Annotated in this window: 65 protein-coding genes (2 of these 65 running past the window's edge); 55 read left to right on the top strand and 10 right to left on the bottom strand. The window is 74.1% G+C overall.

Going from position 1 to position 55271, the window contains the following annotated elements:
- Positions 1 to 1751 carry the 5' portion of a glycosyltransferase family 39 protein gene (locus tag WCD41_RS07045; RefSeq protein ID WP_337712692.1) on the bottom strand. Its footprint begins 283 nt before the window's first position, so 1751 of the gene's 2034 nt are visible here — the first part of the coding sequence; it begins with the start codon at positions 1749 to 1751; its stop codon lies off the left edge, out of view.
- A 207-nt stretch (positions 1752 to 1958) separates the two neighbouring features.
- Here WCD41_RS07045 and WCD41_RS07040 point away from each other — a divergent pair, with 207 nt between their 5' ends.
- Positions 1959 to 3308 (top strand): LCP family protein, encoded by a 1350-nt coding sequence (locus tag WCD41_RS07040; RefSeq protein ID WP_337712691.1) that lies wholly within the window; start codon positions 1959 to 1961, stop codon positions 3306 to 3308.
- A 50-nt stretch (positions 3309 to 3358) separates the two neighbouring features.
- Here the strand turns inward: WCD41_RS07040 and WCD41_RS07035 are convergent, their stop codons facing one another.
- The 3 genes from WCD41_RS07035 to WCD41_RS07025 all read right to left on the bottom strand — a co-directional run bounded on the left by WCD41_RS07035 (position 3359) and on the right by WCD41_RS07025 (position 6257).
- Positions 3359 to 4777, bottom strand: coding sequence for a S1C family serine protease (locus WCD41_RS07035; protein ID WP_337712690.1), 1419 nt, complete (start codon positions 4775 to 4777; stop codon positions 3359 to 3361).
- Positions 4778 to 4875: 98 nt separating this feature from the next.
- Positions 4876 to 5403, bottom strand: coding sequence for a dihydrofolate reductase family protein (locus WCD41_RS07030; RefSeq protein WP_337712689.1), 528 nt, complete (start codon positions 5401 to 5403; stop codon positions 4876 to 4878).
- Between the two features lie 23 nt (positions 5404 to 5426).
- Positions 5427 to 6257 carry an alpha/beta fold hydrolase gene (locus tag WCD41_RS07025; RefSeq protein WP_337712688.1) on the bottom strand — a complete coding sequence of 277 codons (831 nt, stop codon included), beginning with the start codon at positions 6255 to 6257 and terminating at the stop codon, positions 5427 to 5429.
- 148 nt (positions 6258 to 6405) lie between these two features.
- Here WCD41_RS07025 and WCD41_RS07020 point away from each other — a divergent pair, with 148 nt between their 5' ends.
- From WCD41_RS07020 to WCD41_RS07010, 3 genes are all read left to right on the top strand, one after another.
- The gene (locus WCD41_RS07020; RefSeq protein WP_337712687.1) at positions 6406 to 8448 is read left to right on the top strand and encodes an ArnT family glycosyltransferase; all 2043 of its coding nucleotides are present in this window, start codon (positions 6406 to 6408) and stop codon (positions 8446 to 8448) included.
- Positions 8449 to 8513: 65 nt separating this feature from the next.
- Positions 8514 to 9767 (top strand): bifunctional glycosyltransferase family 2/GtrA family protein, encoded by a 1254-nt coding sequence (locus tag WCD41_RS07015; RefSeq protein WP_337712686.1) that lies wholly within the window; start codon positions 8514 to 8516, stop codon positions 9765 to 9767.
- 85 nt (positions 9768 to 9852) lie between these two features.
- Positions 9853 to 11883: an ArnT family glycosyltransferase gene (locus WCD41_RS07010; protein WP_337712685.1), complete on the top strand. Its 2031-nt coding sequence runs from the start codon at positions 9853 to 9855 to the stop codon at positions 11881 to 11883.
- A 92-nt stretch (positions 11884 to 11975) separates the two neighbouring features.
- On the opposite strand, the gene WCD41_RS07005 is transcribed toward WCD41_RS07010, so the two are convergent.
- Positions 11976 to 12584 (bottom strand): sortase domain-containing protein, encoded by a 609-nt coding sequence (locus tag WCD41_RS07005; protein ID WP_337712684.1) that lies wholly within the window; start codon positions 12582 to 12584, stop codon positions 11976 to 11978.
- Between the two features lie 61 nt (positions 12585 to 12645).
- Entirely contained in the window at positions 12646 to 13302 is a 657-nt protein-coding gene (locus WCD41_RS07000; RefSeq protein ID WP_337712683.1) for a hypothetical protein, read from the bottom strand.
- A 348-nt stretch (positions 13303 to 13650) separates the two neighbouring features.
- Between WCD41_RS07000 and WCD41_RS06995 the strand changes: the two genes are divergently transcribed.
- The 3 genes from WCD41_RS06995 to WCD41_RS06985 all read left to right on the top strand — a co-directional run bounded on the left by WCD41_RS06995 (position 13651) and on the right by WCD41_RS06985 (position 16268).
- A complete protein-coding gene (locus WCD41_RS06995) occupies positions 13651 to 14817 on the top strand; it encodes a hypothetical protein (protein WP_337712682.1) in 1167 nt (388 codons plus the stop codon).
- Positions 14818 to 14822: 5 nt separating this feature from the next.
- Positions 14823 to 15473, top strand: a complete 651-nt coding sequence (locus WCD41_RS06990; RefSeq protein ID WP_337712681.1) for a sortase domain-containing protein — start codon at positions 14823 to 14825, stop codon at positions 15471 to 15473.
- 135 nt (positions 15474 to 15608) lie between these two features.
- The gene (locus WCD41_RS06985; protein WP_337712680.1) at positions 15609 to 16268 is read left to right on the top strand and encodes a phosphatase PAP2 family protein; all 660 of its coding nucleotides are present in this window, start codon (positions 15609 to 15611) and stop codon (positions 16266 to 16268) included.
- Here the strand turns inward: WCD41_RS06985 and WCD41_RS06980 are convergent.
- Together WCD41_RS06980 and WCD41_RS06975 are read right to left on the bottom strand one after the other, a co-directional pair.
- Entirely contained in the window at positions 16216 to 16992 is a 777-nt protein-coding gene (locus WCD41_RS06980) for a class I SAM-dependent methyltransferase (RefSeq protein ID WP_337712679.1), read from the bottom strand. The two genes, WCD41_RS06985 and WCD41_RS06980, sit on opposite strands and share 53 nt — an antisense overlap.
- Complete coding sequence (locus WCD41_RS06975; protein WP_337712678.1) at positions 16989 to 18482, bottom strand: WS/DGAT/MGAT family O-acyltransferase; 1494 nt, start codon at positions 18480 to 18482, stop codon at positions 16989 to 16991. The genes WCD41_RS06980 and WCD41_RS06975 overlap by 4 nt, the downstream gene beginning before the upstream one ends.
- A 252-nt stretch (positions 18483 to 18734) precedes the next feature.
- Between WCD41_RS06975 and WCD41_RS06970 the strand changes: the two genes are divergently transcribed.
- The 4 genes from WCD41_RS06970 to WCD41_RS06955 all read left to right on the top strand — a co-directional run bounded on the left by WCD41_RS06970 (position 18735) and on the right by WCD41_RS06955 (position 21989).
- Positions 18735 to 19463 carry a hypothetical protein gene (locus tag WCD41_RS06970; RefSeq protein WP_337712677.1) on the top strand — a complete coding sequence of 243 codons (729 nt, stop codon included), beginning with the start codon at positions 18735 to 18737 and terminating at the stop codon, positions 19461 to 19463.
- 82 nt (positions 19464 to 19545) lie between these two features.
- A complete protein-coding gene (locus tag WCD41_RS06965) occupies positions 19546 to 19989 on the top strand; it encodes a MarR family winged helix-turn-helix transcriptional regulator (RefSeq protein WP_337712676.1) in 444 nt (147 codons plus the stop codon).
- Entirely contained in the window at positions 19986 to 20660 is a 675-nt protein-coding gene (locus tag WCD41_RS06960; protein WP_337712675.1) for an MFS transporter, read from the top strand. Before WCD41_RS06965 ends, WCD41_RS06960 begins: the two co-directional genes overlap by 4 nt.
- 144 nt (positions 20661 to 20804) lie before the next feature.
- Positions 20805 to 21989, top strand: a complete 1185-nt coding sequence (locus WCD41_RS06955; protein ID WP_337712674.1) for a tyrosine-type recombinase/integrase — start codon at positions 20805 to 20807, stop codon at positions 21987 to 21989.
- A 198-nt stretch (positions 21990 to 22187) separates the two neighbouring features.
- Here the strand turns inward: WCD41_RS06955 and WCD41_RS06950 are convergent, their stop codons facing one another.
- A complete protein-coding gene (locus tag WCD41_RS06950) occupies positions 22188 to 22532 on the bottom strand; it encodes a hypothetical protein (RefSeq protein ID WP_337712673.1) in 345 nt (114 codons plus the stop codon).
- 119 nt (positions 22533 to 22651) lie between these two features.
- On the opposite strand from WCD41_RS06950, the gene WCD41_RS06945 reads away from it, so the two are divergent.
- The 43 genes from WCD41_RS06945 (at position 22652) to WCD41_RS06735 (ending at position 54397) form a co-directional block, all read left to right on the top strand.
- On the top strand, positions 22652 to 22852 hold the full coding sequence (locus WCD41_RS06945) for a hypothetical protein (RefSeq protein WP_337712672.1): 201 nt from the start codon (positions 22652 to 22654) through the stop codon (positions 22850 to 22852).
- Entirely contained in the window at positions 22852 to 23337 is a 486-nt protein-coding gene (locus tag WCD41_RS06940; protein WP_337712671.1) for a DUF6879 family protein, read from the top strand. The genes WCD41_RS06945 and WCD41_RS06940 overlap by 1 nt, the downstream gene beginning before the upstream one ends.
- Before the next feature lie 19 nt (positions 23338 to 23356).
- A complete protein-coding gene (locus WCD41_RS06935; protein WP_337712670.1) occupies positions 23357 to 24178 on the top strand; it encodes a Scr1 family TA system antitoxin-like transcriptional regulator in 822 nt (273 codons plus the stop codon).
- 93 nt (positions 24179 to 24271) lie between these two features.
- Entirely contained in the window at positions 24272 to 24550 is a 279-nt protein-coding gene (locus WCD41_RS06930) for a hypothetical protein (RefSeq protein ID WP_337712669.1), read from the top strand.
- Between the two features lie 7 nt (positions 24551 to 24557).
- Positions 24558 to 24911, top strand: a complete 354-nt coding sequence (locus tag WCD41_RS06925; protein ID WP_337712668.1) for a hypothetical protein — start codon at positions 24558 to 24560, stop codon at positions 24909 to 24911.
- Positions 24908 to 25189: a hypothetical protein gene (locus tag WCD41_RS06920; RefSeq protein ID WP_337712667.1), complete on the top strand. Its 282-nt coding sequence runs from the start codon at positions 24908 to 24910 to the stop codon at positions 25187 to 25189. Before WCD41_RS06925 ends, WCD41_RS06920 begins: the two co-directional genes overlap by 4 nt.
- Complete coding sequence (locus WCD41_RS06915; RefSeq protein WP_337712666.1) at positions 25186 to 25449, top strand: hypothetical protein; 264 nt, start codon at positions 25186 to 25188, stop codon at positions 25447 to 25449. The genes WCD41_RS06920 and WCD41_RS06915 overlap by 4 nt, the downstream gene beginning before the upstream one ends.
- On the top strand, positions 25446 to 25664 hold the full coding sequence (locus tag WCD41_RS06910; protein WP_337712665.1) for a hypothetical protein: 219 nt from the start codon (positions 25446 to 25448) through the stop codon (positions 25662 to 25664). Before WCD41_RS06915 ends, WCD41_RS06910 begins: the two co-directional genes overlap by 4 nt.
- Positions 25661 to 25909 (top strand): hypothetical protein, encoded by a 249-nt coding sequence (locus WCD41_RS06905; protein WP_337712664.1) that lies wholly within the window; start codon positions 25661 to 25663, stop codon positions 25907 to 25909. The genes WCD41_RS06910 and WCD41_RS06905 overlap by 4 nt, the downstream gene beginning before the upstream one ends.
- On the top strand, positions 25906 to 26028 hold the full coding sequence (locus WCD41_RS06900; RefSeq protein WP_337712663.1) for a hypothetical protein: 123 nt from the start codon (positions 25906 to 25908) through the stop codon (positions 26026 to 26028). Before WCD41_RS06905 ends, WCD41_RS06900 begins: the two co-directional genes overlap by 4 nt.
- Entirely contained in the window at positions 26025 to 26264 is a 240-nt protein-coding gene (locus WCD41_RS06895) for a hypothetical protein (RefSeq protein WP_337712662.1), read from the top strand. The genes WCD41_RS06900 and WCD41_RS06895 overlap by 4 nt, the downstream gene beginning before the upstream one ends.
- 94 nt (positions 26265 to 26358) lie before the next feature.
- Positions 26359 to 27243 carry a hypothetical protein gene (locus WCD41_RS06890; RefSeq protein WP_337712661.1) on the top strand — a complete coding sequence of 295 codons (885 nt, stop codon included), beginning with the start codon at positions 26359 to 26361 and terminating at the stop codon, positions 27241 to 27243.
- Positions 27244 to 27421: 178 nt separating this feature from the next.
- Positions 27422 to 27568, top strand: a complete 147-nt coding sequence (locus WCD41_RS06885) for a hypothetical protein (protein ID WP_337712660.1) — start codon at positions 27422 to 27424, stop codon at positions 27566 to 27568.
- Entirely contained in the window at positions 27565 to 27774 is a 210-nt protein-coding gene (locus tag WCD41_RS06880; RefSeq protein WP_337712659.1) for a hypothetical protein, read from the top strand. Before WCD41_RS06885 ends, WCD41_RS06880 begins: the two co-directional genes overlap by 4 nt.
- A 115-nt stretch (positions 27775 to 27889) precedes the next feature.
- Positions 27890 to 28372: a hypothetical protein gene (locus WCD41_RS06875; protein WP_337712658.1), complete on the top strand. Its 483-nt coding sequence runs from the start codon at positions 27890 to 27892 to the stop codon at positions 28370 to 28372.
- Between the two features lie 3 nt (positions 28373 to 28375).
- Positions 28376 to 29686, top strand: a complete 1311-nt coding sequence (locus WCD41_RS06870; RefSeq protein WP_337712657.1) for a PBSX family phage terminase large subunit — start codon at positions 28376 to 28378, stop codon at positions 29684 to 29686.
- A 68-nt stretch (positions 29687 to 29754) separates the two neighbouring features.
- Positions 29755 to 30090, top strand: coding sequence for a hypothetical protein (locus WCD41_RS06865; RefSeq protein WP_337712656.1), 336 nt, complete (start codon positions 29755 to 29757; stop codon positions 30088 to 30090).
- 2 nt (positions 30091 to 30092) lie between these two features.
- Positions 30093 to 31238: a phage minor capsid protein gene (locus WCD41_RS06860; protein WP_337712655.1), complete on the top strand. Its 1146-nt coding sequence runs from the start codon at positions 30093 to 30095 to the stop codon at positions 31236 to 31238.
- A gap of 11 nt (positions 31239 to 31249) precedes the next feature.
- Positions 31250 to 31519, top strand: a complete 270-nt coding sequence (locus WCD41_RS06855) for a hypothetical protein (protein WP_337712654.1) — start codon at positions 31250 to 31252, stop codon at positions 31517 to 31519.
- Between the two features lie 49 nt (positions 31520 to 31568).
- Complete coding sequence (locus WCD41_RS06850; RefSeq protein WP_337712653.1) at positions 31569 to 33182, top strand: phage portal protein; 1614 nt, start codon at positions 31569 to 31571, stop codon at positions 33180 to 33182.
- A gap of 16 nt (positions 33183 to 33198) precedes the next feature.
- Positions 33199 to 33627, top strand: coding sequence for a hypothetical protein (locus WCD41_RS06845; protein WP_337712652.1), 429 nt, complete (start codon positions 33199 to 33201; stop codon positions 33625 to 33627).
- Positions 33628 to 33707: 80 nt separating this feature from the next.
- Positions 33708 to 34343: a hypothetical protein gene (locus tag WCD41_RS06840; RefSeq protein WP_337712651.1), complete on the top strand. Its 636-nt coding sequence runs from the start codon at positions 33708 to 33710 to the stop codon at positions 34341 to 34343.
- A 48-nt stretch (positions 34344 to 34391) separates the two neighbouring features.
- Positions 34392 to 35330, top strand: coding sequence for a major capsid protein (locus WCD41_RS06835; RefSeq protein ID WP_337712650.1), 939 nt, complete (start codon positions 34392 to 34394; stop codon positions 35328 to 35330).
- A gap of 40 nt (positions 35331 to 35370) precedes the next feature.
- Positions 35371 to 35715: a hypothetical protein gene (locus tag WCD41_RS06830; RefSeq protein WP_337712649.1), complete on the top strand. Its 345-nt coding sequence runs from the start codon at positions 35371 to 35373 to the stop codon at positions 35713 to 35715.
- Positions 35716 to 35819: 104 nt separating this feature from the next.
- On the top strand, positions 35820 to 36065 hold the full coding sequence (locus tag WCD41_RS06825) for a hypothetical protein (RefSeq protein WP_337712648.1): 246 nt from the start codon (positions 35820 to 35822) through the stop codon (positions 36063 to 36065).
- Positions 36066 to 36068: 3 nt separating this feature from the next.
- Positions 36069 to 38591 (top strand): hypothetical protein, encoded by a 2523-nt coding sequence (locus WCD41_RS06820; protein ID WP_337712647.1) that lies wholly within the window; start codon positions 36069 to 36071, stop codon positions 38589 to 38591.
- Between the two features lie 13 nt (positions 38592 to 38604).
- Positions 38605 to 38958: a hypothetical protein gene (locus tag WCD41_RS06815; protein ID WP_337712646.1), complete on the top strand. Its 354-nt coding sequence runs from the start codon at positions 38605 to 38607 to the stop codon at positions 38956 to 38958.
- A 12-nt stretch (positions 38959 to 38970) separates the two neighbouring features.
- Positions 38971 to 40167 carry a hypothetical protein gene (locus WCD41_RS06810; protein ID WP_337712645.1) on the top strand — a complete coding sequence of 399 codons (1197 nt, stop codon included), beginning with the start codon at positions 38971 to 38973 and terminating at the stop codon, positions 40165 to 40167.
- Positions 40168 to 40177: 10 nt separating this feature from the next.
- A complete protein-coding gene (locus WCD41_RS06805) occupies positions 40178 to 41758 on the top strand; it encodes a collagen-like domain-containing protein (RefSeq protein WP_337712644.1) in 1581 nt (526 codons plus the stop codon).
- A 21-nt stretch (positions 41759 to 41779) separates the two neighbouring features.
- Positions 41780 to 42238, top strand: a complete 459-nt coding sequence (locus WCD41_RS06800) for a hypothetical protein (RefSeq protein ID WP_337712643.1) — start codon at positions 41780 to 41782, stop codon at positions 42236 to 42238.
- Between the two features lie 257 nt (positions 42239 to 42495).
- Complete coding sequence (locus WCD41_RS06795; protein ID WP_337712642.1) at positions 42496 to 42810, top strand: hypothetical protein; 315 nt, start codon at positions 42496 to 42498, stop codon at positions 42808 to 42810.
- A gap of 40 nt (positions 42811 to 42850) precedes the next feature.
- The gene (locus tag WCD41_RS06790; protein ID WP_337712641.1) at positions 42851 to 43207 is read left to right on the top strand and encodes a hypothetical protein; all 357 of its coding nucleotides are present in this window, start codon (positions 42851 to 42853) and stop codon (positions 43205 to 43207) included.
- A complete protein-coding gene (locus WCD41_RS06785; protein ID WP_337712640.1) occupies positions 43204 to 43635 on the top strand; it encodes a minor capsid protein in 432 nt (143 codons plus the stop codon). The genes WCD41_RS06790 and WCD41_RS06785 overlap by 4 nt, the downstream gene beginning before the upstream one ends.
- 2 nt (positions 43636 to 43637) lie before the next feature.
- Positions 43638 to 44093 carry a phage tail tube protein gene (locus WCD41_RS06780; protein WP_337712639.1) on the top strand — a complete coding sequence of 152 codons (456 nt, stop codon included), beginning with the start codon at positions 43638 to 43640 and terminating at the stop codon, positions 44091 to 44093.
- A gap of 4 nt (positions 44094 to 44097) precedes the next feature.
- On the top strand, positions 44098 to 44799 hold the full coding sequence (locus tag WCD41_RS06775) for a hypothetical protein (protein WP_337712638.1): 702 nt from the start codon (positions 44098 to 44100) through the stop codon (positions 44797 to 44799).
- 83 nt (positions 44800 to 44882) lie between these two features.
- Complete coding sequence (locus WCD41_RS06770; RefSeq protein ID WP_337712637.1) at positions 44883 to 48479, top strand: hypothetical protein; 3597 nt, start codon at positions 44883 to 44885, stop codon at positions 48477 to 48479.
- Positions 48476 to 49360, top strand: coding sequence for a hypothetical protein (locus WCD41_RS06765; protein ID WP_337712636.1), 885 nt, complete (start codon positions 48476 to 48478; stop codon positions 49358 to 49360). The genes WCD41_RS06770 and WCD41_RS06765 overlap by 4 nt, the downstream gene beginning before the upstream one ends.
- A 2-nt stretch (positions 49361 to 49362) precedes the next feature.
- Complete coding sequence (locus WCD41_RS06760) at positions 49363 to 51753, top strand: hypothetical protein (protein WP_337712635.1); 2391 nt, start codon at positions 49363 to 49365, stop codon at positions 51751 to 51753.
- Positions 51754 to 51812: 59 nt separating this feature from the next.
- Positions 51813 to 52082: a hypothetical protein gene (locus tag WCD41_RS06755; protein ID WP_337712634.1), complete on the top strand. Its 270-nt coding sequence runs from the start codon at positions 51813 to 51815 to the stop codon at positions 52080 to 52082.
- Positions 52079 to 52450 carry a hypothetical protein gene (locus tag WCD41_RS06750; RefSeq protein ID WP_337712633.1) on the top strand — a complete coding sequence of 124 codons (372 nt, stop codon included), beginning with the start codon at positions 52079 to 52081 and terminating at the stop codon, positions 52448 to 52450. The genes WCD41_RS06755 and WCD41_RS06750 overlap by 4 nt, the downstream gene beginning before the upstream one ends.
- Positions 52443 to 53144 carry a collagen-like domain-containing protein gene (locus WCD41_RS06745; RefSeq protein WP_337712632.1) on the top strand — a complete coding sequence of 234 codons (702 nt, stop codon included), beginning with the start codon at positions 52443 to 52445 and terminating at the stop codon, positions 53142 to 53144. Before WCD41_RS06750 ends, WCD41_RS06745 begins: the two co-directional genes overlap by 8 nt.
- 12 nt (positions 53145 to 53156) lie before the next feature.
- Complete coding sequence (locus WCD41_RS06740; protein ID WP_337712631.1) at positions 53157 to 54032, top strand: peptidoglycan-binding domain-containing protein; 876 nt, start codon at positions 53157 to 53159, stop codon at positions 54030 to 54032.
- Positions 54033 to 54043: 11 nt separating this feature from the next.
- Complete coding sequence (locus WCD41_RS06735; RefSeq protein ID WP_337712630.1) at positions 54044 to 54397, top strand: hypothetical protein; 354 nt, start codon at positions 54044 to 54046, stop codon at positions 54395 to 54397.
- 203 nt (positions 54398 to 54600) lie between these two features.
- On the opposite strand, the gene WCD41_RS06730 is transcribed toward WCD41_RS06735, so the two are convergent.
- Complete coding sequence (locus WCD41_RS06730; protein ID WP_337712629.1) at positions 54601 to 55254, bottom strand: Rv1352/Rv1906c domain-containing protein; 654 nt, start codon at positions 55252 to 55254, stop codon at positions 54601 to 54603.
- Here WCD41_RS06730 and WCD41_RS31100 point away from each other — a divergent pair.
- On the top strand, positions 55225 to 55271 hold the 5' portion of the coding sequence (locus WCD41_RS31100) for an NUMOD4 motif-containing HNH endonuclease (protein ID WP_373695084.1). 814 nt of this gene lie beyond the right edge of the window; 47 of the gene's 861 nt are visible here — the first part of the coding sequence; its start codon is at positions 55225 to 55227; its stop codon lies beyond the right edge, outside the window. The two genes, WCD41_RS06730 and WCD41_RS31100, sit on opposite strands and share 30 nt — an antisense overlap.

Below are 55271 nucleotides of genomic sequence, written 5' to 3'. Positions count from 1 at the left end.
GCGGAGACGGTGGCCGCCGACCAGCGTGTGCCCGCCGAGGTGAGCAGGGCCGTGAGCTCGGCGGAGGTGCTCGCCTCGCCGGGACCGGGGCCCTGACCCCCGCCCTGACCTCCGCCCTGACCTCCGCCGGGCGGGGTCTGCCCGGCCGGCATCTGCCCGGCCCCAGGAGGACCACCCTGCCCGCCGCCCCTCTCCGAGCCGCTCGACGGTCCGGCGCTGACGACCGACCCCTGGTGCGCGGTGGCCGCGGTCTGCACCGCATAGGCGGTGGCGCCACCGGCGCCGGCCAGCAGGGCGGCGAGCAGCACCACCGGCAGCGCCCGCCGGCCGGCGTCGCGACCGATCCGGCGCCACGTCGCCGCGGGGAGGACCAGCGCGACGGCCGCCACGATCCCGGCGATCGCCACGACCCACCGCAGCCACGGCAGGAACTCCGGCGTGCGGCGCAGCAGGACGACGCCCCAGCCGGCGGTCAGGGCGACGGTGAGGCCCAGCGTCAGGTCGGCGGCGAGGTGCCCGCGGCGTCGCCACACCTCGCGACCGCCGACGACCAGCGTGCCGGCGAGACCGGGCGCCAGGGCGACGGCGTAGTAGGCGTGGATGGTGCCGCTCATGAAGCTGAACACCAGCCCGGTCACGAGCAGCCAGCCGCCCCACAGCACGAGCGCGCCACGGGTGCGGTCGGTGCGCGGGGCGCGGCGTGTCAGCCACAGCCCGGCGACCAGCGCGACCAGCGCGGCGGGGAGCAGCCAGCTGATCTGACCGCCGAAGGCGCTGTTGAACATCCGCGTGATGCCGGTGGAGCCGCCGAAGCCGGTGCCGCCGCCCCCACCCCCGCCGCCCCCGTTGCCCTCGCCGCCGAGGAGGCGGCCGAGCCCGTTGTAGCCGAGGACGAGGTCGAGCAGCGTGTTGTCGGTCGAGCCGCCGATGTAGGGGCGCGAGTCGGTGGGCCACAGGTCGACGAGCAGCACGTACCAGCCCACCGACGCGACGAGCGCCGCCGCGCCCGCCCCGAGCTGGACGAGGCGCCGGCGCAGCGGGGCCGCCGAGGCGAGCAGGAGCACCGCGGCCAGGGCGGGCAGCACGAGGAACGCCTGCATCATCTTCGTGAGGAACCCGAGGCCGATCAGGGCGCCTGCGGCCACGGTCCACCAGGTCCCGGCGCGGGAGGCGGCGGCCTCGACGGCCCGCACGGTCGCGTACGCGGCCGCCACCAGGCACAGCACGAGCAGCGCGTCGGGGTTGTCGAAGCGGAACATCAGCACCGCCACCGGCGTCAGGGCGAGCGTCGCCCCGGCGAGCAGGCCCGCGCCCGGCCCGGACCAGCGCCGCACCGTCAGGTGGAGCAGCCCGACCGCCGCGACGCCCATCAGCGCCTGGGGCGCGAGCAGCGACCAGCTCGAGAACCCGAAGAGACGGCCGGACAGCCCCATGACCCACAGGGACGCCGGGGGCTTGTCGACGGTGATGAAGTTCGACGAGTCCATCGACCCGAACAGCCAGGCCTTCCACGACTGCGTCCCGGCCTGGACGGCCGCGGCGTAGTAGGTGTTGGCCCAGCCCGACGCGCCGAGGTTCCACAGGTAGAGCACGGCGGTGCCGACGAGCAGCGCGAGCAGGGACGGACGCACCCAGCGCGGGTCGCCCGCGCGTCCCGCCAGGAGCGCGGACACGGGGCGGGGTGCGCGGGGTCGCGGGAGGACTGGGGTGGGCACCCGGAGCTCGGTCGTCAGACCGTCGTGGACCGTCATGCCCCCGACCCTGCGGCCGCATCGTGTCCGTCCCGTGGGGCGAGATTGTGCACCGGCTGTGAACGACCCCGGCGGGCTCACGGAGATCGCACGCCCGACGACACCGGGCGTCGAGGCAAGGCCCGCCGGGCCCCGGATGGGTAACGATCACTGAGATGCCCTGCACGAGGAGGTGACGGGGCGCCGAGAACCGGGAACGCTAGGACCGTGATCCGCCCCCTGCGCTCGCGGCGCGTGCGCCTGCTCGCACGACTCGCCGTGAGCGTGCTATCGGTGGGCGTCCTCGCGCTCTCGGCGGTGGGCTGGACACAGCTGCGGGCACTGGATCGATCCACGCCCGCCGCCGCGGTGATCGACGGTCCCGAGCCCCCCGCGACCGGCGAGCAGAACATCCTGCTGGTGGGCCTCGACAACCGCACCGACGCCCAGGGCAACCCGCTGCCGGAGGACGTCCTGGCGGCCCTCAACGCCGGTGACGGCGAGTCCGGCGGCGGGACGGCGGACTCGCTGACGGTCGTGCACGTCCCCGCCGGGGGCGGACGGGCCACGGCGATCTCCGTGCCCCGCGACGCCTACGTGGACCTGGGGTCGGGGCTCGGGCGCCACAAGATCAATTCGGCGTGGTCCCGCGCGGCGGCCGACGCCACCGAGGCCATGACCGGCTCCGGGCCCACCGGCTCCACCAGCCTCTTCGCCGCCGAGTCGCCCGGCCCGCCCTCGCCCGGCGACCCCGCCGTCGTGCGCGCCGCCGGGGCGGCCGGGGCGCGCGCCACGATCGGCGCGGTCCAGCAGCTCACCGGGCTGCCGATCTCGCACTTCGCCGCGGTCAACCTCGCCGGGTTCGCCGACCTCAGCAGCGCGATCGGCGGGGTGCCGGTGTGCCTGCGGGCGCCGGTGCAGGACTCCTACTCCGGGCTCGCGCTCCCCGCCGGCCCGCAGGAGGTCAGCGGCCCGCAGGCGCTCGCGTTCGTGCGCCAGCGCCACGGACTCCCGAACGGCGACCTCGACCGGATCGCCCGCCAGCAGGTGTTCCTCGCGGGCGCGACCGAGACGCTGCTGTCGGCCAACACGCTGACCGACCCGTTCGCCGTCGCCCGCATCACCGAGGCCGTGTCGCGGTCGGTGACGCTCGACGCCGGCTGGGACGTGCTCGGCTTCGCCCGCCAGATGCAGGGCCTCTCGGCCGGCGCGGTCACCTTCCGCACCGTCCCGACCGGCTCCACCGAGCTCAGCACCCCGTACGACGGCACCGCGGTCCAGGTCGACCCGCGCGACGTGCGCTCGTTCGTCGCGACGGCCATCGCGGCCGACGCCGGCAACCCCGCCGCCGTCGCCGCCCTGGCTCCGCCGCCTCCGGCCGGCGCCACCGACGCGTCGGTCAGCGCCGGGCTCGACCGGCTCGACGCGTCCTCGTCGACCCAGGACGAGGACGACGCGAGCTCGACAGACGACGAGGAGGAGTACTCCTCGGACGGCGAGCAGACGGAGGCCGCGGCCGCGGCGCCCGTGTCGCCGACCCCGCCGATCACCGCCGCGGCCCCGGGCTGCGTGAACTGACATGTGAGCGAACTTCGGTGCTACAGCACCGAAGTTCGCTCACATACCGGTCAGCCCGAGCGCTCGGAGCCCAGGGTGACGGGCACCTGGCGGGGCTCGCCTCCCGGCGTGGTGACGGTCAGGGTCACCGACGCCCCGGGCTGCTGGGAGCGGATCGCGGCGACGAGGCTGTCGGCGTCCTGGATCGGGCGGTCGCCGACGCGGGTGACGACGTCGCCCTGGTTCAGGCCGGCGCTCGCGGCGGGTCCGCCGGGCGTGATCTGGCCGAGCACCGCACCGTCGGCGCCCTGCGTGACGCCCACCCCGAGCACGGCGCGCGTGGCGTAGCCCTGGGTCACCAGCTCGTTGCCGATGCGCGCGGCCTGGTCGATCGGGATCGCGAAGCCGAGGCCGATCGAGCCGGACTGGGCCTGCTCGCCGCCCGAGGACTGGCCGCCGAGCGAGGCGATCGCCGAGGTGATGCCGACGACCCGGCCCTGCATGTCGACGAGCGCGCCACCGGAGTTGCCGGGGTTGATCGCCGCGTCGGTCTGGATCGCGTCGAGGACCGTGGCCTGGCCGCTCTGGGCGCCGCCGCTCGCCACGGGGCGCTGCAGGGCGCTGACGATGCCGGTGGTCACCGTGCCGGACAGGCCCAGCGGCGACCCGACGGCGACGACGTCCTGGCCGACCTGCAGCTGCGAGGAGCTGCCGATCGTCGCGGGCGTCAGCCCGGAGACGCCCTGCGCGCGGACGACGGCGAGGTCGGCGCCCGGGTCGGTGCCGACGACCTGCACGGGGGCGCGATTGCCGTTCTGGAAGACCGCCGTGAGTCCCTGGGACTGGCCCGGGGTCACCCCGGACCCACCCTCGGGCGCCTGCTCGAGCCCGCCGAGCGGTGACTGCTGCTGCGCGGCCTGCCCGGCCTCGAGCACGTGGGCGTTGGTGAGGATGAGCCCGTCGGTGGAGATGATCACACCGGAGCCCTCGCCCGACGGGCCCTCGAGCTGCACGACGCTCGGCAGGACGGTGTTCGCGACCTGCTCGACCGACCCGGCCGGCGCCGCCGCGGCGGGCGCGCCCCCGGAGCCCGGGGCCGAGGAGAGCACCGACGTGCCGCCCCCGTTCGACGACGCGGCCTCGTAGCCGACCGCCCCGCCGACGCCGCCGGCGACGAGGACGGCGGCCAGTGCACCGGCGACCAGGGCGACCGGACGGCGCCGTCGCGGCGGGCCGGGCGGCGGCGCCGCGTGGCCGGGCCCGGTGGGAGGCGCGGGCGGGGTGGGTGGCGGACCGCCGGGGACGTCGCGGCGGGTCCACGGGTCGTGCGGGCCGCCGGCCGGGAGGCCCGAGCCGTACGGCGCGGTCGGGTAGCCGCCGGGACGCTCCCCGGCGGGACCGGCGGGCAGCGTGCCCGTGCCGGAGCCACCCGCGGGACGCGCCGTCGGGTCCGCGGCGTGGGAGGGGGAGGTGGGGCTGTTGTCGCTCACGGGGTCAGGGTCCGTCCGCCCCCTGTGCCGACGCTGGTGTGATTCTGCGTGCTTGCTGAGAGTCCGCCCTCAGTTGTGCCCGGAAACGGGCAAAGGGCTCAGCGCACGACGCGGCACCAGTGCTCCGTCTCGCCCGGGAGGCGCTCGAGACGGACCTGCTGCCCGCCCGGCCGCCGGAAGATCGGCGTGCCGGCGCCGAGCAGCACCGGCGCGAAGAACATCAGCACCTCGTCGAGCAGTCCCGCGTCGAGGCACTGGCCCGCGACGTCCGCGCCGAGGACGTTGACGTCGTGGTCGCCGGCCAGGGTGCGGGCCCGGTCGACCGCCGTGGCCAGGTCGGTGGCGAACTCGACCCCGGCGGGCGCGTCGTCCGGGGGCCGGTGGGTCAGGACGACGACGGGCCCGTCGTACTCCCCGCCGAACGCGCCCTCGCTGTCGGTGCCGCGGTTCGGGTCGTCGCCGCCGTAGGTGACGTTCCCGGCGAGGATCGCGCCGGTCCGGGCGAGCAGCCGGTCGGCGGTCGGGTTCGCCCCGCCGAGGTGCTCGGTCAGCCACGACATGTCGCCGCCGGGCCCGGCGATGAAGCCGTCGAGCGACGCGGTCGCGGCGTAGATGAGCTTCGCCATCGGGGGAGCCTCCCGGAGATCGGTCAGTGCAGGGCGAGCAGGGCGTCGACGAGCTCGTCCCAGCTCTCGCGAGGCGGCAGTTGGTGCCCCATCGCCGGGAGCTCGAGCAGCCGGGCGCCGGGGATCGCCGCGGCCAGGGCGCGGCCGTGGGCGGGCGGGAAGAGCGGGTCCGCGCCGCCGTGCACCACGAGCGTCGGCAGGCCGGCGAGGGCACCGAGGTCGGTCGGTCCACCCGCGTCGGACCCGAGGAGGAAGTGGTTGCCGGCGGCCGCGACGTCGCGGCTGCGCGCGGCGACCCGGGTGGCGATCGCCCGCACCCGCGCCTCGTCGAACGCCCCCGGTCCGGCGAAGGGACGCTCGCCCTCGACGAGGGCCTCGACCGGGTCGGTCGGCTCCGGACCGCTCTGCTCGCCGGCGAACAGCGCGGCGATCGCCGGGGTCGGGCCGGGCAGGTCGCCCGCGGCGGGGTCGATCGGGCTGGTGGCGATGAGCGTCAGGGCGGTGACGCGCGCGCGACGGGACAGCGCGAGCTCCTGGGCGATCCCGCCGCCCATCGACAGTCCGACGACGTGGGCGCGGTCGACGCCGAGGGCGTCGAGGACCGCGGCGGCATCGGTGAGCAGCTCCCGGCTCGTGTACCCGGGCGCTCCCGCGGGCCAGGTCGTGGAGGCCCCGGTGTCGCGGTGGTCGTAGCGGATCACCCGCAGGCCGCGGTCGACGAGGCGGGCGCACAGGTCGTCGTCCCACCAGTCCATCGACCAGCCGCCGCCCGCGACGAGCAGCAGTGCCGGGGCGCCGGGCTCGCCGAGGGCCTCGACACAGAGCTGCACGTCGTCGTCCACGTCGACCAGCACGGCGCACCTCCACCCGGTTGCGTTTCGCCACCGGGAGCGAAGCGGACGTCCGTAGTGGTTGTCAAGTGCAATCAGTAGGACCCGCGCACAGCTCGCACACAGGTTCCGTCCAGGCCCGGGACAGTCCCGCGGACGAGCGTGCCCGATCATGGCGTCCCCGATCCTCGCCGCGCTGCGCTCCCCCCTGCGCCCGTCCGCCCCCGCCGCCCCGGTCTCGACGGCCCGCCTGCGGGCCCGCGCCGGCCACGACCCGGGATGGGCCCGCTGGTGCCTGCTCGCGCTGCTCGCCGGCACCGCGGTGCTCTACCTCTGGGATCTCGGGGCGTCGGGCTGGGCGAACGCCTACTACTCGGCGGCCGCGCAGGCGGGGGCGACGAGCTGGCGCGCGTGGTTCTTCGGCGCCTCCGACGCGCCCGGCCTGATCATGATCGACAAGCCGCCGGTCTCGGTGTGGGTCATGGGCCTCTCGGCGCGGCTGTTCGGCGTGAACGCGTGGGCGATCCTCGTCCCGCAGGCGCTCATGGGCGTCGCGTCGGTGGGGCTGCTGCACGCGACGGTGCGTCGCTGGGCAGGCTCGGCGGCCGGCCTGCTCGCCGGCCTCGTGCTCGCCCTGACGCCGGTGGCGACATTGATGTTCCGGTTCGACAACCCGGACGCGCTGCTCGTGCTCCTGCTGGTCGCGGCGGCGTGGGCGCTGGCCCGGGCCGTCGACGCCCCGACGCCGCGGGGTGCCTGGCGGTGGCTGGCGCTCGCCGCCGCGCTCGTCGGGACCGGGTTCCTGACCAAGTCCCTGCAGGCCTTCCTCGTGCTCCCCGCCTTCGCGGCCGTGTGGCTGCTCGCCGGACCGGGCCGGCTCCGGGGGCGGCTCCGGGCGCTGGTGCCGACGACGGCGGTGCTCGCCGTCGCCTCGGGGTGGTGGGTCGCCGTCGTGGAGCTGTGGCCCGCGGCGTCGCGGCCGTACGTCGGCGGGTCGCAGACGAACTCCGCGCTCGAGCTGGTCCTCGGCTACAACGGGCTCGGCCGCCTCACCGGGGACGAGACGGGGAGCGTCGGCCCTGGTGGTGGCGGTGGTGGAGGCGGGGGCCGGTCGAGCGGCTCGGTGCTGCAGCTGGTGACCGGCGAGATGGCGAGCCAGGTGAGCTGGCTCCTGCCCGCCGCGCTGCTGCTGCTCGTCGCGCTGCTCGTGCTCACCGCGCGGGCACCGCGGACCGACCGCACCCGCGCCGCCGCGCTCCTGTGGGGCGGCACCCTGCTCGTCACCGCGGCGGTGTTCACGCTCTCGCGCGGGATCATCCACAGCTACTACGCCGTCGCGCTCGCTCCGCCGATCGCCGCGCTCGTCGGCGTCGGCGCGGTGACGCTGGTCCGGCGCCGCGCCCACGTCCTGCTGGCGGGGGTCGTCGCCGTCTCGGCGGTGTGGTCGTGGGTGCTGCTGCGGGAGACGCCGACGTTCGTGCCGTGGCTGCGGGCGGTCGTCCTGGTGGCCGGGCTGGTCGTCGCGGCCGGTCTGCTCGTGCGTCCGTCGCGACGGCTCCTCGTCGGGGTGCTGCTCGCCGCGGCGGTGGCCGTCGGCGTCGCCGGGCCGGCCGCGTCGTCGATCGTGACGGCGGCGACCACGCACGAGGGCGCGCTGCCGACCGCGGGGCCGGAGAGCGGGCGCGGGCCGGGCGGTGGTCCAGGTGGTGGTCCGGGTGGAGCTCCCGGGGGTGGTCCGGGTCGCGGCGCGGGCGGCCCGGGCTCCCCGGACGGGCGGGGCGGCCCGCCCGGCGCCGCCCGGGACGGGGGCGGTCCCGGGGGCGGCATGATGACGTTGCTGCAGGCCAGCAGGCCGTCGGCGGAGCTGACGGCGCTGCTGCGCGACGGCGCGGCGGGGCACACGTGGGTGGCCGCGGCGGTCGGCTCCAATGCGGCGGCGGGCTACCAGCTCGCGTCGGGAGCGCCGGTGATGGCGCTCGGCGGGTTCAACGGCACCGACCCGGCGCCCACCCTCGCGCAGTTCCAGGCCCTCGTCGCCGCCGGCGCCGTGCACTTCTTCGTGGGCGACGAGGACTCGGCGTCGATCTCGACGACCGACAGCGGCGGCAGTGACGACGCCGCCCGGATCGCCGCGTGGGTGGCGGCGACCTACGCGCCCACGACCGTCGGCGGCACCACCGTCTACGACCTCACCGTGCCGGCCGCCGCCTCGTGAGCAGGCACAGCCGGGACACAGGTCCGGCACACGACCCGTCCACGCTCGGCTCCGACGCTGCGATCATGACCGCAGCGACCCCGCTCCGCGCCCCCGCCCTCACGCACCTCGAGGCGACGGGCAGCGTCGTGCTCGACGTCGTCGTCCCCGTGTTCGACGAGGAGCGTGACCTCGGCCCGTGCGTCCGGCGGCTGCACCGCCACCTCACCGAGGACTTCCCCTACGCGTTCCGGATCACGGTCGCGGACAACGCCAGCACGGACGCCACGCTGGCCGTCGCCGAGGCGCTGGCCGACGAGTACGCCGAGGTCACCGTCGTGCACCTCGACGAGAAGGGCCGGGGGCGCGCCCTGCGCACGGTGTGGTCGGCGTCGGACGCGCCGGTGCTCGCCTACACCGACGTCGACCTCTCGACCGACCTGAACGCCCTGCTCCCGCTCGTCGCCCCGCTGATCTCCGGGCACTCCGACCTCGCGATCGGTTCCCGGCTCGCGCCGACCTCGCGCGTGGTGCGCGGGGTGAAGCGCGAGGTGATCTCGCGCTGCTACAACGTGCTGCTGCGCGGGACGCTGCGGGCGCGGTTCTCCGACGCGCAGTGCGGGTTCAAGGCGATCCGTGCCGACGTCGCGCGGCGGCTGCTGCCGCTGGTCGAGGACACCGGGTGGTTCTTCGACACCGAGCTCCTGGTGCTCGCGGAGCGCTCGGGGCTGCGCATCCACGAGGTGCCCGTCGACTGGGTCGACGACCCCGACTCCCGGGTGGACGTGGTGTCGACGGCGGTCGCCGATCTCAAGGGCGTGGCCCGCGTCGGGCACGCGCTGGCGACCGGCGCGCTGCCGGTGGCCCGGCTGCGGGAGGAGTTCGGTCGTGAGCCTCTCGAGGAGCCCTCACCCGACGACATGGCCGGCGTGACCCCCGGTCTCACGGGCCAGATGGTGCGCTTCGCCGCGATCGGCGTGATCTCGACGCTCGCGTTCCTGCTGCTCTACACGCTCTTCCGCGGCGTGCTCGGGCCGCAGCCGTCGAACCTGCTGGCCCTCGTGATCACCGCGGTCGCCAACACGGCCGCGAACCGCCGCCTGACCTTCGGCATCCGGGGGCGCCGCCACGCCGGCCGCAGCCAGGTCGAGGGCCTCGCGGTGTTCGGCCTCGGGCTGGGGCTGACGTCCGGGTCGCTCGCCCTGCTCGGCGTGCTCGCCCCGGCGGCGGGCCACGGGGTGGAGCTCGCGGTGCTGATCGCCGCGAACCTCCTCGCCACCCTCCTGCGCTTCGTCGCCTACCGCGCCTGGGTCTTCCACCCGCGCCGCCAGCGTGCATGAGCGTGTCCCGGGGCGTTGTCAGCGTGGCGGCCACGCTGACGTTGAACGTCAGGAAATCCCCCACGATCACGAACCCGGAGCACCGATGACCACCGCGACCGCCCCCGACGTCGCCGCCCCGGCCCCGCCGCCCGCCCCGACCGGGGACCCGCGCTGGGTCCGCCCGGCGCTGCTCGGCCTGCTCGCCGCCACCGCCGTCACGTACCTGTGGAACCTCGGTGCCTCGGGCTGGGCGAACGCGTTCTACGCCGCGGCGGTGCAGGCCGGCACGCAGTCGCCGAAGGCCTGGCTGTTCGGCGCGCTCGACGCGCCGGGCCTGATCACCGTCGACAAGCCGCCGGCCTCGCTGTGGGTCATGGTGCTGTCCGGCCGGATCTTCGGGTTCTCGAGCTGGTCGATGCTCGCGCCCCAGGCGCTCATGGGGGTCGCGTCGGTCGGCCTGCTGTTCCTCACGGTGCGGCGCTGGTCGGGCCCGCGCACGGCCCTCGCGGCCGGGGCGCTGCTCGCCGCGACACCGGTGGCGGTGCTGATGTTCCGGTTCGACAATCCGGATGCGCTGCTCGTGCTGACCATGGTCGCCGCGACGTACACGACCACCCGCGCCGTCGACGCCGCCGGCTGGCGCGCGGGGACGTGGTGGCTGGTCGGGACGGGCGCGCTGGTCGGGCTGGGTTTCCTGACGAAGCAGTTGCAGGTGCTGCTCGTCGTGCCGGCGCTCGCCCTCGCGGTCCTCGTCGTCGCGCCGTCGCGGCTCCGTCGCCGGATCGGTGACCTCCTCGCCGGCGGCGCGGCGATGGTCGTCTCGGCGGGGTGGTACGTCGCGCTCGTCGAGCTGTGGCCGGCGTCGTCGCGGCCGTACATCGGTGGGTCCACGACCAACTCGCTGCTCGAGCTCGCGCTGGGCTACAACGGGCTGGGCCGCATCCTGGGCACCGAGGGCGGCGGGCCCGGGGGACGTGGCGGACCGGGCGGGGCGCCGGGGGGTGCGATGCCCGGCGGCATGCCGGCCGGCGGTCCGCCCGGCGCGGGCGGGCCCGGCGGGGGCGGCGGCTTCGGAGGCTCCCCGGGGGTTGAACGCCTGTTCACGGCCGAGTTCTCGGGCCAGGCGTCGTGGCTGCTCCCGGCGGCTCTGGTCCTGCTCGTCGCGGCGCTCTGGGCGCTGCGCCACGCCCCGCGGACCGATCGCACCCGCGGCCTGCTGGTCCTCGGCGGGACCTGGACGCTCGTGCACGCCGCGGTCTTCAGTGCCATGAGCGGCATCATCCACCCGTACTACGCGGTCGCCCTGGCGCCGGGCGTCGCGCTGACGACGGCCGTCGGCGCGTCGGTGCTGTGGCGCCGCCGGGAGACGCTCACCCCGCGGATCGTGCTCGCGGTCGTCGTCGCCGGCACCGCGGCGTGGAGCGCGGTGATCCTCACCCAGCACGGGTGGCTGCTGTGGGCGCGCTGGGTGCTGCTCGTCGCCGGGGTGCTCGGCACGCTCGCCGTGCTGCTGCCGCCGGCGCGGTGGGGACGCGCGGGGACGGTCGGCGTCGTCGCGGCGCTGGTCGCCGTGCTCGGCGGCTCGACGGCGTTCGCGGCGCAGACCGCGGCGACCCCGCACCAGGGCTCGATCGTCAGCGCCGGCCCGGAGGGTGGGATGCCCGGCGGACGCCGGGACGGCGATGACCGTGCACGCGCCGGCGGCCCGGAAGGTGAGGCGCCGTCACCGCAGCTCGTGGCCCTGCTCCAGGGCGCCGGCACGCGCTGGGCGGCGGCCACGACCGGCGCGCAGAGCGCCGCGTCCCTCCAGCTCGCGAGCGGTGCGCCGGTGATGGCCATGGGCGGCTTCATGGGCAGCGACCCGGCCCCGACGCTCACGGAGTTCCAGGCCGCGGTCGCGTCCGGGCAGGTCCGGTACTACGTCGAGGGCAACGGGCCCGGCGGCGCTGGTGGCCCGGGTGGCGGACCCGGTGGCGGACCCGGTGGCGGACCCGGCGCCGACGATCCCGGCCGGGCGGGCGGTCCGGGCGCCCGGGGGACGACCGGTGAGATCCGTACCTGGATCCAGGCGAACTTCACGCCGATCGACGTCGCGGGGCGCACCGTGTACGACCTGGACGTCCCGCGGACCTGATCGCCTCCTGACGACCGGCCCGGCCGGTGCGCGCGGGGGTCGCGCGGACCCTCCCCCCGGGTTCGCGCGGCCCCCGCCTCACGCGGGCGCCATCACGCCGGGCGGTAGGCCTCCGCGAGGTGGCCGTAGACGACGATGTTGTCCTCGTAGCTGCGGGTGCGCTCGTTGAACACGCCGCCGCAGGTGACCAGCCGGATCTCGCCGTCGGTGGTCGGTCCGTAGACGGCCTCGGTGGGGAAGGCGTCCTTCGCGACCTGGTCGACGCGGTCGACGGCGAAGACGGCGGTGGTGCCGTCGTCGCGGTGCACCTCGACGGTCGCGCCGGGCGCGATCTGCCCGAGCCGGGCGAACGCCCCCTCCTGACCGCGGAAGTTGACGTGCGCCGCGAGGACGGCCGGTCCGACCTCGCCCGGGCTCGCGCTGCGCTGGTACCAGCCCACCGTCCCGGCGCTGCGGGGCACGTCGAGGGAGTTGTCGTCGCGCAGGTCGAGGCTCGTGGTGTCCTCGGTCGCGAGCCCGATCGACGGGGCCTCGATGCCGCTGATCCGCGCGGCGGGCAGGGGGACGGGCACGGCGACCCGCTCCGCCGGCGGGAGCGACCGGGAGCGCGGCCCCTCGTCGCCACCGTCGCTGTTCACCAGCGCGACGAGCAGGCCGACGGCGAGCACGGCGAGGACGAGGGCGGTCACGCGGCCGGTCACCCGGTCGAGGATGCCCCCACGCCGTGCCGGCTCCGCGGGCGGTGCCTCGGGAACGGCCACGTCAGGCGTTCTCCCGCCGCGCCGCGACCAGCTGGCCCCCGCGCACGACACCCGCGCCGGCGCCGATCCCGGCGATGGCCAGGAAGATCACCTGGCCGACCGTGGGGCCGTCGTCCGAGCCGTCGCCCGCGGCGACGCCGCCGGTCGGGTAGCCCCGGTAGTCCCCGCCCCCGACGCCGCGGTCGCAGGCCCGCCCGTCGTTGTCGCCGTCGAGGTTGTTCGGGTCGGAGGGGTCGCCGATGAGCACCGCCTGCGCGTCGGCGGTGTCGGCGAAGTCGCCGCAGTCGAGGTCGTACACCGACACCACGGGCGGCACGTACGCGTAGTACGTGCTCCCGGGCCCGTAGACCACCGGCGGGAGCGTCACGGTCTCCGTCTCGGTGGTCACGCTCGTGTGCGGTGTCGACGTCGGGGAGGTCGGGGACGACGGGGACGACGACCCGCTGCCCGGCGAGACCGGGGGCACCGTCGGCAGGTTGCTGGTGCCCCGCTCGATGAAGCCGGTCAGCGTGTCCACCAACCCGCTGATGACGCCCCCGAGCCCCCCGCCCGACCCGGAGTCGCCGTCGTCGGCCGCGGCGACCCCCGCCGTGCCGATCATCCCCGCGGCCACCAGCCCGACCAGCGCACCCGCAGCGCGCCGACGCCTGTTCCCCATGTCCCGACCCGATCCGTGCTCGCCCGATGTGTCCGGGTCGGTCGACCGGCGACTCCCCCGATCGCCCTAACGTCGCACGTCCTCTTTGGGTACGCGCAGGTCGCGGTGCACGACTGCCCGACGACACACCGTGATGACGGGTCGCCCGACCCGCTTCCCGGTGCCGACACGCCTGCGGGCGGCGTCGTCGGTGGTCAGGGGGCCCGGTGGGCGCATCCACCGATCGGGTGGTTCTCCGCCGCCCGGGCATGGGATCCCCGAGAGCCGGTAACGGGTGTGACTCTCCGTGCGACTCGACGTGCGAATGGCCGAACGAACTCGGCTGTGAGCGCACGAAGGGGAGTACCGATGAGGGGTCGACGGAGCAGCCGCAGCGCCGCGGTCGTGCTGGCCGGCTGCGTGGGTCTGGCGGTGATGGCTCCGGGACTCGCCCTCGCGGACCCGTCCGACGACGCGACGGCGGCGTCCGCCTGCGAAGCGCAGGGCGCCGGCTACCGCCTGGTCGGCGGCGTGTGCGAGGCACCGGCGTCCAGGTCCGACGCCGACTCCTCGGCCGCCACGGACGCCGACTCCTCCGGCCCCACGACCTCCACGGCGCCGCCCGCCGGCAGCCTCCTCCCGGGCGTCACCACCTCGGAGACCGGACAGCAGGACACCGGCGAGACCCCGACCGGCGTGACGCAGACCGGCGTGACGCAGACCGGCGACACGCCGACCGGGCCGCAGGCCCGCCTCACCGACGGCGCCACCGCCGACACCGCGACGACCGGCACCACCGGCGACGCCACGGCCCCGACGCCGACGGCCCTCGCGGCCGGCGGTGAGCAGCTCGTCACCGACCTCGCCGGCATCACGCTGCCCGGCGGCATCACGCTGCCCGACGACTTCGTGCCCGGCGCGGGCAGCCTCACCGACCTGCTCGGCGACCTCGAGATCCCGACCACGGTGCCCGAGGGCGGCTTCACCAACCCGCAGCAGGCCTGCGCCTACCTGGCCGGCGGGCTCGCGTTCGAGGGCACCCCGGCCCAGCTCGAGCAGCTGGGTACCGCGCTCTCGCAGTTCTGCGGCGCGCTGCCGACGAGCTTCACGGGCATCGACCTCGACGACCTCGTCGACGACCTCGGCGAGCTCGTCCGCCACTGCCCCGAGCCCGACCAGCACACGCTCAACATCACCAACGTCTACGTGACGAACGAGTGGTGGGGCGCCTACTGGCACCACCGCTACGACGTCGACTGCCCCGAGCTGACCTACGACGAGGCCAACGCGATCCTCGACGCCGACTCCTCGGACCCGTTCCGGCTCGACCGTGACGACGACGGCGTGGCCTGCGAGGACAACGCCCACGGTGACGACGTCGACTACGTCAGCTACCCCGAGGGCGGCGTCGCCACGGGCGACGGCAGCACCGGGTCCGGCGCGTCGGCCGTCGAGGTCGCGCTGGCCGCGGGCGCGCTGAGCGGGCTCGGCGTCACCGGCCTGGTCCTGGTCCGTCGCTTCGCGCGGCAGGGCTGATCACCATGGCCGTCACCAGCGAGCACACCACCGGGAAGTCCGGCACCAGCGCGACCACCCGCGCGACCATCGGGATCGTCGTCGTCCTCGTCCTGCTCGGGATGGCGGCCTACCTGTCGGGCGACAACTCGCAGCGCACCGGCCCGGCGAGCGTCGCCCTGCCGGCGTCCCGCACCGCCGTCGCCCTCCCGCTCGGCGAGGCGGAGACCGCGAACCTGCGGATCCCGTCGATCGGGGTCGACACCCGCCAGCTTGCCGAGCTGGGGCAGACCGAGGACCGGCGCCTCGAGGTCCCGAAGGACGCCACGACCGTCGGTCACTACCGCGGCGGTGCGGCGCCCGGCGAGGACGGCCCGGCCGTCTACGCCTCGCACGTCAACTATCACGGCGTCGACGGGGGCTTCGCCCGTCTCGCCGACGTGGTCGCGGGCGACCAGGTGCTCGTCGAGCGCACCGACGGCGTGACCGTCGTCTACGCGGTCGACCGGGTCGACGAGGTGCCGAAGACGGCCTTCCCGACCGCCTCGGTCTACGGGCCGACGGCCGACCCGCAGCTGCGGCTGATCACCTGCGGCGGCGACTTCGACAGTGACGTGCGCAGCTACTCCGACAACATCGTGGTCTACGGCCACGCCGTGGAGGCCTACCGCGCGTAGGCCACCGACGGCACCCGATGACGGCCGGGCCCCGCACCCCGCGGGGCCCGGCCGTCGTCGTCCCCGGACGCGTTCTCAGGCGGCACACAGCAGCCCGTCAGGCGGACCACACCACCCGCACGGAGCGTGGGACCCATGCTCCCGATCGCTGCCGCACCCACGGTGCCCCTGCTCGATGCGCCGCCCCGGTCGGCCGCACCCCGGGGACGGGCCGCCGCGGTGCTCGCGATCGTCCTCGGGATCGCGACGGTGGTCGGCTCCTACGTCCTCGCCGTGCTCGACCCGACCGGGCGCGCGCTCGACGACGCCGTGATGGAGACGGCCACCGGTGTCGGCCTGCGCAGCGAGGGGCTCGACGTGCTGGAGCTCGTCGGGGTGCCGACGGTCGCGGTGGCCGTGATCGTGCTGGCCGGTGTCGCGCTCCTGCGCGGACGGGGCGACCGGGCGGTCGGGGTGGTGGCGGTGGTGCTCGGCGCGCAGCTCGTCACCCAGGCGCTCAAGGCGGGGCTCGTGCGGCCCGACTCGCTCGAGGGCAACTCCCTGCCGAGCGGGCACGTCACGCTGGTGGCGTCGCTCGGGCTGGCGCTGGTGCTCGTGGTGCCCCGCGCGCTGCGCCCCCTCGCCGGGCTCGCCGCGGTGGCCGTCACGGGGATCGCCGGCGTGGCCACGATGGTCGCGGGCTGGCACCGGCCCAGCGACGTCCTCGCCGCCGTCGGCGTCGTGGCCGCGACGGGCGGCGTCGTCACCCTCGCGGGGGCGCTGCTCCGGGCGCGACCGCGTCCACGATCTGCATGACCGAGTCCCACCGGGTCGCCACCCGCACGAACCCGTGGCGCACGAGGGCGTCGGCGAGCTCGCCCCGCCCGAACAGCCGCGCCTGACCGCCGCGGGCCAGCACCTCGGTGAGCACCCGGAAGGGACCGCGCCCGTGCGCCGGGACCGTCACGGCGAGCCGGCCGCCGGGCCGCAGGACCCGCCGGATCTGGGCCAGCGCGGTGTCGAGGTCCGGCACGAGCTGCAGGCACAGCGAGCAGCAGACCGCGTCGAGGCACGCGTCGTGCAGCGGCAGCGCCATCGCGTCCGCGCGGACGAACACGGTGTTCGCCGCGGGCACGGCCCGGGCGGCGCGGGTGAGCATCGCGGGGGAGAGGTCGGCGCCGACGACCAGCCCGTCCGTCCCGGCGGCGTCGGCGAGGTGGCGGGTCAGCGTGCCCGGCCCGCAGGCGAGGTCGAGCACCGTCTCGCCGCCGACGAGGTCGAGGCGCCGGGCCACGCCGTAGAAGTCGCGGACGAGCCCGCCGTAGGTGAGGTCCGGGACGGAGTCGCGGACGCGGTCGCCCGCGCCGATCAGGCGGTCGTAGAAGCCGGCGCCGCCCCGGGACTCCCACAGGTCCTGGATGCGGCCGCGCGAGCCCGGGCGGCCCTCGACGAGGTCGACGAACGGGCCGGCCGCGGCCCCGCCGACAGCGTCGGGCAGCGGGACGTCGAGCAGCGGTGCCAGGCGGTCGATCGCGCTCACGCGCCGCCCCGCACCGCGTCCCGCAGCGCGTCGAACTCGGCGACCACGGCGTCGGCGAGGTCGTGCAGGTCCGGCAGCAGCTCGGCGCAGGCCAGGAGGCCGATGTCGAGCTGGTCGACGTAGCTCTGCACCGTGATGTTGAGACCGACGGGGTCGGCGATCGCCGAGACCGGGATGTAGTGGGTCATCGTGGCGGCGCCCAGGTACAGCGGCTCCCGGGGGCCGGGCACGTTGGAGACGACGGTGTTGAACGGCGTCGGCGCCACCGAGCCCCAGCGGGTCAGGGCGCGGCTCACGGCGGTCACCGTGGCCGGCACCCCGAGCCCGGCCGCCTCGGGCGTCAACTGGCCGGGCAACGCGGCGAAGACCTGCTTCGCGACGCCCAGCGCGTCGTGGGCGGCGCGCAGGCGCGCGAGCGGGTCGTCGAGATCGGTGGGGAGCGCGGCCACGGTCGCCGAGACCCGGTTGGTCCACTGCTCGTCCTCGTCACCCTCGCGCAGCGACACCGGGATCATCGCCGTCAGCGGCTGGTCGGGCAGCTCGCCGCGCTCGAGCAGCCAGCGCCGCAGCCCGCCGCCGCACAGCGCCACGACGACGTCGTTGATCGTCGCTCCGGACTCCTTGCCGAGCGCCTTGACCTCCGCCAGCGGCAGCGCGCGGTGGGCGAAGCGCCGGTAGCGGCTGACGGGGGCGTTGAAGGGAGTGGGCGGGGCGACGAGCGGGGGCAGGCGGGGCAGGTCCTGGTCGGGATCGCGCTCGCGCCCGACGTTGAGCACCGAGCCCAGCGGGCCCCGCAGGCTCCCGCGCACGCGGTCGGCGAGGTCGATCACCGTGGGGCTCCGGCTCGCCCGGGCCATGCTCTGACCCGCCCGGGCCGCGAGCAGCAGCCCGCGGGCCGGGCGGCGCGCACCGTTCGCGGCCGCCCGGGCCAGGACCCCCGCCGTCGTCGGCGGCGCCTCGGAGGTCCACTCGCCGGCGTGGCTGGGCGCCTCGGCGTCGGGGACGTCGTCGAGCATGAGCTCGAGCAGATCCACGCCCGCGGCACCGTCGACGGCGCTGTGGTGGATCATCGTCAGGATCGCGAACCGGTCGGCTCCGCCGTCCTCGGCCGGGGCGAGACCCTCGATGACGTGCGAGACCCACAACGGGTGCTCGCGGTCCATCGGCGCCGCGACCAGGCGGGCCACCAGCTCGTCGAGCTGGTCGTCGGTGCCGGGCGGCGGTACGGCGCTGTGGCGGACGTGGAAGTCGAGGTCGAAGTCCGGGTCGGCGATCCAGTAGGGGTGGTCGAGCCCGAACGGCACCTCGACCAGCCGACGTCGGAAGGGCTCGAGCTGGTGGATGCGGTCGGCGAGCTGGCGGCGCCAGGCCGGGTAGGGCTCGAAGTCGGCGTCCGGGCGGTCGAGGATCAGCAGCTGGCTGACGTGCAGGAACTGGTGGTCGTCCTCCAGGTCCAGGAACGCCGAGTCCAGACCGGAGAGCTGCTTCACGGCGGGTGACCTCCTCGTCGGTCGTGTCGGGGGTCAGTCTGTGGGCGCGAGGTCGGCTCGGCCAACCGACCCGGTCGACCCGGTCGTACCCGCTCGTACCCGCGACCGCCCGGGTTCACCTCATCGATGTACTCAAGCCCGGTTGGCCCGTGTCCGTAACCTCCGGCCGTCACGGCCGTTGAGCGTTCCGGAGGAGTGCTCACTCGATCGGTGGTGCATTCCGTCGCCGGATGAACGGACGGAGAGCCAGACATGGGTAGGCACCAGATGAGCGCGTCGGGTTCGGCGCGTGCCCGGGTCGCGCTCGGCGCGCTCCCGCTGGTCGCCACCGTCGGCGCCATCGGGATCGGCTCCGTGGTGATGAGCCCCGTGAGCTCCGAGACGCCCCTGGAGCCGCCCGCCGGCGCCGGTGCCGGCACCGGTGCGCCGCTGGCCTCGCTGCCCCTCGGGCCCGGCGTGGCGCCGGCTCCCGTCCAGGTGCTCGACCTCGCGGCGACCGGTGGAGCGGTCACGGCCGACCCGGGCGCGCCCGGCAGCACGATCGGCTCGGTCCGTCCCGGCGGGGCCGGCGGCGACGACGCCCCGGCCCGCCGTGCCGCCCGCGCGGGGATCGCTGACGACGGGCCCGGCCGTACCGGCACGGCCCGCGCCGGTGGCGGCGGTCAGGGGAACGGCGGGGGCGCCGCGGCGGCCGGCGGTGGTGGCGGCGGCTCCGCGACCGGTGGCGGGAACGGCGGTGGCGCCGAGGCCGGTGGCAACGGCGGCTCCGGCTCGGGGGGTTCGGGCTCCGGGGGTTCCGGGGGTTCCGGGGGTTCGGGCTCGGGTGGCTCCGGAGGGTCGGGCGGCTCGAACGGCGGCCTGCTCGGTGGCGTCGGCGGTGCCGTGGGCGGGGTCGTCAACGGGCTGGGCACGACCGTCTCGAACACCGCGTCGGTGCTGTCGTTCGGGGAGTCGTCCCCGTCCGTCCTCTCCTTCGACTGACAGCCGACTGACTCCCGACTGACTCCCGACTGACTCCGTCGTCACATCGACCATCAATATAGTTAGGTGATACAACGGTCGGGTGACCGCATCGACCGGCGCGCGCCTGACCACCGCCGCAGCGCTGGACGCGTTCGCGGCCTGGGCCATCCGCTCGACGGCCGACCGTGAGCTCAGTCTGACGACGGCCTCGACGCTCGCCACCCTCGACCGCGGCGGACCGCAGCGCCTCTCCGACCTCGCCGTCCGCGAGGGCGTGACGCAGCCGAGCATGACCGCGCTGGTCACGCGCCTCGAGCGCGACGGCCTCGCCACCCGCGGGGACGACCCGACCGACCGGCGCGCCGTGATCGTCACGCTGACCGACGCGGGCCGCGAGGTGCTCGTGAGCCGCCGCACCCGGCGGGCCACGCGGCTGGCCGCCCTGCTCGACCGGCTCGGCGACGAGGACCGGGCCGTCGTCGAGGCCGCCGCCGGCGCGCTGTCCCGACTGACCCTGACCGACCCCTCCCGAGGAGAGTCGTGAGTACCGCAACCGCCAGCCCGTTCCGGCAGCCGAAGGCCGTCTGGGCGGTGGCCTTCGCCTGCGTCATCAGCTTCATGGGCATCGGCCTGGTCGACCCGATCCTGCCCGCGCTGGCCACCCAGCTGCAGGCGACGCCGGCCCAGGTCTCGTTGCTGTTCACCAGCTACCTGCTGATCACCGCGGTCATGATGCTCGTGACGGGATGGGTCTCCAGCCGCATCGGTGCCAAGGCCACGCTGCTCACCGGCCTGACGATCATCGTGGTGTTCGCCGCGCTGGCCGGGGCGTCCGGGTCGATCGGCGAGATCGTCGGCTTCCGGGCCGGCTGGGGGCTGGGCAACGCGCTGTTCATCGCGACCTCGCTGGCCGTGATCGTCGCGTCCGCCAGCGGCGGCTTCGCGGGTGCGATCATCCTCTACGAGACCGCGCTCGGCGTCGGCATCGCGCTCGGGCCGCTGGTCGGCGGCCTGCTCGGGTCGGTGAGCTGGCGGGCCCCGTTCTTCGGTGTCGCCGTGCTGATGGCGATCGCGCTGATCGCGACGCTCGTGCTGCTCGACAAGACGCCGAAGCCCGCGAAGAAGATCGGCCTGCTGGACCCGATCAAGGCGCTGCGCCACCGCAGCCTCGCGACGATCGCGGTCACCGCCTTCGCCTACAACTGGGGCGTCTAGACCTTTGCCCATTCGAGGGTCGTGTCTGTGCAGCTCAGATGGGGTACAGTCGGAGTCGCGCTGAGGTCGGTCGCCATTTAGCCGACAGAAACGGTTGTCGGCACGCTGACGGTTAGCGAACGGCAACGATCGTCAGGGGGCCTCGTGGGACGACCGAAGACCGAGATCGGCGAGTGGGGGAAGATCACCGTCGACCGCGAGGGCGAGAAGTTCGTGGCCCGCGCGCGGGTGCGTAACCTGCGCGGCCGGCTTCAGACCGTCGAGCGCAGCGCCGAGACGTCCGACCTTGCCCGCTCGCGCCTCAAGGAGGCGATGCGCGCCGAGGCTCGGAAGGTCGAGGACGCCGAGATCACGCGCGACACACCGTTCCGGGTGCTCGCCGCCGCCTACCTCGACACTGTCCGCCGCAGCACGCTCACTGCCACCACCTACGACCGGTACACCCACAACATCAACAGCGTGCTCCTGCCCGAGATCGGTGAGCTGCCGCTGCGCTCCCTGACCACGCGCCGACTCCAGGTGCTCTTCAACAGCCTCGCCGACGCGGGCCGCTCGCCGGCCGGGCTCGCGAACCTCCGGGCCCCGCTCTCCGGCGCGTTGAAGCTTGCGGTGCTCGAAGAGGTGTTCACCGCCAACCCCATGGCGGGCGTCCAGCTCACCAGGAAGACCTCCGCCTACTCGGCGGACGCGCTCGACCGCGACGACATCGGCAAGTTGCTCGCTGCGGTGGAGAAGGACCAGCGGATCGGGAAGCTCGAGCTCTACGACATCGTCGTGCTCATGCTCGGCACCGGATGCCGCATCAGCGAGATCCTCGGGCTCACCTGGAGCGACGTCACCCTCGGCGAGGACTGGCGGGAGTGCGCGCTGCTGATCCGGCACAACGCGGTGCGAGTGAAGGGCGTCGGCATGACCCGCCAGGACGGGAAGACCCGAGCTGCCCGCCGGGACATCCTCATGACGCCGATGGTGCGCGAGGTGATGCGGCGCCGCGCCGCCATCCCCGGCAACCACGCCGCGCTCCCCGTCTTCCCGGTGCGCGGCCACGGCCGGCCGAGGGCATCCTCCGGTGTCGTGCGACTCCTGCGCCCGCACTACGAGGACATACCGACGCTGCGGGACACGAAGCAGCCGACGCACATCTTCCGCAAGACGGCGGCGACGATCATGCTCGACCAGGGTCTGTCGCCCCGAGAGGTCGCCGACCAGCTCGGCCACGCGTCGGTGTCGATGGTCCTCGACGTCTACGGCCAGCGCCGCCAGCGCTCGGAGCGCGCGATGAACGCCCTCGACTTCACCCGCGGCGAGCGTCCGCAGCTCACCAGCTAGCCGGCGACGGCGACCGCCAGGGCGAGCGCAGGGCACGGGACTCGCCACGGCAGCCACCGACGCCGGCACGCCGCGCACCCGTGCTCCGGGTGCCGGCGGAGCAGGACCCGCCACTGTTCGCTCAGGTCGTGGGGTCCCACCGAGCCGCCGCAGGGGGAACGCGACGGCCCGGTGGGGGATGGTGGGCCCGCTGCTGCATCAGCGGGCACCGGACCGGCCCCCCTCGGTGGGGCCGGGGTGTGTGGGCGCGCTCCAGGCGCGCAGCTCGGCGAGGACGAGCGCGCAGTGCGCGATGTGCTCGACCAGCTCGGCGGCCGTCAGGGAAGCGGTGGCGTCGTCGACGGCCAGCAGTGCGCGGGGCGCCTGCGGGGCCTGCCCGGCGCGGGTGAGCACGTCGGCCCGCGCGGCGGTGACCGTGACGACGGTGTCGTGCTCGTCGGCGGGCACCAGCACCTGCGGTGTCCCGACGTGCAGGACGTCGGTCAGTCCGTGGACGCACCGGGACCGGTCGCACCGTCGGGGGTGCTCCACGGTCGCCGTCATGCCGACGACGCTATGCGCAAGCTATGCGCAGACGCAAGACCCATCTATGCTCCGTCTATGGACGTGCTGGGCGCCCTCGCGCACACTGGACCTCCGCGCGATACCGAGGGGGACCTGCGATGCGTCTGCGACAGCTCGCGAAGGACAAGGACTCGGGCACGATCGGCTGCCCGTCCGTGCACGTCGACGAGGAAACCGGCGACCTCGTCGTTCAGGGTCACGGCATCTCGATGGAGCACCTGCCGACGCCGTTGCCCGGCGAGCAGGCCGTCCGGATCGACCCGGCCATCGTGCGCGCCGCGATGCAGGCTCTGGACTGATGGCCGCGCTGGCCGAGCTGGCGTCGGCTATCTCGGACGCACGGCAGTCAGTGTTCCGGGCCGAGTACCTGCAGGACTACCCGGACGACCCGCAGTGGTGGGCCTACCAGCAGGGCCACGACTGGACGGCCAACGAGGACCTCGCCGCGTGGTGCGCCCTGGTCCGGGCGAACGTCGAGCGCGGCGTGACCATGCAGCGGGTGCACGTCGTCACGACGCCGTGGACGCCATACGTCCGCTTCGAAATCGAGCAGCACTACCCGTTCAACCTTGCGGCCGGCGAGGAGGTCCGTCTGCTCACGGTGCTCATGCAGAGCGCCCGGAAGGACTTCTGGTTGGTCGACGACGAGCGCGGGTGGCTCCTGGACTACGCCGACGACGGGACGATGACCGTCATCGAGGCCTCCGAGCGCACGTTGCCGATCCTGCGCGACTGGCGGGACGCCGCGCTCGGGATGTCGACGACGCTGGCGATGCCCGCCTGAGCGCGCTCCCGGTGCCGCGGTGAGCCCGCGGCAGGTCCGGTACCCCGACCTCGGTGCCGCGCTCGCGCATGCCCGCGCGGCGTCGAAGCTGTCCGGGCCCCAGCTCGCCGAGCGGCTCGGGTGGCCGTCGCAGTCGAAGGTGTCGCTGCTGGAAAGCGGCAAGCAGCGCCCCTCGGTCGAGGACGTCCGAGCGTGGGCGGAGGCGACCAGCGCGGACGTCGACGAGCTGCTGGACGCTCGCGAGCGCGCCCTGACGCGCCACCTCGACATCCGCGAGGCCGCGCGCACGCCGGGCGGCGTGGAGGCCCTGCAGGGCAGCCTTGCCGACCTCGAGGCGGGCTCGACGACCCTGGCCGAGTACCAGCCCACCTTGATCCCGGGCCCGGTGCAGACGGCCGACTACACCCGCGCGTGGCTCGGCCAGCCGGGCCGGGTGGAGCTGGGCGGCGCAGTGGACGTCGAGACGATCGTGGAGAGCCGCCGTGAGCGTCAGCGGGCGCTCCGCGAGCGCGGCACGAAGGTGACGATCGCCGTCGAGCCGGCCGCCCTCACTGCCGTGTACGACGCCCGGGACGTGCAGCTGGCGCAGCTGCACACGCTCTCGACCGCCGCTCTCGGCGGGATGGTGGAGCTGATCGTGTCCCGTCGCCCGCTCGCGATGATCGGTGGCTTCGAGTTGCTCGACGACGCCGTGATGGTCGAGAACGTCACCGGCGCTCGGATCATGGCTGACCCCGAGGTGGTCGCTCAGTTCGCTGCCGCCCTCGACCGTCTGCGGCGCACCGGCACCACCGGCCGCGCCGCTGTTCGTGCGGTCGAGGAGGCCGCTCGGTCGCTGTAGAGCGACCATCCGCCGCAGGTCAAGGCCCTGTGCGTAGTACACGCACACGTGCACATGTAGGTTCTCCTGCACGTCGAGTGCGAGGGGGACGCCATGGCGCAGGGGACCCGTGGGGCCGCAGCGCGCCACCTCGTCGACCTCGCCAGCCCTGGCCTGATCGAAGAGCAGCGCCGCCGGGCGCTCGAGGCGCCGACGGTCGCGATGCGCCGCGACGACCTCACCACAGTCCCGCTCGACGTGGTCCCCGCGCAGCCGGCGCCCGCGACGGCGACCGCGCCGAGCGACGCGTTCTTCCTCGCCCTCGGCATCGCCACGCTCCTCGCCACGGTCCCGTGGGCCCTGGCGTTCGGCGGCGCCCTGGGCTGGTGGTGACCGGCCCGTGGCCTCGAACCTCTCCCGCCGGCCGCCCTACCGGCACCGCGACGACCGCGACCCACGGCTCTACGACCTGAGCCCGCGCCCCACGTGCCGTCTGGCGCCGTACGGCTGGACGAAGGCCGGGCAGCTGGCGCACCGCCAGCGGACCCTGCGCGCGCTGTCCGCGCTGGCGTTCGTGGCGGGCATGACCTACGGCCGCGCGGAGGCGGAGGCCGACGCGGAATCCCAGGCGCGGGAGCGGGACCTGCGTCGAGGCCTTGCCGAGCGGATGGCCGCCCTGCACTCCGAGCTTCTCGCCGATCCGCGCACCGCGGCGGCGCCCACCGACGCGTTCCCCCGCCAGGAGGCCGGATGAGCCTCCTCGTACCCGAGGTCGGCCACCGGTACGGCCGGTGGTGGGCGTTCCTGCCCGCCCACGACCGCTCGTGGCGGGTGTGGGTGCCGGTCGATTCGGAGGCCGACGGGCGCGACGTCGTCGAGCAGTGGCGCGCGTTCCGCGCGTCGTGGGACGGCTCTCTGGCCGCCGACTGCTCGTCCTGTGCCGTCTCCGAGCTCACCTGCCTGCTGGGCCGCCGCCCCGACGGCGACCCGTGCTGTTCCGGCTGCAACCACCACCACGAGGAGTGCCCGTGATCGACACTGATCGGCCCACCGAGATCGACGCGCAGGTGCCGCCGGAGCCCACCGACCTGCTCATCTTCACCGACCGTGACGGCGACCTCTGGCAGCGCCTCGACTCCGTGCTCGTCGGTGAGCGCTGGCGGTGCATCAAGGACAAGGTGCCGCAGCTGCTCGGGGCGAGCCCACTGGCCTCGTGGCGCTGGGTGATGTTCAACGTTGCCCCGATCCGGCCGGTGCAGTGGGCCGACGCGACGTCGGAGGTGTCGGCGTGATCGGGACCCCGATCTTCGACGAGCTGATGGCGTTCGGCGCCCTCGCCCAGGCCCTGCCCGGCGAGGAGCCGTACGAGGTCCCCGCGGAGGGTGACGAGGTGTGCGACCGGTGCCGCTGCTCGATGACCTCCTACGTGCGGGTGGAGCACCCGGAGCACCCCGGCCAGCACGACCTGGTGTGCCCGGGGTGCGTGCGCGAGGAGGTGACGGCGTGAGCGCTCCGAGCGTCGAGCGCGACGAATCCCGCTGGTCCAGCCGGTACTACCGGCACGACTGCCCGGCCTTCCCTGACGTCAAGGTCACGATGAAGCTCGACGGCCCGGACGATCGGCGGGACCCCGACGGGACCACCGAGTGCTTCATCAGCGAGCACGGGCTCCACGGGTGGCTGCGAATCTCGCCCGCCGAGTGGGAGCGGCTGACGGCTGACGACGAGCCCGACGACGAGGACGACTGGTGAGCCCGGACCCGGTGCTCGTCGCGGGCCTGCGGGAGTACCTCACTGACCTGGGACTGGAGGGCCCCGCCGTCGACGAAGTGGTCGGCGGGGCGATCGCAGCCGGGGAGCTGGACTCGTGAGCGCGAGCTCCGGCCCGACGCCGGTGTTCACCGTCGGCAACATCATCGCCGCGCTGTTCGGCGCCGCCGTCGGCACGGCGCTCGGAGTGCTCGGCAACGGCTGGACCGTGCTCGTGCTCGTCGGGTGCTTTTGGGTGCCGACGTTCGCGACCGCGCTGGTCATCGACGCGGTGCGGGCGACCCGGGCGACGAGAGCGAGCGGCAGCGTTCAAGCGACCCGGGAGGACATCCGATGACGGACCCGCTCAACCCGACGTCGATCCCGGCGGTGCTGGCGAGGCGACGCCATGCCGAGCTGGTGAAGGCCGCGCGAGCCGCCCGGCGGTGGCCATGACGTCCTACTGCGACGCCCCCGCACCCGACGGGGACCCCTGCTCCCGGCCCTGCCCCGACGCCCACACCGTCTGCGGCGGCTGCCTCACCCGGCTCACCACCGAGCTCGCCGCCGTCGGCCTGTGGGAGGAAGAGCTGGCCACCACCCGCTACCGGCAGGACACCACCCGTCGTCAAGGCCCGGCGGTCGCCGGCGCGGGGGAGACCGGGCTGCCGTACAACGACCGGCCCACCGACGCCGCCAACGAGGCCGCCACGGTGATGCAGCAGTGGACGGTCGTGCTCCTCGAGGCCGACCGCGCCGACGGGCTCGACCTCGCCGGCCCGGAGCACGTCGACGGCGGCCCGATCCTCGCGCCGTACGCGGAGTGGCTCTCGAAGCGCGCCGACCAGCTCGCCGGACATCCGGACGGCGGGATGGCGGTCGGCGACCTCCGCCGCACCGTCGGCCGTCTCCGCGCCTCGGTGGACCTGCACCCCGACCTGCTGTACGCGGGCCCGTGCGACTCGTGCACCGAGCACCTCTACGCCCACCCGGCCGCCCCGGTCGTCACGTGCCGGGGGTCGAACGGCCGGGAGGGCTGCGGCGCCCGCTACGACCTCGGGCAACGCCGGGCGTGGCTGGTCGACCAGCTCCGCGACCAGCACGCCACCCTCACCAGGATCGCCGGGTGCATGACCCGGCTCTACGGGGAGACGGTCACCGTGGAGCGGATGCTGAACTGGACGCGCCGGGAGCAGCGCAACGTGCCCGGGTCCCGGCTCCGCCCGGTCGGCGAGGACAGCTCCGGGCGGTCGCTGTACCGCATCGGGGACGTCGTGGACCGCCTGGAGGCGTCCGCGGCGCAGCAGCTCGCGAAGCGGCAGGCGAGAGCGTCGTGACGGAGCCCTGGGTCCTGCTCGCCCTCTCGCTGCTCAACCTTGCGTGCGCGCCAGCCTGCGCCGTGGTGGGCATCCTCGGCCTGCGCACGCTCCGACGCCTTCGCGCTCAGGAGGAGGCTGCCCACGAGGTCGAGTGCCCGTCGTGCGGCGCCACCATCCGAGCGCGGATGGCCGACGCGTGACGATCGACGAGGCTCGTCTGCCGCCGACCATCGGCGTGCTCCTGCTCGCCCTCGTGTGCCCGACCGCGTGGTGGCAGTGGTCCCTGCTCCTGCTCGCCTGCAGCTGGGTCGCCCTCGGCGCGCCCAAGCCGGACCGCGAGTGACCCCCGTTCGCCTCGGCACCTACGTGGTCCGCGGCTGGGCCGGCGGCGTCTCCGCCACCCTCGCGTACCTCTCCGCCGTCCTCGACCGCTGGTGGACCGTCACCGGCTGGATCGTCGTCACCCTCGCCCTCGCAGTGTGGGTCCTCGCTACCGCCTGGACCGACCTCCGAGCCCGCCACGTTGCGCGATCGCGACCGGACCGTTAGGTTCCCCACCGTCAGAGTGGGAGTCCTGCCGGTGCACACCGAGCCGACTCGCTGACCATCCCCCGGACGCTGGCCCCGCCGCACGGCGACGACAGCCCGATGAGCGAGGTGCCATGTGCCTCGTGCCCTCGACCCCGAGCTGCGCGCGGCCATCCTCGCCAGCATCCAGGCCATCGCCGACGGGCAAGCACCGGAGCGCTCAGCGGCAGCGGTAGCGCGCGAGCACGACGTCTCCCGGCCCAGCGTCACGAAGATCGCGGCGGCCCACGACCTGTCGCACGTGTGGAACCGGGAGCACACCGCACGCGCGTCACGCGCCAAGCAGCAGGACAACCGAGCTCTGCGGGCAGAGCTGTCGCGCCAGATGCTCGAGGACGCCTCGCGACTCCGTCAGCGCCTCTGGGTGCCGTCGACGACCGTCACGGCGACCGGAGCGAAGGTCGTCACGGAGATTCCGACTGCGGCGGACGCGAAGCACCTGCTCGCGTATCAGTCGCTGGTGAAGTCCTCTGCCGACATCGACGCGCGCGACGCCGCCGACGACCAGCACGCCGCGGTGGACGCCTGGCTGGCCTCGCTGCTCTCCCCGGGCGCCTGACCGGTGCAGATCACCGAGCTGTCCCCGCAGGCCAAGCTGGCCTGCCACTACTGCACCGCCCGGCTCAACATCTTCGACGGCTCGGTCCGCTCGTCGAAGACGATCAGCTCGCTGCTGGCGTGGCTGCGGTTCGTCCGCGAAGGCCCCGCCGGGCCGCTGCTGATGTTCGGCCGCACCGAGCGCACCCTGCGCAGGAACATCATCGACCCGCTGGTCGAGATGCTCGGCGTGCGGCGCTGCAAGCTGGTCGCCGGAGTCGGGGAGCTGTGGCTGCTCGGCCGCAAGGTGTACCTGGTCGGCGCCAACGACGAGCTCGCCCAGGAGAAGATCCGGGGCCTGACGCTCGCCGGCGCCTACGGCGACGAGCTCTCGACGCTGCCCGAGTCGTTCCTCTCGATGCTGATCACCCGGTTGTCCGTGCCTGGCGCCCAGTTCTTCGGGACCTCAAATCCCGACGGGCCGCGGCACTGGCTGAAGCTGCGATTCCTCGACCGCGCCCGCCTCGTCCTGCGCCACGGCCGCGTCGTGCAGGACCGCACCGGCGAAGCCGACGTCATCGACCTGCACCGCTTCCGGTTCGGGCTCGACGACAACCCGGCGCTCACCGCCGAGTACATCGCCAACCTCAAGGCCGAGCTCACCGGGCTGTGGCGTCGCCGGCTCATCGACGGCGAGTGGTCGATCGCCTCCGGGGTCGTCTACGACATGTGGGACGACGAGCGCCACGTCGTCGACGAGCTCCCCGAGCTGACTGCGACCCTGGCTGTCGGGGTCGACTACGGCGCGACCAACCCGACGCACGCGCTCGCGCTGGCCCTGTCGGCCGACGGCCGCCTCGTCGTCACCCGCGAGTACCGCCACGACCCGCAGCGAGCGGCGCGCGCGCTCACCCTCGCCGAGGTGTCGGCCGAGCTGCGGACCTGGATCGGCGGCGAGTACGACGAGTGGGGCCGGCCCTCGCTCGACATCCCGTCCATGATCCCCGTCGACCCGTCGGCGAAGGCGCTGCGCGTCCAGCTCGCCCACGACCGCGTCGGGCGGGTGGTGGAGGCGGACAACTCGGTGCTCGACGGCATCCGCACCGTCGCCTCCCTGCTCGCCACCGACCGGCTCGTGGTCCACTCCTCGTGTCGCGGGCTGCTCGACGAGCTCCCGCAGTACGCGTGGGACGACAAGGCCGCCGAGAAGGGCGAAGACCGGCCGGTCAAGGTCAACGACCACGGCGCGGACGCCCTGCGGTACGCCGTGCAGACCTCGCAGGCGCTGTGGCGCCGCCACCTCCGGATGCCCGCCGTGGGCGACGCCGCCGCCTGATCTCACCGAGCGTGAGCGAAACCCGGTCTCCCGCCGGTGGCGAGTTATACCGAGAGTGAGATCAGCCGGTGGTCGACCACGAGAAGCGCGCCGCGCGGGCCCGAGTGAAGGCCGCGAAGGCCGAGACGAAGTCCGCCCGCCGACGCCGCCGAGCCGTGCAGGCCGACGATCGAGCCGATCAGAGCGTGGACGTGGCCGCTGCCGCCGGAACCCTGCCCGTCTACCTACGCGTCGGGGACACCGAGGAAGCCCACCTCGGCGACCTCGACCTCGACGTCGTGCCCACCGACGACCCGACCAAGGTGCGCGTCCACATCGACGTTCGCACCGCGCTCCCGGCGTTCCTGCGCGCGGTCGCCGACGAGATCGAGAACCCGACCGAGGACGACGACAGCGAGGGCTGACGATGCCCGGCGCCGGTGAGTCCGAGGTCGCCGACCTCGCCGCCGCGGTCCGCGACACCTACCGGGCCGCCGAAGACTCCCTGCTCGACGTCGTCGCCGAAGAAGCCCGCCGCACCTGGCAGCGCAACCTGAAGCCCGACCGGCGCCGCCGCAGCGAGGTCGTCGACCAGGCCCAGGCCGCCGCCCGAGTCGGGGCGCACGCCGCCCGGATCGCGAAGCGACTGGAGGCGCAGGCCCCCGCCGTCGCCGACGAGGTCACCCGCGTGGCAGCCGAGCGCGGCGAGCGGGCCGCGCGCCGCGAGCTCGACACCCTGCTGGGCCGCCAGAGCCGCCGTGACCGCGGCAGCGCGCCCGGCCGGTCCCCGGAGCTGGTGCGAGCCTCCCGCGGCCTCGTCGACGCGCTCAGCCCCGCGCACAGCAGCATCCTGCGCACCACCCGCGACGCCTACCGCGACGCCGTCGCCGACACCCTCGGCCCCTACTCGTCGGGCGCGATCGGCCGTGAAGAGATGGCCCGCCGGGCGATGGCCACCCTCGGGGACCAGGGGGTCACCGAGTTCCGGGACCGCGCCGGCCGCCGGTGGGAGCTCGCCTCGTACGTCGAGCAGGCCACGAGGGCCGCGTCGGCGCGGGTGATGGTGGACTCGCTGGTGGACCGTTCGGCGGCGTCCGGCACGCGGCTGTTCTACGTCCCGGACGTCCAGGGCGAGTGCGCGCTGTGCCGCCCATGGGAGGGTGAGATCCTCTCGGCGGACGGCTCGCTCGTCGGCGAGGTCGAGGTCGAGAACGTGCTCACCAGCGAGCCGATGACCATCGAGGTGAAGGCCTCGCTCGCCGAGGCCCGCGCTGCCGGGTTCCTGCACCCGTCGTGCCGTCACGGAGTTTCACCGTTCGTGCCGGGCGCCTCGAGACCGCCGACGAACACCGCCGACCCGCAGGGCGAGCGGGACCGGGAGCGGCTCCGGGCGCTCGAGCGGCACGTCCGGCACTGGAAGCGCCGCGAGGCCGCCGCGTTCGACCAGGTCGGCCGCGCGCAGGCGAAGGCGAAGGTCCGGGACTGGCAGGCCGCCATCCGCGATCACACGAAGAGCACCGGCCTGATCCGACAGCCGAAACGTGAACGCGTAGGGCCGGGCGTCGTCCGCTGAGGAGGTCGGCCATGCCGCGCAGCTCCACCCGCTCCGCCCGCGCTCGAGGGCGCGGGCGTGGCCGTCGCACCTCCCGCGGCTCGATGCCGGCGCAGCTGCGCCGCTCCTACGTGTCCGGGAAGGTCGCCGCCCGCATCGGGTGGGGCTCGTCGGGCGACTTCCGCCGCTGCACCGCCCAGGCCGCGAAGCACGGCGTGCCGGCGCGGATGCGCAAGGGGATGTGCGCCCGTCTCCACCGCGCGGCAACTGGGAAGTGGCCGGGACGGAACCGCGGACACTGACCCACGGCACGACCGACGACGCCCTCACGACGCTGCACAGGGGGCGAGCGTGCCCCTGCCCGACGCGTCCGTCCCGTGGCCGCCGCGCGACTTCGAGCCCTACCGCAACAAGGTCGCGATCTGGGACGCCTGGTGGACCGGCGACCCCGAACTCCTCGCCGCCGCCTACGGAGGCTCCCCGGGTACGCCGCAGGCGGCGTTCTCGCCGCTCCAGTACGCCGGCGGCGTCGGCGGCCGGCTCGCCCGCTTCTGGTGGGGCCGCCCGCCGTCGCAGGGCGAGCCGCAGGCGAAGGCCCACGTGCCGCTCGCCTCCGACATCGCCCGCGCGAGCGCCGACCTGCTGTTCTCGGAGCCGCTTGAGGCCACCGCCGACGCGCAGGCCACCACCGACTACCTCGACGTGGTCCTCGGCGACGGCATGCAGGCCAAGCTCCTCGAGGCCGCGGAGATCGCCGCCGGGCTCGGCGGGGTCTACCTGCGGCCCGCCTACAACCAGCTCGTGGCGAACGCGGCGTGGATCGAGGCGATCAGCCCCGACCACGTCATCCCCGAGTGGATCAGCGGGCACCTGCGCGCCGGGACGTTGTGGCGGGTGCTGGAGCGCACCAGCGACCGCACGGTGGTCCGCCACCTTGAGCGCCACGAGCCCGGCTGGACGGTGCACGGGCTCTACGTCGGCTCCGACTCGGAGCTCGGCCGGCCGGTGCCGCTCACCGAGCACGAGGAGACCGCGCACCTGGCGGACTTCGTGAACGCCGACGGGGCGGTCGAGACGGGCTACCCGGGGCTGGCGCTGCGCTACGTCCCGAACATGCGCCCGTCGAAGCCGTTCCGGCGGGACCCGCTGCTCGCGCCGCTCGGACAGTCCGACCTCGCCGACATCGAGGGCCTGCTCGACCAGCTCGACGAGGTCCACTCCTCGTGGATGCGGGACATCCGCCTCGCCAAGGGCCGGATCATCGTGCCGGAGAACTACCTGGAGGTCCTCGGGCCAGGAAAGGGCGCCCGGTTCGACCCGGACCGCGAGGCGTACTCGGCGCTTCCCGGGTTCCTGGACGCGAACCCCGGCGAGCACAACATGATCACGGTGCAGCAGTTCGCGATCCGTGTCGGCGAGCACGAGGCCACCGAGCGCAACATCATCACGCAGGCGCTGCGGACCGCGGGCTACAGCGCGCAGACGTTCGGGGACGGCGTCGACGCCACGACCATGGCGACGGCCACAGAGGTGGTCGCCCGGGAACGGCGCAGCTTCATCACCCGCAACCGGAAGATCCAGTACTGGCGTCCGGAGCTGGTGGCGCTGCTCGAGGCGTACCTCGCCATCGACGCGTACGCCTACGGGCGCCCGCCGCTCGACCCGACCGGCCTCGCCGTCGAGTTCGCCGACTCGGTGTCCGAGGACCAGATCACGGTGGCGCAGACGGTGCAGACCCTCCGCGCCGCCGGCGCCATGTCGGTGGAGACCGCGATCCGCGAGGTGCACCCGGACTGGACCGACGTGCAGGTCGCCGAGGAGCGCGAACGCATCCTCGACGACGAGCGCCGCGTCGCGCCCGCCGACCTGGCCCGCACCATCGGCAACCTCGGCGACGACGACGAGGACCCCGACGACGAGCCCGACGGGCCGCCGGACGTCGAGGACGAGCGGTCGGGGAGCTGACGGGCGGGAGGTGCTCGTGCGCGGCACCACCGGCAGCGGCGCTCGGCAGGCTTCGTGGGCGTGGCTGGTCGGCCGCGTCGACGAACTCGCCAGCGAGCTCAAGGCTGCCCGCCAGCTCATCAGCGCGGCCACGCCAGAGGCGGTAGCCGACCTTGCCGAGCGTGTCGACGCGCTCGAGGCCCGCACGACCCGGCAGGTGGCCGCCGTCGCGACGCTGCCCGCCCTCGTGGTCGGCACCCCGCGCGATGTCGACGCCCCGTGGGACACCGCGCTCACCGCGGCCCCCACCACGGCGCGGATCACGGCGGTCGAGGGCACCTCGCTGGCGCTGACCGTTGCGATCAAGGCCGTCGCGGCCACGAAGGTGACGCTCACCGTCTCCACCCCCGGAGTGCTCGGCGCCAGCGTCGCCAAGGTGCGCGTCCTCGCGCTCACCACCTCCTGACACTCGCCCGCCCGCGAACGCGCGCGAGCGAGGCACACAGGGCCCGCACGGGCCGCCCACCATCCCGCACGGGAGCACGCATGGCCGACAACGACGACCCGCCCGCCGACGACCCGAGCGGCGGCGGCAACCAGGACCCGCCGAAGGACACCTCGCCCGCCGACCCGCCGCACGGCGGGGACGACAAGGGCGGCGACCCGACGGACTGGAAGTCGGAGTCCCGCAAGCACGAGAAGCGCGCCAAGGACTCGAAGACGGCGCTCGACAAGGCCCAGGCCGACCTCCAGGCCGCCCGGGACCGCGAGAAGGCGATCCTGAAGGCCGCCGGCCTCGCCGAGGACGACGACCCCGCCGAGGCAGCGAAGAAGAACGCCGCCGAACGGGACACCGCCGTCACCGAGCGAGACGAGGCCCGCGCGGCGCTGAAGCTCGCCGAGCGCAGCTTCGCCGCCCTCGAGCACGCCCGCGACGCCGGCGCCGACGCCGCCCTCATCCGCGACTCGAAGGCGTTCGACACCTTCCTCGCCGGCCTGGACGACGACGTGACCGACGCCGACCTCGGCAAGGCGATGGGCAGGTTCGTCAAGGACAACCCGCGCTTCAAGACCGCCGCGGCGCCGCCGCCCACGTCGGACCCCACCAACGGCGGGGAGCCGCGCATCGCCGACCGGGACGTCACCCCCGGCATGGGCCGTCTCCGGGCGGCCTTCAAGTAGACCCCCGAGCCATCAGGCGGGGCCCCGAAACACAGAAAGGAGCCCCCCGTGGCTCTGACCCTTTCCGAGTCCGCGGTCCTGTCGCAGACCACCCTCGCCCGCGGCGTCCAGGAGACGTTCGTGCAGGAGTCGGTGGTCCTCGACCGGCTGCCGCTGATGACGATCCAGGGCAACTCGTTCACCTACACCAAGGAGTCGACGCTGCCCGGCGTCGCGTTCCGCGGCGTGAACGAGGCCTACACCGAGAGCACGGGCACCTTCGTGCAGGCCAGCGAGTCGCTGGTCATCCTCGGTGGCGACGCCGACGTGGACCGCTTCATCGTGCAGACGCGCGGCAACCTCAACGACCAGCGCGCCCTCCAGACCCGCGCGAAGATCAAGTCTGCGTCGTACAAGTTCCAGAACGAGTTCATCAACGGCGATATCACCGTCGACACGAAGGGCTTCGACGGGCTGAAGAAGCGCCTCGCGGGCGGCCAGGTCATCGACGCGGCCACCAACGGGCTCGGCCCGGTCGCCGGCGGGCACGACTTCTTCGACAAGCTCGACGAGCTGTTCGGCGCTGTCCAGGGCGGCCCGGACGTCGCCTACGCCAACTCCGCGATCATCGCGAAGATCCTGTCGGCGGGTCGTCGTCTCGGCGGCGCGGACATCGTCAACGCCGACGCCGGCGGGAAGCGCGCTGTCACCTGGAACGGCGTGCCGATCCTCGACCTCGGCACCACCGCGGCCGGCACGGCGATCATCCCGCGCACCGAGACGCAGGGCACCGCCTCCGGCGTCGCGTCCTCGATCTACGCGGTGAAGTTCGGGCAGGACGAGGCCGACCAGGCCGTCACCGGCCTCACCAACGGCGGCGTCCAGGCCTACGACCTCGGCGAGGTCTCCGACAAGCCGGTCTACCGCACCCGGCTGGAGTTCTACTGCGGCCTGGCCACCTTCGGCGGAAAGGCCGCGGCGCGCCTGCGCGGCGTCCTCAACGCCTGACCGGTCCCGTCCGACCCCGCAGAGACCCCAGGAGGACCCCATGGCGACGACCGCCGCCGAGAACAGCCCGAAGCGCGCCAAGCGCGACCGGACCCCGACCACCCTCGACTCCCACATCGACCGCCCGTCGGTCGTGGAGCCGGGCGACGCGCCGTACGACACCACCGACCCGCTCGAGCGGGCCACGTCGGTGTCCCCGGACAAGGCCGCCGCCGCGGCGGCCGGGCACGGCACCGTCAACGCGGTAATCCCGCTGCCGGAGCCCGACCGCCTCGAGGAGCCGGCGCGCGAGGCGCGCACGGAGACCTACGACGCGATCGGCCCGGACGGCAAGAAGGTCACCGTGACCCGCAACCTCGAGACCGGCGAGTCCAGCCGCCGCTGAGCCTCGCCCTGATCGTCCCCGTCCCGTCCCGCCAGCGCGTCCCGTTCGTGGTGGGCGGGACGTCGGGGCGGGCGGGGACACCCTCGACCGCCTGGGGAGGCGTCGTGCCGCTGTACGCGCATCCGTCGGGGGAGCGGCAGCTCGTGGACCGCGGGTCGCCCGCGGAGGTCGCGCTGATCGCGAGCGGCTCGGGCTGGGTGCTGGTGACCGATCCGGCCGAGCAGCCGCCACCGGAGCCGGAGCCCGAGCTGGCCCCGGCAGAGCCCGGCCCGGAGGGCACTCCCGAGCCGCCCGCTGACCCGCCCGCGAAGCCGACGAAGAGACCGCGCGCACCGCGGCGGAAGGACTGAGCGATGGTCGCGGTCACCCACTCCGTCGTCGACACCATCGGGAACCAGCCCGCAGTGATCGAGGCGATCCGGGTCCGGCTCGTGTCGGGCGCGACGTCGCCGGTGGTGTACCGGGCCACCGACGGCGCGCAGGTGCGCGTCGACGAGCGCCAGGTCCTCGCCACCAACGCGAACAGCTGGTCGGTGGACCTGATCCGCCAGTCCGAGCTCCGACCGCTCGGGTCGCGCTACGAAGTCGACCAGTTCCTGGTGATCCCCGGGTTCGACGAGCGCCAGGTGTCGACGCTGGCGTTCACCGTGCCGGACGGGGCGGGCCCGTTCCGGCTGGTCGACTGCCTCGTTTCCGGCAGCGTCGGGACGCCGATCGTGGCGTCGCTGAACCCGCGGAAGTCCTACGACCCCGCGATCCAGTACAACCGCCTCGACGTGGTCGCCTACCAGTCGAAGTCCTACGTCGCGCTCGGCACCTCGACGGGCCAGACCCCGCCGGTCAGCGGCGCGAACGACTACTGGCAGCTCCTCGGCGCGGTGGAGGCCCAGAACGGCACCTCCCCGGACGCGTCGACAGGCACGAAGGGTGTGCAGCGCATCCGCGCGGGCACCGCCGACGCGCCGCTCTACCCGTGGGAGTACGTCACCGGTGCTCCGGTGGGTGGGGACCTGCCGGAGGCCACCACGACGGCGCGGACCTCCGCGCTGGGGACGCCCGCGAACCTCCTCGGGAAGATCAACCGGTACGACACGTCCGGCGCGGCGATCTCCCAGACCCTCCCCGCCGCCACCGTCGGCGCGGTCGCCGCGTTCGGCTGGGACGCCGCCGACCAGAACCAGACCCGCAAGCTGACCCTTGCCGCCGCGTCCGGCGAGTTCATCGGCACCGGCTCGGTCGCAAGCTTCGACGTGCCGTTCCTCGGTGAGCTGATCGTCCTGCACTGCACCACCGCCGGACGGTGGCGCATCTCCGGCGGCTACATCCGCCAGACCAGCCTGGACCGCCGGTACGCGCGCCGGGCCCTGTTCCACGACGACTTCGCCGGAAAGGCCGACGGGGCGCTCCCGTCGACGTCGGACTCCGGCCACGAGTGGTACGCCTACCCGGCCAACGGCACCTCGTTCTTCGCGCCGATCATCTCCAGCGGCGCCATGACCCTCAACCCGTCGGGTGCGCCCGGCACGTGGGCGTCGTACTCGAACGTCGACTTCACCGAGACGATCACCCGGCTCGGAGCCGAGTTCGAGACCGGGCCCTTCACGACCCCCAACGGGTCGCTCGGGATCATCCTGTGGGGCGAGCACTTCGTCGGCGGCGGCGCCGGCACCACTACCCCCTGCCACTTCGGGATCACCCCGAACGGCTGGACGTGGTATACGAAGGCCCCGGGCCTCAACGGCGGCGCGCTGACGAAGACCGCGGAGGGGAACCTGTCGGTGCCGCTGGTCGCGGGCACCCGCTACCGGGTCGACATCCTGCTCGACCGGGTCACCTCGCAGGCGTTCCTGTTCCTGCCCGACGGCACGATCGTCACGGTCACCGACCCGGCGATCGCCGCGGTCGAGGGCAAGGTGGTCTGCTACGAGCCGTTCGGGAACGCCGCCGCGACGGACCCGAAGTTCCGGGTACGGCGGGTGTGGGCGGACGGCGCCCCGGCTGCGCAGGCCCCGCCGCAGGACGGCACGGACCTGATGCGGCTGGTCGACCTGTACGCCGCGATCCAGCGTCTCGGCGGCCCCAACATCCAGGTGTTCACCTCTTCCGGCACGTGGACGAAGCCGGCCGGGCGCACGATGGTCGAGGTGATCGCCTCGGGCGGCGGGCAGGGCGGCGCCTCCGGGCGCCGCGGCGCCGCCGGGACGGTGCGCGGTGGCGGCGCGGGCGGGCCTGGTGGTGGCCGTTCGCTGGGCCGCTACCGGGCGTCGGACCTGCCGTCCACGGTGAACGTCACCGTCGGCGCGGGTGGCGCCGGGGCGGCGGCCGTGACGACGGACGACACGGACGGCGCGTCGGGCAGCCTCGGTGGGGTCTCCACGTTCGGCGCGTACCTCACTGCGCGGGCGGCGACGGTCTCGGCCGGTGGCGGCACCACGGCGGGCGGCACGGCCGCGAACGGCGGCACCGGCACCTTCCAGGGCGGCGTGTCCGGGGTCGGCGGCTCCACTGCGGCGGCAGTGGTAGCCGCGGTGTCCACGTCGGGCAGCGGTGGCGGTGGTGGCGGTGGTGGCGTCTCGGCGGCGAACGCCGGGAACGCCGGCGCGACCGGCTACGGCCCGGCGGACGGGTCGGTGACGTCCTACGCGGGCGGCGCCGGCACCGGCGCGAACGGCACTGCGGCGGCGACGCAGCCCGCGGGCGTCGGCGGCCCCGGCGGCGGCGGTGGCGGCGGGAACGCGTCGGGTGCCGGCGGCACCGGCGGCGCGGGCGGCTTCCCCGGCGGCGGCGGTGGCGGTGGTGGGGCGTCGGTGAACGGCTCCGCCTCGGGCGCTGGTGGCGCGGGGGCGGCTGGTGTGGTCCTGGTGATCTCGACGTGAGCGGAGACGCGTGATGGCAGCCGACCGGTACGTGGCGGTCCCGGAGCAGCCCGGGGGCGACCGGCTGATCGTGATGGGCCCGCTGCTGTGGGACCCGGAGCAGGCGCCGGAGTTCGACCTGGGCGAGGGCCTGCGGCTGGTGCCCGAGGAGGCGGCGCTCGCCGACGGCTGGGCCTACCCGCTCCCGCCCGAGCCGGAGCCCGAACCGGAACCGGAACCGGAACCGGAGGGCTCCCCGGAGTCCGAGGTCAACAGCACCGCCGACGACGAGACCGACGAGCCGGAGCCCGACCCGGAGCCGTCCCCGGAGGACGCGGCGCTGGCCGAGGCCGGAGCCGACCCGACATCCACCGACCGGAAGCGCTGATCGGAGCCCGGCATGCCGACGATGACGCACAGCGTCGTGGACCCGATCGGCAACCAGCCGGCCGAGGTCGAGGCGATCCGGGTCCGTCTGGTGTCCGGGGCCGCCTCGCCGATCGTGTACCGGACGTCGGACGGTGCGCAGGTCCGCTACGACGAGTGGCTGACCCTCGCGGCCGGGGCGTCGTCGTGGTCGGTGTCGCTGATCGACCAGGCGTCGCTGCGCCCGCTGGGCTCGTACTACGAGGTGGAGCAGCGGCTGGTCATCCCGGGCACGTCGGAGCGGCAGGTCTCCACGCTGGCGTTCACGGTCCCCTCTGGTGCGGGCCCGTTCCGGGTGGTGGACACGCTCCTGGCGTCCCCGGCCGGAGCGACACCGCAGCCCGCGTCGGGGCTGGTTGACCGGCAGGTGTTCACGGCCTCCGGAACCTGGACGAAGCCCGCCGGGGCGAAGGTCGTGCAGGTGGAGTGCGTCGCGGGGGGCGCTGGCGGAGGCTCCGGCGCGCGGCACGCCTCCGGTACCTCGTCTTCGGGCGGCGCAGGCGGCGGGTCCGGCGCGTACAGCTCGATCGTGCTCGCCGCCGCGTCCCTCGGGGCCACGGAACCTGTCACGGTTGGCGCAAGCGGCGCAGGCGGAGCGGCAGTGACCGTGAACTCGACTGCCGGCAACGCGGGCTCCGCAGGCGGCGCGTCGCAGTTCGGTAGCCCGCCCAAGGTGCGCGCGAACACGCCCGCGTCGATGGCCGCAGGCGGTCAGCTCAGTGCCAGCTCGACGGGTGGTACCGCTGGGCGGGGCTCCGTCATGGGAGGCGGGTCCGGGGGCGCCGGGAACAACGGCGGCACGGGCGCGCCGGGCAACGGCCACGCCTCGTCAGCAGGGGCACCCGGTGGCGGCGGGGGAGGCATCTCGACGGGGGCTGCTGCGTTCTCGGGCGGCGCCGGTGGTCAGTGCCTGTTCACGGGCGACACGGCGAGCGTTGCCGGAACGGGCGGCGGCGGCCCAGGTTCGTCCGGCTCGGCAGTTGTTGACGCCGCAGCGGGGGGCGGAGGAGGCAGTGGCGGTGGCTCGTCGGTCACTGGCGCCGGTGGCGCGGGAGGAAACGCAGGCACCTACGGCTCCGGTGGCGGCGGCGGCGGCTCTGCCCTGAACGGCTTCGCGTCGGGCGCCGGGGGCGCTGGCTCGCCCGGCATCGTCGTGATCACGTCTTGGTGAGGAGGCGGCGGTGGCGGTCTTCGACATCGGCGACACCGCCACCCTGACCGCACCCGAGGACGCCTCGGACACGGGCGCCGTGGTGGCGGTGATCGCCCCGAACGGGCAGCCGGTCACGCCGTCGCCGACCGTGACCCGCGCCCACGCCGACGGCGTGTGGTCCGCGCCGCTGGCGCTGACCCGTGCGGGGCTCTACACGGCCCGCTGGACGGTCTCCGGGCCGCCGGGGCCGCAGGTGCACCGCCAGACCGTCTCCGTGGCTCCTGAGCCCTCGGGCGGGCCCGTCTCGCCCAGCACAGGGGAGCCCTACGCGACCCGAGGCTACGTCGACGACGCGATCGACGCCGTCGAGCTGCTGTCCGGACCTCAGGGACCTCCCGGTACTCCGGGCGCCGCGTCCACGGTCCCGGGACCGCAGGGCCCGCCCGGAACGGCGGGAGCCGCAGGTACGCCCGGGGCGAAGGGCGACAAGGGCGACACCGGGAACACGGGAGCGGCTGGCACCAACGGCACCAACGGCACGAACGGAGCGCCCGGGGCCGCGGGTGCTGCCGGGAGCGACGGGAAGACCGTGCGCTCCGGCACGGGCGCCCCCTCGGCGGGGCTCGGCGTCGACGGTGACTTCTACGTCCGCGACCCCGGCACCGCCAGCGTCGCGATCTACGGGCCGAAAACGGGCGGAGCGTGGGGCTCCCCGACGTCGCTCGTCGGGCCGCAGGGCAACCCCGGGGCCAACGGCACGAACGGTGCCGACGGAGCACCCGGAGCGCCCGGTGCCGATGGAGCGCCCGGGACTCCCGCGATGACGCCCAACATCCAGGTGTTCACCAGTTCGGGGACCTGGACGAAGCCGAGCGGCGCGACCGTGATTCAGGTGGCAGCGATGGGCGGCGGCAGCGGGGGAGGCTCGGGCCGTCGTGGCGCCGCCGGAACGGCCCGATGGGGCGGCGGAGGCGGCTCAGGTGGCTTACGGGCGCAGGCCACCCTGGACGCCAGCCTCCTGAACGCCACCGAGCAGGTCACCGTCGGGGGCGGTGGCACCGGTGGTGCCGCGCGCACGACCGACGACACTGATGGTGCCGCGGGCGGTGGCGGCGGGATCACGTCTTTCGGGGCCTACTCGCGAGCACGGATTACTGCAGGGTCGGGCGCCAACTCGGGCGCCGGAGGAACCGCGACTTCGGGCGCGGGTGCCGCGGGCTGGCAGGCCAGCGGCGGTAACTCCTCGGTGTCGGCCAACGCCGGAGGCGGTGCTCAGAACGTGAACGGCCTCTGTGGAGGCGGTGGAGGTGGTGGAGGTGGCATCTCCACCGGCAACGTCGCCTACGCGGGCGGCGGCGGCGGGGCAGGAATCGGCGCTATCGATCCGACCGTGACGGTGTCTACGGTCGCCGACGCTGGAGTCGGCAGCGCCATGCCCGGTACGGGTGGCCCCGGCGGCAGCGCCTCCGCGAGCGCGGCTGGTACCGACGGCTCTCGCGGCGGTCGGTACGGCGGCGGTGGAGGTGGTGGGTCCGCCTCGGTGAATGGCCAGCCCTCCGGTGCTGGAGGAGCGGGCGGCCCCGGCATCGTGGTCGTGACCTCCTGGTGATCACGCAGTGAGGAGCAGACCGTGACCGTCTGGGCCACCACCGAGTACCTCGCCACCTACCTCGGCGAAGCCGTCCCCGACGACGCCGGACGCCTCCTCGCCCGCGCCTCCCGCGTCGTCGACGGGCTGATCACGCACGCCGTGTACGACACCGACGACGACGGCCAGCCCACCAGCCTGCTCGTCCGTGGTGCCCTCGCCGACGCCACCTGCGCCCAGGTCCAGACCTGGATCGACGCCGGACAGGCCACCTACGAGGGCGACGACGACGCCGGGTCGGAAGCCGAGCTCGCCCAGCTCCGCGCCGCCGGGGCCACGTCGGTCTCCTTCGGGGCGCTGTCCATCGGCCTGTCCTCCCGGTCGAGCGCCACGGCCAGCACCGCCGTCACCTCGGGGGAGGACTGGTCGACGGCCTCCGACGAGACGATCGCCGTGCTCCGCCGCGCCGGGCTCCGGCCCGCCCGCATCAGTCTCAGGTGAGGAGCCTCTACAGGGGCGGTCTGCGAACGATCCTGCGACAGAGAGGTCGGAGGCGGTTCGCTTCCTGAGCGTGCTCCTCCGCCTCAACAGTCCACAGGCTGGCCGAAAGCGGCATCTCGTTGGCGGAGGCGAACGCTGCGTTCTCGCGGCAACGAGCCTCCGCGCGCTCCTGCTCGCGGAGGGCGGCCCACCGCTCCCGGTTGGCCCTGACCTCCGCCTTCGTCAACACCGCCACATCGGCCAGCGTAGGGGGCGCGGTGAGCCTCGCCAGCCTCGTCTACCGCAAGACCGTCACCGTCCACCCCTACGAGGGCGAGGGTGCCGGCGGCCCCGTCTACGGCACGCCGTTCGACCTCGCCTGCTGGTACGAGCCCAAGCGCGCCGACAGCACCGACAAGGACTCCGAGACCACCGCCGGGCCGATCCTCGCGCCGCTCGCCGCTGCGGACACCGTCCCCGTCGGCTCGCTCGTCGACGTCGACGACACGCAGACGTGGGTGAAGTCCGTGGCCCGGTTCGACTCCGCCGGGCTCGTCACCGCCCTCGACCACGTCGAGATCACCGTCGCCTGAGGCGTCCCGCCCACCGCCCGACCGCGAGGAGGTGGGCGGCGTGGCGCTGCGCATCCGCATGGCCAAGGCCCGCCTCGACAACGGCGCCCGCGACGGCGCCGAGACCGCCGCGGAGTACTTGCTCGGCATCACCCAGCAGCGCGTCCCGCTGGAGACCGGCGACCTTCAGAGAACGGGAAGAGTCGAATCCGGGGCGCGTGGGGGAAAAAAGACCCACACATTCAACGTCATTTATGGCGGAATGGGTCTAAGGGATTATGCGCAAAGGCAGCACGAAGAACTATTGTGGGTCCATTCGCCTGGAAGAACGTGCAAATATGTTGAGGGACCGCTTAACGAAGAATCGTCGACCATTAAAGCAATAATGGCGGCAGCAATTCGAAAGCACCTCAAGTGAGCGTCCCCGTCCGCTGGCTCCAGCCGTTCGCCGCGCTCCTCGCCGCGCAGGGCTTCGGCACCTGGCAGGCCACCGGCGCGTACCCCGGCAACGCCGTCTGGCCGATCTTCCTCGAAGCCGTCCCGTCGAAGCCCGGCCGCCTGATCACCGTCACCGGCTACGGCGGCATCAGCCCGCCGCACGACCTCGAGCCCCGCGTCCAGCTCCGCATCCGCGGCGACACCGACCCGCGCACCAGCCGCGGCAAGGCCGAGGACGTCTTCGACTACCTCCACTACCTCACCGGCGGAGTCCAGCTCCCGGGCGGCCCGTGGCTCGTCTGCGCGCCCTCGGTGAACGGCGAGGTCGCCCCCCTCGGCGGCCCCGACGAGAACGGCCGCTTCACCCACATCACCAACCACGCACTCACCGTCTCTAGGGAGCCCTGAGCATGCCCGCGACCCAGATCGACGCCCGGGGCTGGATCTTCCAGGTCGAGTCCTCCACCCCCAACACGTGGTTGGGGATCGGCGGCGTCACCGAGTTCTCCATCGACCGCTCGGAGAACGAGGAGGAGTTCGACACGACCACCTTCGACTCGGGCGGCTGGTACGAGTCGGAGGCCGCCCAGCGCGGCGCGATCTGCGAGCTCACCTACCGGGAGAAGCGCGACGCCGGGGTCCTCGACAGCGGGCAGGCCCGCATGTACGCGGTCGCGAAGCTCGTCGGGCCGGACTCGCTGGTCCGGTTCCGGTTCCGGCACACCACGCAGACCGGTGCGTCGGCGTGGGAGGTGTGGTCCGCGTGGTGCGGGCTCGGGGAGGCCTCCGGCGAGGTCAACGACAAGACCGAGTCCGAGGCCACCTGGCACCTCTCGGGCGCCCCGACCTACATGGCCCTGGTCTGAGCCCGTGACGACCCCCCAGCAGCCACCACACGCCCAGGACGAGGCCCTCCCGCCCAACGGCACAGCTCCGGCGCCGGTGGTCGACGCCGGGCCCGTGATGGAGGACTTCGACGCGTTCTGGGCGCAGTACCAGACCACCAAGCCGCAGGTCCGCATCCTCGGCGAGGTCGTCCCCATCCCGCACGACATGCCGCTGTGGGTGGAGCAGCTCTCCGAGCGCGGCCGTCAGAACACCGTCGCCGACCTCCACAAGATGGTGGACGCGCTGTACGGGGCGAACACCCTGCAGCGCTGGATCGACCGCGGCGCCGGCCTCAAGCAGCTCAAGGTCATCATCGCGTGGACGACCCTGCGAGTGCAGGGTCGCCAGGTCACGTTCGCCGATGCGATGACGAAGGCTGACGAGCTGGAGGCTGCCGAGGCTGCCCGCGAGGAAGCCGCGAAGGCGAACCCGCAGCTCGGCGCCGCCGCCGCGGCCGCCGTGCCCGGCACCCCTGACGGCGACTACGCCGCGGCGGTGGCGGAGGCGGGAAAAGCCCTCTCCGCAAGTACTGGGGCGCCATCGTCGCCGACCTCCGACGCGAGTACGGCATCACCCCCGCCGAGCTGGCCGGAATGGGCCGCCGCGAGTTCTGGTGGTACCTCGACCACCTCTCCGGCGACGCCGTCTTCCGTCAGCTCCTCGAACGGGCACCTCGGGTCCTGACCTCCCCGGACGCCATCCAGGCCATCAGCCCCCGCCCGGCCGAACGCGAGCCCGCCACCTGACCGCGTGACCGGGGGTGGCCGGTGGACGTCGGGGAGCTCGTCGCGCACCTCAAGGTCGAAGGCAGCGACGTCGACCGCGAGCTCGACGAGCTCGACAATCGCAAGGTTGAGCCCGAGGTCGACCTCGACACGAAGCGGGCGCTGCTCAAGCGTGAGGAGCTCCTGCGCAAGCTGGAGGCCCTCGAGCGGGAGAAGACGAACCCGCAGGTCGACCTCGATATCCGCGAGGCCGAGGCCAACGCCCGCAAGATCGAGGCCGACCTCACCGAGCTCCGCAAGCTCGACGCGTCCCCCGAGGTAGACCTCAAGATCGCGAAGGCGGAGGCGGCGCTCGGGCGCGTCACCCGCCAGCTCGAGGACCTCGGACGGCAGAAGGCCGAGCCGACGGTCGACGTCGACATCGCCAAGGTGATGGCCGAGCTCACCGCCGTCGAGCAGCGCCTCGACGCGGTCGACGACAAGAAGGCCGAGCCGACGGTCTCCGTCTCCACCGGCCTGGTTGACGCCCGCCTGGCCGAGATGGTCGGACGACTCGCGCAGCTGGACGCGCAGAAGGTCGAGCCCGACGTAGGCCTCGACATCCTCGAGGCCGAGGCGAAGCGCACCGCGTTGCTCGCGCAGCTCGAGCGCCTCGACCACATGGAGGTCACCCCCGAGGTCCGGCTCGACGTCGACAAGACGCTGCGGGACCTCGAGCGGGTCGAGGCGAAGCTGCGCTCGCTGCACAGCCGCAACAGCGGAGGCGGGGCGGGCGGCGCGCTCGGCGGGCTGGCCGGCATGTTCGGGAACCTGCTGTCGGTCGGTGGCCGGGTGCCCGGGGTGCTCGGCTCGATCGCCTCCGGTCTCGGTGGGCTGATCTCCACCTCGACGCAGGGCGCCAACGCCGTGACCGGCGTGGTCGGTGGCCTGTCGAAGATGGGCAAGGTCGGCGCCGGCGCGGCGCTGGCCGTGGTCGCGATCGTCGCGGCCCTCGTCGACGCCTACGCCGCGCTGGTCGGGTTCGGAGCGAAGGCCTCCGCTGTCGCCGCTGTCGCCGGGGCGGTGACCTACGCCGTCGGCGCCGTCGGCGCCGCGGTGTCGGCGCTGCCGGCGCTGCTGTTCGGCGCTGCCGCGGCCGGGGCGGCGGTGGCGCTCGGGTTCGACGGGATCAAGAAGGCCGCGCAGGTCGCGAAGCCCGCCCTCGAGGACCTCAAGCGGGCCGTGTCGGGCGTGTTCGAGCGCGAGCTGACCCCGATGTTCCGCGACATCGCGCGGATGCTGCCGCAGCTGCGCGTGGGGTTCGAGGGCGTCGCCAAGTCGATCTCCGGGCTGATGAAGGACCTGGCCGGGATCTTCACCTCGACCCAAGGTATCCAGCAGCTGCAGACCGTGCTCGCGAACACGTCGGTCCTGATCGACGGGATGCGGCCGGGCCTGAAGAACCTGGTCTCGTCGCTGCTGCAGGCGGCCACGGTCCGGGGCGCGTTCCGGGAGCTCGGGGCGATCGTCGGGGTGGTCGGGGACCGGCTGGCGGAGCTGTTCCGCCGGTTCTCCCAGGGCGGCGAGTCGTCGCTGATGGTGCGCTCGCTGGGGGCGCTGCGCGGCGTACTGAACGCCGCGGCGGGCGCGTTCAACGAGCTGATCGTCGGCGCGACCGAGTTCTTCACCGCGGCCTCGCCCGGCGTCGAGGACGCGTTCGGGTCGCTGCAGCGCGTCCTCGGCAAGATCGACTGGGAGTCGCTGGGCCGCTCGTTCGGCACCTTCGCCCGCGCCATCGGCCGCTTCTTCGAGAACATCCCGCAGTCGGTCTGGGACAACTTCGCCAAGGCCCTCGAAGACGTCGCGACCGCCTTCTCCGACCTGGTCAACGACCCGGCCGCAATGGCGTTCTTCACCGGCCTGATCAACATGATCCCGACGTGCATCCGCATGTTCGCCGACTTCCTCGGCGTCGTGAAGGACGTCGCCGGCTGGCTGCGCGACCTGTGGGAGTCCATGACCCACATGGGCCGCGGCCGCCAGCTCGGCGCCATCGGCGGGTTCGAGATGCCCGGCCTGCCCACCGGCGGCGGCGGAGGGGACGTCCCCGGCCCCGACATCACCCCGTGGGAGACGTGGCGCGACCAGCTGCGCACGCTGCTCGACGAGGCCATCGCGATGGTCACCGAGAAGACGACAGCGCTGGTCGCTTCGTTCACCGCCGGTCTGCTGGGGCTCGGCGCCGCCGCCACGCAGGGGTGGCTTCCGGTGCAGCAGGCCACGACGCTGGCGCTGCAGCAGATGGTCACCGCGGTCACCACGACGTGGGCGATCACCATCCCGCAGGCCGTCGCCACCGGTATGCAGCTGGTCAACGTCGCGCTGCAGCTCGGCTGGCAGCAGGCCCTGATGACCACCCAGACGATGCTCACCCAGCTGGCGATGCTGGTGACGCAGTCCCTCGGGATCGGGCTCGCGCAGGCCGCCACCCTCGGGATGGGCCTCGTCGTCGTCGCCCTCCAGCTCGGGTGGCAGCAGGCGCTCCTCGCGACCCAGCAGGGGCTCCTGTTGCTCCAGCAGGCCGCGCAGCTGGGGCTCGCTCAGCTCGCCGTGATCGTCACCACCCAGATGGCCGTCGTGGTCGCCGCCGTCCGGCTCGGGATGCAGCAGATGACCATGGCCGTGGCCATGGGGATGGCCGTCGTCCAGCAGACCTTCCAGGCCACGTGGGCGCAGTGCACCGCGATCGTCCGGGCCGCGATGGCAGCCATCGCGGGCGCCGTGTCGGCCGGGATGGGGCAGGTGCAGGCCGCCGTGGCCGCCGGGATGGCCGGGGCCCGCGCGTCCGTCCAGTCCGGGATGGCATCGATGCGAGCCGCCGTCACCGCCGGGATGGCAGCCATGGTCGCCGCCGTCCGGGCCGGGTTCGCCCAGTTCGTCGCCGCCGTGCGCGGCGGGGTGACTCAGGTGCTGGGGCTCGTCCGCTCCCTGCCGGGCCAGATCATCGGCGCCCTCGGCAACGTGGGCTCGCTGCTGGTCAACGCGGGCCGGGCGATCATGAACGGGCTGCTCAACGGCTTGAAGGCCGGCATGAACGCCGTCATGGACTTCATGTCTGGGGTGGCCCGCCGGATCGCGGCGATCAAGGGTCCCCTGCCCTACGACCGCCGTGTCCTGGTCCCCAACGGCGAGGCCCTGATGCGGGGCCTCCAGTCCGGGCTGACCGGCGGGCTCGCGGGCGTGCTGCGCGACGTCGCGACCTACGCCTCCCAGCTCGCCGCCGGCGGCGGCTCCGCGTTCCGCATGGCCGGCCGGAGCCTCGCCCAGCAACTGCAGGACGGGCTCGCCGCAGGCACTCGCAACCTCGCCGTGAACAGCAGCGGGGTCGGACTGGACCAGTTCCTCGCGGGGGTCGCCGCGACCGGGCAGCGCCGGCAGCTGGCCACCCTGTACCGCAGCGCCGAGCAGCGCGCCGCGGCTGCCGCGCAGAGGCCGTTCGACGAGGAACGGCTCGCCCACGCGATCGGCCACCGGTTCGGTGTCGAGCTGGAGAGGCTGCCGATCGTGTCCTCGCGGGACATCGCGACCGCGACTCGGCGCGTGCAGGTCCAGGACGTCCGCCGCCGGGGCGGGCTCGTCGCGGGAGGCCTGCCCCGATGAGCTACCTCGACCGGTTCCTGCTCGGACCGCTCGGCGCCATGACCGAGCTGCCCGGCATCCCCGCCCGCAAGGGCGTCAAGGTCGACCACGAGCGCATCGGCGGCACCGACCGCGGGCTGCGCGGGGGCCTGTCCGAGGACGTGTGGGCCACGAAGCGGTCGTGGGTGTTCGGGTGGGACCTGGCGCACGCCCGGCAGGCTCAGCGGCTGGTCGGGCGGTGGCGTTCCCCGTACCGGGCGTCGGCGCTGCGTCTGCTGGACCCGATGGTCCCCAACCTGCTCTCGCCGGACGTCGCGGTGTGCGGGTCGATGTCGCGTACCCCCGCCGGGCTCGGCGACCCCACCTCCACTCCGTGGGCCTACATCACCGCCGGTACGACGGCCTTCGACATCATCGGGCTCGGGCAGCCCGCCGACACCGAGCTGGTCGGGCTCGTCGACTCCTGCGCCCACTGGACGGTCCCCGGGGTCGGGGTCCTGTACTCCGAGATCGCCGAGTGGGGCCGGATGCCGCTGCTCGGGCGCCGCACCGTGTTCTCCGCCTACGTCCGCGGGTCGGGGTCGGTGCTGGCCTCGGTCTACGGGGAGACGCCTGGCGCCACCTACGCGGGCTCCTCGACGACGCTCACCAGCTCGTGGCAGCGCATCCAGGCGATCGCGCCCGCTGCGGCGGCGTCGGTCTCGTTCCGGGTCGGGCTCGTGTCCGGATCGGGCGGCGCCGACGTGCAGACCATCGGCTGGCAGGCCGAACACCTCCCCGCCGGGAACGCCACCGACTGGTCCCCCGGCGGCGGCGCGGCCGAGGTGCTGCTCACCGAGTTCGGCGAGGGCTACCGCGTGCTGGGCCGCCGCGCGCTCGAGCTGACCGTCGGGGAGGTCTGAGGGTGCAGCTGCCCGATGACACCGACCTGGCTGCGGCGGTCGACGCCCGTTCCCGCGTCCCGATCGCGCGGCTGCGCGCCGACTGGTCCGCGAACGGTCTCTACCTCAACCCAGAGTCCGACCTCACCCAGTTCGTGCAGTCCGTCGAGGTGGAGCGCGCGCTCGCCACCGACCTGCCGCCGGAGGTGTCGCTGGTCGACGGGCAGTCGATCGCGAAGCTGACCGCCACCCTCAAGGGTCGCCGCCGGCTCTCGTCGGGCGGCTACGCGGAGCTGGACATCGCGCAGACCCTGTCGCCGCTGCGCACCGACTCCCCGCTGTACGGGGTGCCGCTGGTCGGGCGTCCGGACGTCAACCTCGAGCTCGGCCTGCGCACTGCGGCCGGGCCCCGGCTCATCTCGCAGTTCGTGGGGCCGGTCAACACGGTGGACCCGCGGCCGGACGGCACGGTGGAGCTGGAGGCGCTGGACGCCGCCGACCGGATGCGGACCGACATCACCCTGCCGGCGTTCATCCAGTACCCCGACCGCACGGCGACCTACGGCAACATCTTCGACGTCAACACCCAGTGGGTCGTCGACTTCATCCTGCGCCGCAACGGCATCTACGCGTCCCCGCCGCCGCGGCCGGGCGGCATCTTGTCGGTGACTGGGCACGGCGGTGCTGTCGCCGAGGTGGGTCATACCCGTCCACCGTTCGGGGACATGACCCGCGCCTCCGGTGGGCTGGCGTTCGGAGGCGGAACGGGCGCTCTCTGGACACCGGGTGTGTTCGGCCTGCTCGCGAACGACGGCTCGTGGTGCGGGAAGTACGACACCACCGGTGGCTACGCGGGCGGCGTCCGGGGCGGTTACGTCCAGCACTACGCCACGGCCGCCATCCCGCTCGAACTCGGAGTGGGACTCCAGGGATGGGTGTACTGCGGCACCAGTGCGACCCACGACGTCCCGGGCGGGCTCACCGAGAGCCAGACCCGCGAGGTGTTCTCGCTGTTCCCGTACTCCTTCCCGGACGGGTACGCGGCGGTCAACCGCAAGCGCATCTCGCTGGTGTGCAGACCGTCCGGCGGACTCGGCATCCGAGTGTGCGACGGCGCCCGCAACGACCTCTACTCGCTGCCCGTGTCGGGGGCTGCTGCCTGGCGCTACGTCGGCGTCCACGTCGTGTGGCGCGGGGACGGCAAGGTCGACATCGTCCACCGGGTCGACGGAGCGACCGTCGTGCGCACCTCTAGCGTCACCTACGACTTCTCCACCGACCAGCTGCTCCTGGCTAACGCGCAGATCAACACCTGGTGCTCGCTGCCCTGGCAGGACTTCCAGGTGTGGCGCGCCGCGTCACCGCCGTCGACGTCCTTGGCTGAGGAGTGGCCTGGCGAGACGTGGACCCCGCAGGCCGAGATCGGCAAGGGCCGCAACCACCTCACCTACCTGCCCGACGTCGTCGGCGCAGACTCCGTCGAGCTCCTCGACGAGGTCATCGGCGCCGAGTTCGGCACCAGCGGCAACCGCATGACCGACGGCCAGTTCTTCTTCCGGCCCCGCGCCTCGCTGACCGCCTCCACCGCGGTGAAGACGGTGACGGCGGACGTGTCGCTGCTGGATCTGTCGATGCCGACTCGCGTCGACTCGGTCCGCAACATCATCAGCGTCCGCGCGCAGGCCGGGTACACGCAGTACGAGCAGGAAGTCCTCTACGACTCGCAGGACCCCTGGGAGTTCCTCGTCCCCGCCTACACGATCGGCCTGTTCGAGATCCCGATCACCGCGCACACCGTGCCCTACCTGGGATTCCTCACCGCGCAGACCCCGGAGAACTACTCCGAAGCGGCCTCGCGCGGCGACATGAACATCTACTGCCCCCTGCGCACCGACAACAACCTGATCAACACCGGGGTCGGCGCCCAGCTCGAGCACATCGCCCCGCGCATGGCCCGCCTCCGGATCCGCAACGACTCCGGGGTCGCCGCCCGCCTCGCCGCCTACAGCCCCACGGCAGGCGAGCCCAACATCCCCGCCCTCAAGGTCGGGTGCCTGCGCATCGAGAAGCGCCCCGAAGTCCAGCAGGTCCACACCGCGCCGGACTCCATCGCGAAGTACGGGTCCCGGACCCTGCCGCTGGCGCTCACCGAGTGGCGCCAGCGCCTCGACACCCTCGCCCCCGTTGCCGTGCAGCTGCGCAACGAGCTGGACAAGCCGGTCCCGCCGCTCACCAACATCCCGATCAAGGGTGACCCGCGCCTCGAGCTGTTCGACGCGGTGCGCCTGCTCGACCCACAGGGCATCGCCCCGTCGGTCACCGGCCGGGTCGTGAAGATCAGGCGCCGCGCCACGAAGACCGGGCTGCGCGACGTGATCGACCTGCGCCCGTTCCCGTCCACCTGGCCCGTGTAACCCGACGCGCGCCCCGCCCTGCACCTGCCCCGAGCGCGTGAGCAGAGGAGGGCCCGGCGGTGCTTCCGCGTCCGGTGGCGGTGGCGATCGTCATCGCCCTCACCCTGCTGGAGGGCGTGAACATCATCGGCCAGGTCTTCCTCGGCACCGGCGACACCGCCATCCACGTCATGTACCCCGCGGTGCTCGGCGCCCTCGGGCTCACCACGAAGCGCGCCGAGCCTGACACGGCAGCGCCCGAGCCTGCCGAACCGTCGGAGCCGGACACCGACCCGCTCGAGGCTCGCACCAGCCGCCACCGCCGCGACGGAAGGCAGGGACCCCGGTGACCGCCGGACGGCGCGCAGCGCCCCGCACCCGCCCACGCTGGCGCTCCTGGGCCCGCTCCTGGGCCCCGCGCATCGGCTCGGCGCTGCTCGTGATCGCCATCGGCCTCGGCACCTACCTCGCCTGGGACCGCGTCCAACACCAGGACTGCCTCAACATCGCCTACCAGCGCTCCCTAGACGAACGCGGACGCGCCATCGACGACCTCGTCGGCGCCATCGCCACCGCCAACCGGCGCCTCCTCGAGCCCGACGGCCGCACCCAGCGCGAATCCCGCCTCGAGCTCGAGGCGGACCTGCGCCGCGTCCAGCAGACCCGCGACGCCGCCCGGGAACAGACCCGCCGCGAGCAGGGGAGCGAATGTGGCTGACCAGCCGACCCGCACCCGCCGCTTCGGGCGCCACCTCGACGGCCTGATCCGCTCCTGGCCCGCCCGCGTCGCGCTCGCCCTCGTCGTCGCCGCAGCGATCGCGCTCGGCGTCGGGGGCCTGCTGGTCGCGCAGGACCAGGCCGAGACCACCTCCGACCCGGTCGCGGCGCTGTGCGCGGGCGGGCTCGCCGGTGAGGTGGAACGCATCCGACCGGGCGCGTGCGGCACCGCGTTCGAGGTCGTGGAGCGCGGCGCCGGCGTCATCACCGTGGCCGGCCCGTCCGGCCCGTCCGGGTTGCGCGGGGTCGCCGGCACCCCGGGGGCCACCGGACCGGCCGGTGAGCCGGGCCCCGAGGGCCCCGCTGGCTCTGTCGGCGTCCCAGGAGCGCCCGGAGCGCCCGGGCAGCCCGGGGCCGACGGACTCACCCTCGCCGGCCCACAGGGCCTCACAGGGGCACAGGGGGCCACCGGGGCGCGCGGCGTGGAGGGCGCGCCCGGGCTGTCGGTGCAGGGCGAGCAGGGGGAGGCGGGACCCGCGGGAGCCACCGGCCCCGCCGGACCGCCCGGACCCGCCGGCGAGCCCGGCGAGGCCGGAGCGCCGGGACCCCCCGGACCCACCTGCCCCGACGGCACCACCCTGCAGCCGGTCACCTACCTGTCCGGCGAGCAGGGCCTCGGCTGCGTGCAGAGCTGAGCGGAGCATGCGGTGGACGAGACCCCGATCTTCGCCCAGCTCGCCGCCGAGCACCTCTGGCCGGCCACCGGCCGCCACCACTGGCGCACACCGACCACCGAGGAGACACCCGTGGCTGACGCTGCTGCGATCCTGCGCGCGGGCGGGATCGTCGCCGACCCCGGCGACGTCATCGCCGCCGCGCAGGCCTCCGGGCTACCCCTGCCCGCCATGGCCCCGAAGCTCAAGCGCGAGTCCTACGGCGGCCGTAACGTCATCGGCAACGACCGCGTCGAGGCCGGCGGCGCCTACAGCAAGGGCGGCGACGCCGGGAACCGGGCTGTCACCGAGGCCTACCTCCGCTGGCGCGGCCCGGCCGGCAAGCACCGGAACCGCCAGCAGGGCTGGGGGCCGTCGCAGCTCACCTGGGCCGAGTTCCAGGACCAGGCCGAGCGCGAGGGCGGACTGCACGTGCCCCGGGTCAACATGATCGTGGGTGCCCGCGAGCTCGCCCGATGCTTCCGCGCGGGCGGCTCGTGGCGGGAGGCCGGCGCGCTCTACAACGGCGGCCGGTCGTACGCGAAGAGCATCGACGCGGCGAAGGAGTACGGCCGCTGGCTGGAGGCCGCCGTCGACGACTGGGAGCGCCGCCTCTCCGGCGTCGTCGTCCCGCCAGGCCAGAGCGGAGGCGGGAGCGGTCGACGCACCCTGCGCGAGGGCGACAGCGGCCCCGACGTCGCCGAGCTCCAGCGCGTCCTCGCCGCCTGGTACCCCGACCTCCGTCTCGTCGCGGACGGCCAATTCGGCCCCGCCACCAAGCGCAGCGTCGAGCACCTGCAGCGCAATGCCCGCCTCACGGTCGACGGCGTCGCCGGACCGCAGGTCTTCCGCACACTCAACCTCACCTGATCGGAGACCCCATGCGCATCGGACGCGAGATCGCCCAGCTCGCACAGTGCGTCGGCGCCCCGCTGCTGCTCATCCTGTCCAGCCTCGGCCTGCACCTCACCGAAGGCCAGCAGGGCGCCCTGAACGCGGCGATCGTCGCCGTGGCCGGCTTCATCACCGCCGCCGGGCTGTCGCAGGAGAAGGCAGCGGCGGCGGTCGCCGGCGTCGCGCAGGCGCTGATCGCCGTGGCGCTCGCGTTCGGCTGGCAGCTCGCCCCGGACGTCCAGGGCGCCGTGATGACGCTCGTGACCGTCGGCGTCGGGCTCTGGCTGCGCACTCAGGTGGTCGCGAAGGTCGGCCCCGAGACCCCCCGACCCGTCACCTGATGTGCGCGACGTCCTCGGCGGGCTCGTCCTGTTCTTCGGGTCCTGGCTGGTCGTGAGCTGCCTGCTCGCCCTCGCGTTCGGCTGGATCCTGCGCCGGTTCCCGCCCCGCTGACTCGCGCTCACCCCCCGACGGAGCGCGACGCGAACGCCCCCGTCCTGTGGCCTTCGGGCCGCGGGGCGGGGGCGCTTCGTCGTGTCCAGGGTCAGCGGCGGGTCCAGGTGCAGTCGCCCACGAACTGGACCCGCCCGTCGCTCGGACGCACCGTCACGAACGCGGGGCCCGTGTTCGTCGACTCCGGCCACCCGATGCCGTTGCCGTTCTCGTCCTGGCGGATCGCCGCGCAGTACTGGAAGAGGTCGTCCTCCGACGCCCCATCGGTGCGGTAGGTGCCCGGTGCGATGTCCTCGCCGACGAGGTACGTGCCGTCATCGAAGGGCCCGTTGACCGACGGCATGGCCGAGGTGGTCGGAGCGGCCGGGGAAGCGGGAGCCGAGTAGGACGGCGCCGTGTACGAGTACGGCTGGTCGGAGGTGAACGAGCTGCTCGGCGGGGACGCGGCGGCAAGCCCGAACACCCAGATCGTGCAGATCAGCAGCCCGAGCCCGCCGAGGGCCACACCGGCAACCGCCATGCCCCGCCCGCCGAGCCGGCCGGCACGGACCAGGCCGATGATCGAGAGGACGAGCCCAGCCGGGGCGACGATCCAGGCCACCATCCCGAGCAGCGGGATGATCGAGAGCACCGCGCCGACGAGAGCCACGACGAAGCCCGTTGTCGCCATGCTGTTGGAGCGCTGGAGTGGCCCCGTCGGCGGGAAGTACGGCTGGTGCGGCGGCGGCGCGTACGGGTACGTCACGGTGGTCCCCCCGGGTC

It is taken from the genome of Actinomycetospora aeridis, from assembly GCF_037400275.1.
In the GTDB taxonomy this organism is placed as follows: Bacteria; Actinomycetota; Actinomycetes; order Mycobacteriales; family Pseudonocardiaceae; genus Actinomycetospora; species Actinomycetospora aeridis.
This window is presented reverse-complemented; position numbering and strand designations above follow the sequence as displayed.

What these genes read in the sequence shown, in the direction of transcription:
- WCD41_RS07030 (WP_337712689.1), bottom strand. Translation starts at nt 5,403, where the DNA reads ATGGCGAAGCTCATCTACGCCGCGACCGCGTCGCTCGACGGCTTCATC.
- WCD41_RS07020 (WP_337712687.1), top strand. Translation starts at nt 6,406, where the DNA reads ATGGCGTCCCCGATCCTCGCCGCGCTGCGCTCCCCCCTGCGCCCGTCC.
- WCD41_RS07015 (WP_337712686.1), top strand. Translation starts at nt 8,514, where the DNA reads ATGACCGCAGCGACCCCGCTCCGCGCCCCCGCCCTCACGCACCTCGAG.
- WCD41_RS07010 (WP_337712685.1), top strand. Translation starts at nt 9,853, where the DNA reads ATGACCACCGCGACCGCCCCCGACGTCGCCGCCCCGGCCCCGCCGCCC.
- WCD41_RS07000 (WP_337712683.1), bottom strand. Translation starts at nt 13,302, where the DNA reads ATGGGGAACAGGCGTCGGCGCGCTGCGGGTGCGCTGGTCGGGCTGGTG.
- WCD41_RS06995 (WP_337712682.1), top strand. Translation starts at nt 13,651, where the DNA reads ATGAGGGGTCGACGGAGCAGCCGCAGCGCCGCGGTCGTGCTGGCCGGC.
- WCD41_RS06990 (WP_337712681.1), top strand. Translation starts at nt 14,823, where the DNA reads ATGGCCGTCACCAGCGAGCACACCACCGGGAAGTCCGGCACCAGCGCG.
- WCD41_RS06985 (WP_337712680.1), top strand. Translation starts at nt 15,609, where the DNA reads ATGCTCCCGATCGCTGCCGCACCCACGGTGCCCCTGCTCGATGCGCCG.
- WCD41_RS06970 (WP_337712677.1), top strand. Translation starts at nt 18,735, where the DNA reads ATGGGTAGGCACCAGATGAGCGCGTCGGGTTCGGCGCGTGCCCGGGTC.
- WCD41_RS06950 (WP_337712673.1), bottom strand. Translation starts at nt 22,532, where the DNA reads ATGACGGCGACCGTGGAGCACCCCCGACGGTGCGACCGGTCCCGGTGC.
- WCD41_RS06945 (WP_337712672.1), top strand. Translation starts at nt 22,652, where the DNA reads ATGCGTCTGCGACAGCTCGCGAAGGACAAGGACTCGGGCACGATCGGC.
- WCD41_RS06940 (WP_337712671.1), top strand. Translation starts at nt 22,852, where the DNA reads ATGGCCGCGCTGGCCGAGCTGGCGTCGGCTATCTCGGACGCACGGCAG.
- WCD41_RS06930 (WP_337712669.1), top strand. Translation starts at nt 24,272, where the DNA reads ATGGCGCAGGGGACCCGTGGGGCCGCAGCGCGCCACCTCGTCGACCTC.
- WCD41_RS06920 (WP_337712667.1), top strand. Translation starts at nt 24,908, where the DNA reads ATGAGCCTCCTCGTACCCGAGGTCGGCCACCGGTACGGCCGGTGGTGG.
- WCD41_RS06890 (WP_337712661.1), top strand. Translation starts at nt 26,359, where the DNA reads ATGACGTCCTACTGCGACGCCCCCGCACCCGACGGGGACCCCTGCTCC.
- WCD41_RS06860 (WP_337712655.1), top strand. Translation starts at nt 30,093, where the DNA reads ATGCCCGGCGCCGGTGAGTCCGAGGTCGCCGACCTCGCCGCCGCGGTC.
- WCD41_RS06855 (WP_337712654.1), top strand. Translation starts at nt 31,250, where the DNA reads ATGCCGCGCAGCTCCACCCGCTCCGCCCGCGCTCGAGGGCGCGGGCGT.
- WCD41_RS06840 (WP_337712651.1), top strand. Translation starts at nt 33,708, where the DNA reads ATGGCCGACAACGACGACCCGCCCGCCGACGACCCGAGCGGCGGCGGC.
- WCD41_RS06830 (WP_337712649.1), top strand. Translation starts at nt 35,371, where the DNA reads ATGGCGACGACCGCCGCCGAGAACAGCCCGAAGCGCGCCAAGCGCGAC.
- WCD41_RS06820 (WP_337712647.1), top strand. Translation starts at nt 36,069, where the DNA reads ATGGTCGCGGTCACCCACTCCGTCGTCGACACCATCGGGAACCAGCCC.
- WCD41_RS06815 (WP_337712646.1), top strand. Translation starts at nt 38,605, where the DNA reads ATGGCAGCCGACCGGTACGTGGCGGTCCCGGAGCAGCCCGGGGGCGAC.
- WCD41_RS06810 (WP_337712645.1), top strand. Translation starts at nt 38,971, where the DNA reads ATGCCGACGATGACGCACAGCGTCGTGGACCCGATCGGCAACCAGCCG.
- WCD41_RS06780 (WP_337712639.1), top strand. Translation starts at nt 43,638, where the DNA reads ATGCCCGCGACCCAGATCGACGCCCGGGGCTGGATCTTCCAGGTCGAG.
- WCD41_RS06765 (WP_337712636.1), top strand. Translation starts at nt 48,476, where the DNA reads ATGAGCTACCTCGACCGGTTCCTGCTCGGACCGCTCGGCGCCATGACC.
- WCD41_RS06735 (WP_337712630.1), top strand. Translation starts at nt 54,044, where the DNA reads ATGCGCATCGGACGCGAGATCGCCCAGCTCGCACAGTGCGTCGGCGCC.